Raw genomic sequence first — 56,917 nt, forward strand, 5'->3', positions numbered from 1 at the left:
TGGGTTTTTTATTGGGGTTTGTCATGGATAGTGTTATTTGTCCCTTGAGCATCGCGGGCACGCGGGCCACCTCGGATGCCGCCAGCTTGAACACCGGGCGTCCCACGAGCTGCGGGAAGCGCGCCTGCTGCTCGGCGCTCAACCCCGAGGTCGAGCGCGTCAGCGTCAGCGCCTCGCCTCCCACGACGCCCGTGCCCGAGAGGTGCATCGCGCCCGCGGGGTCGGTGTGCAGCCGCACCGTGGCGCCGTCCTTGAGCTGCTCGGGCTCCCACACGAGCGTGTCGCGGGATATCCAATGCGCGCGCGCCATCCGCAGGTCTCCCACGGGCTCACCCTCCACCTTCACGCGCAGCTTCTTGGTGGTGGCGCTCCATGAGAACGCGACCTCCGTGTCCGACGCAGGGACAGTGAATCCAATGTTCGAGCCATTGGGGACGCCATTGGCCCCGTAGTTGACCGTCCAACTCTCATCGAGCGCGACCTTCACCTGATAGGCGCCCACGGGCAGCGCCCGCGTGGTGAAGGTGTAGAGCCCGTCTCCGTCCGGGTCCTGCAACAGCGTGCGCAGGCAATCGGGCTTCCAGTCATCCGCGCAGCCGAGCGCCTTTTGCAGGCTCCCCGCCGCCACCGCGATGACCTGGCTGCGATTGCTCGTCACATAGTGTGTCTGGCCATCGAAGTAGAACTTCACCGGCCCCGCGGCGGACTGCGTGAGCACCACATCCGCGCCGCCGGGCCCGCCGTATGTCTGGGAGAGCGAGCCATCCAGCGCGACCTGGAAGTGCCACGTCCCCGCGGGCACCGTGAGCGTGCCCTGCCACATCGCATCGGACGCGTCATAGGCCAGGTCCGTGGCGGTGCAGCTCGCGTCGCGGTCTGTCGCGCAGCCCAGCTCGGTCTGCAAATCACCCACGACGGTGACGCGGGTGGGGGCAGCGGCCCACGTCGTCGCGGGCAGGAGGGGCGCGGCGACGAGCGCGCCCAGGGCGAGCGCTCGTGCCACGCGCGGATGCAAGAGAACGGATTTCAGGACGACCTCCAAGGCCCGCCGGCTTGAAATCGGGCCAGTCATGATTGACGGTAAAACTGGAAATTATTTCAACGCGGGGTCAGCTCTCTGGCGCCCTACCTGGATGCCGCGCTGCGTCGTGTGACGTGCTCGTCACTCAGAGGGGCGGGGCCGCCTGAGAGCGGAGTGGCCCGCCGCAAATGTTCCGCGAGAACTTCACCGGGATGGAATCTGTTCGGTACAGTGCGCCGCCCATGGCCGAACGCAGCTCTCGCCGGAAAACGAACGTTCCCCGGCGCCTCGGAAGGACCCGGCGCGTGCTTTCCGGCCTCGCAGCGGCGTGCCTGCTGGGGTGCGCCCATGGGGCCACTGAGTCCCTACCTACCCCGGTGGATGCCGCGCCGAAGGTGGCGCAGCCCGCCAGCGCATCGCGCCAGCCCGCGGCTGCGGAGCGGCGGTGGGCGGACGAGGTGCTGTACTTCGTCGTGCTGGACCGCTTCGCGGATGGAGACACCTCCAACGACGCGAAGGTGGATGTCTCGGCGCCCGGGGCCTTTCATGGCGGAGACCTGAAGGGGCTCACCGCGCGGCTGGATGAGCTGTCTTCCTTGGGCGTGACGGCGCTCTGGCTGACGCCGCTGGTGAAGAACATCGACGGGTTCGTCACGGGCGCGGGCTTCCCGGACTGGGGCTACCACGGCTACTGGGCGGATGACTTCCACCAGGTGGATCCGCGCTTCGGCACCGAGCAGGACTTCAAGGCGCTGGTGGATGCGTGTCATCAGCGAGGCATCCGCGTGTTGTTGGATGTCGTCTACAACCACGCCGGCTATGGCTCGCGATACCTGAAGGACCACCCGGGGTGGCTGCGCTCCGAGGAGACGGGCACCTGCGGACAGGACGACGTCACGTCGTGTGTCTCGGGCCTGCCGGACTTCAAGACGGAGCAGCCCGAGGTGGCGCGCTACCTGCTCGACGCGCAGCTCGATTGGGCGAAGCGCTCAGGGGTGGATGGCTTCCGGTTGGACACCGTGAAGCATGTGTCACACGACTTCTGGAAGGAGCACCGCCGCCGGACGCGCGCGGAGGTCTCACCCAGCTTCTTCCTCCTGGGCGAGGTGTGGGGCGGCGACGCGCAGACGCTGGATGCGTGGTTCGAAGGCGACGAGATGGACGCCGGCTTCGACTTCTCCTTCCAGGGGAGCGTGCTGGGCTTCGTGCAGGGGCGCGGGCGCGCCATCGCGTTCGACCGCTATCTCCAGTCGCGCGCCAGGGTGCGCGCGGGTCACCACCTGGCCCACTTCCTGTCCTCGCATGATGTGGACGGGGCGCTGCATCAGCTCGGCGGAGACCTGGCGCGCTTCAAGCTGGCGGTGGCGTTGCAGCTCACGACGTCGGGCATCCCGGTCATCTATTACGGCGAGGAAGTGGCGCGCCCCGGTGGCGACTGGCCGGCCAACCGCGGAGACATGCCCTGGGGCTCGCGCGCCGTGAAGCCGGGCGCGGGGCTCGCGCGAGACGAGGGCCTGCGCGATTTCTATCGGCAGCTCATCGCCGCGCGCCGCGCGCATCCCGCCCTGTCTCGGGGCGCGCATCAGGCGCTCTCCACCGACGGCGATGTGTATGTCTTTCTTCGGACCGACCCGGAGACGCACGACGCGGTGCTGGTGGCCATCAACCGCGGCGAGACGCGCGCCACCGTGTCCGTGCCCTGGCCGCAGGCCTGGGGGCAGGAGCCCGTGGAGGACGTGTTGGGCGGAGGCCGCGTGACGGCCGGGTCCGCGCTGGAGCTGGTGCTGGAGCCGCTGTCCACGCGGCTCCTGGGGCGCAAGCGATGAGCGGCCCCGGCGTGGCGTGGGCATGTGGCGGTTCAGTCTTGCGACGCGCGGGAGGGCTTGATGGCCGGCGTGTGGTTCAAGGACGTGGCGAAGCGATACGGGGATGTGTCGGTCATCGAGGGGCTCAACCTCGAGATTCGCGACCAGGAGTTCATGGTCCTCGTGGGCCCCTCCGGCTGTGGCAAGTCCACCGCGCTGCGAATGATTGCCGGCCTGGAGGAGGTCTCCGGCGGCACCATCTCCATCGGCCCGCGGGCGGTGAATGACCTGCCGCCCAAGGACCGCGATGTCTCGATGGTGTTTCAGAACTACGCGCTCTATCCGCACATGACGGTGCGGGAGAACATGGAGTTCGGGCTGAAGATTCGCAAGACGCCCAAGCCGGAGATGAACCGGCTGGTGAGCGAGGCGGCCGAGGTGCTGGGCATCGCGCACCTCTTGGACCGCAAGCCCAAGGCGCTCTCCGGTGGACAGCGACAGCGCGTGGCGCTGGGGCGCGCCATCGTGCGCAAGCCCTCCGTGTTCCTCTTCGACGAGCCGCTCTCCAACCTGGACGCGAAGCTGCGCGTGCAGATGCGCTCGGAGATCAAGAAGCTCCAGAGCCGGCTCCAGGTCACCTCCGTCTACGTCACGCACGACCAGATTGAAGCGATGACGATGGGGCACCGCATCGCGGTGATGAAGGAGGGCAAGATTCAGCAGCTCGGCACGCCGCTGGAGGTGTACGAGCGGCCCGCCAACGTCTTCGTGGCGCAGTTCATCGGCACGCCGCCCATCAACATGCTGTCCGCCACGCTGGAGGCGGACGGCGCGGGCCTGGCGGGCGAGGGCTTCCGCTTGCCCGTGCCGCAGTCCTTGCGCGCGCTGACCGCGGGCAAGGGTGGCGCCGCGTTGAAGGTGGGCATCCGGCCGGATCAGCTCATCGCCGGGGATGCCCGCGCGCGCGGCGAGACGGCCCAGGTGGAGGCCCGCGTGGAGCTGGTGGAGCCCCTGGGCAACGAGCTCATCGTCCACGCGCGCCTGGGTGACAACCCGCTCGTCTTCCGCATGCCGCCTCGGGAGTCCCCCGCGACGGGCGCCGCGCTGCCCGTGGCCGTGGAGCTGGACTCTCTGCACCTCTTCGATGCCGCCACCGAGCGGCGCCTCGCCGTCTGAGCCCCCCGACATTGGAGACCCCTGGAATGACAACCGTGCGAACCCTGGTCGCGGCCCTGTGCCTGTGCGCGCTGGGCTTGCTGCCCCTGCCGTCCTTCGCCGCCACCGAGCTGGTCTTGTGGCACGCCTACCGCGCCGAGGAGAAGGCCGCGCTGGAGAAGGTGGTGGCCGAGTACAACGCCGCCAACGCCGCCAAGGGCATCAAGGTGACGACGCTGGCCGTCCCTTACGACGCCTACGCGGACAAGATTTCCGCCACCGTGCCGCGCGGCAAGGGGCCGGACCTCTTCATCTTCGCGCAGGACCGGTTGGGCGGCTGGATTGAATCCGGCAACACGGTGGAGCCCATCGACTTCTACCTGGATGACGCGACGAAGAAGCGCTTCATCCCCTCGACGATGGAGGCGATGACCTACCGGGGCACCACGTACGGGCTGCCGCTCAACTACAAGGTCATCACGCTCATCTACAACAAGAAGCTGGTGCCGGTGCCGCCCAAGACGACGGGCGAGCTGGTGAAGCTGGCCAAGACGCTCACGGACAAGAAGGCGGGCCGCTTCGGGCTGGCGTATGCCTATTCCGACTTCTACTACCACGCGGCGCTGATGAATGGCTTTGGCGGGGGGGTCTTCGGAGCCAACGTCACGCCCACGCTCAACTCGGCGCAGAACGTGAAGTCGCTCGAGCTGATGATGAAGTGGCTGGAGAAGGACGGCATCGTCCCCACCGAGCCGTCCACGGCGCTCATCACCGCGCTGTTCAACGAGGGCAAGGCGGCCATGGTGTTCTCCGGCCCCTGGTTCCTGGGCGAGGTGGCCAAGGGCGTGGACTATGGCCTCGCGCGGCTGCCCATCCTGGACGAGGCCGGCGGCAAGCCGATGTCTCCATGGATGACGGTGGAGGGCGTGTACGTGGCGGCGCCGTCCAAGAACAAGGAGGCGGCGTATGACTTCGCGCGCTTCCTCACCGAGGCGTCCTCCGCGAAGACGCTGGCCCTGGAGGGCCGCCAGAGCCCGTCCAATCAGGCGGTGTACTCGGACGCGAAGGTGGCCGCGGATCCGCAGCTCAAGGCCATGCGCGAGCAGGTCGAGGTGGCGGTGCCCATGCCCAACGTGCCGGAGATGAGCATGGTCTGGTCCCCCGCGACGAGCGCGATGAACGCCATCGTGAAGAAGGCCTCCACGCCCAAGGCCGCGATGGACGTGGCCCAGAAGGCCGTGGCGAAGGACGTCGCCAACCTGCGCAAGAAGTGAGGACGGGGTGAGCACGAACGCACCACAGCAGCCCGCGGGTGACCTGGGAGGACCGGGCCCAGGCGTCGCGTCCGGTCAATCGGGGGACGTCCTCCTGACGGGCGCGAACGGCGGCCCCGCATCCTCGCTCCGCCGAGGGCGGGTGCTGGGTGGGCTCGCGCTCACGCTGGGCCTGTCGTTGTTCCTGGCGAACGGGCTGCTCGCGCGCGCCCGTGAGGAGCGCGCGGTGGAGCGTGCGCAGCGCCGCGCCGGCGTGGCCTTGCTCTCGCTGGCGGATGTCGTCCAGCGCGCGGGCGGGACCGGCGATGGGGTGCGCGCCGCGGTGAAGGATTGGCCGCTGCCCGCGGGCGCCTCCGTGCGCGTCATTGCCTTCAATGGCATCCGGCTGGAGGCCTCCACCTTCCCCGAGGACACGGGCGACAAGGCGGCCCCGCGCCGCCTGTCGCGCGACGAGAAGCCGCTCTACGACCGAGGCCAGCGGCTGCGCGCCGCGGTGGAGACGAACCGCGAGGAGGGGGGCGCACGCAAGCCGGAGGTGGAATCCGAGGCGCGGCCCTCCGGCGGACGGCTGTTGTCCGCGCCCGTGGAGGTGGACGGCACGGTGGTGGGGGCCGTGGAGGTCGCCACTCCGCCCGTGCCTCCCGTGGGCCGCGGCGGGCTCGCCGAGGCGCTGGCCGCGTTCCTGGTGCCGCTCGGAGTCTGCGGGGGCGCGGGCTTCCTCGTGCGGCGCCAGCGCGTGCTCGCTGGGGTGGCGGCGGTGCTCTTCGTGGCGGGCCTGGGGGGCTATGCGGTCCACTCCATGCGCACGCTGGCGGACGAGCTGCGCGGGACTCAGGAGGCCGTGGGGGCCGAGCTGCGCGAGCGCACCACACGCGCGCAAGCCCTGCTGGCGGCCCATGGCCTGCGGACCGAGCCCCCGCTCACGCCCGCTGCCTGGGACGCGGACTCGCTGCGCCATCCACTCGGCCTGCTGACGGATGCGGGCCAGCCCGTGGAGGCGATGCTCGCCACGCGCGTGGCCCAGGTGCGAGACGAGGCGAGTCGCGCGCTGGGACTGCTGGGCGTGCTGGGGCTCGCGCTGCTGCTGTACGTGGGCCTGGGCGGCCTGCATCGGACCGCCGCCACGCTGAAGGAGCACCGACAGGCGTACGCATACATCCTGCCCGCCCTGGTGGGCATGCTGCTGCTGGTCTTCTTCCCGTTCGGTTACGGCATCGCGTTGTCGTTCACGGACGCGAACCTCTACAACACGCACCAGCCGCTGTCGGAGCTGTGGGTCGGCCTGCGCAACTACGTCGAGATTCTGGGCGACTTCCAGATTGCGCGGCGCGCGGCGGACGGCTCGCTCGTCTTCAACTACCTCAACTTCTATTACACGCTGTTCTTCACCGTGGTGTGGACGGTGACCAACGTGGCCATCGGCGTCACGGTGGGGCTGGTGCTGGCGCTGGCGCTCAACGTGCCCAACCTGCGACTGCGGCCGGTGTATCGCGTGGTGCTCATCCTGCCGTGGGCCATGCCCAACTACATCACCGCGCTCATCTGGAAGGGCATGTTCCACCAGCAGTTCGGCGTGGTGAATCAAGTCATCCGGATGTTTGGCGGACAGGGGGTGTCGTGGTTCGACTCGCCCACCACGTCATTCCTCACGGCGCTGGCCACCAACGGGTGGCTGAGTTTCCCGTTCATGATGGTGGTGTCCCTGGGCGCGCTCCAGTCCATCCCGGCCGAGATCTATGAGGCCGCGCGCGTGGACGGCGCCAATCGCTGGCAGCAGTTCACCGCCATCACCTTGCCGGCGCTCCGCCCCGCGCTGGTGCCGGCCGTCATCCTGTCGGTGGTGTGGACGTTCAACATGTTCAACATCATCTTCCTGGTGACGGGCGGAGACCCGGGCAACTCCACCGAAATCCTGGTGACGCAGGCCTTCAAGTTCGCCTTCCAGCGCTACCGGTACGGCTACGCGGCGGCGTACGCGACCATCATCTTCGGCATCCTGCTGCTCTACAGCCTGGTGCAGAACCGCGTCAGCCGCGCCACGGAGGCCGCGTAATCCCATGGCGCTCTTCTCGTCACGACGCGAGGGCGTGCCGCACCTGCCGCTGCACGTGCTCCTGCTCGGCTTCACCCTGTTCACGCTCTATCCCATCCTCTGGGTGGTGAGCCTGGCGTTCTCCGGCCGCCAGAGCCTGGCCCTCTCCACGCTGCCCGAGTCCCCCACCGCCATGGACCGGCTGCGCGCCGTCATCCCCTGGCCGGAGACGTGGTCGCTCTCCAACTTCACGTCGGTGCTGACGGACCAGCCCTTCGCCAGGTGGGTGCTCAACAGCGTCATCATCTCCACGGGCACCACCGTGGTCGGCGTCTTCGTGGCGTGCACGGCGGCGTATGCCTTCAGTCGCTTCAAGTTCCCCGGCCAGCGCGCGGGGCTGATGGCGTTCCTGGTGTCGCAGATGTTCCCGGGCACGCTGATGCTCATCCCGCTCTACATCATCCTGGTGCAGTGGCTGGGATTGGGCAGCTCGCGGCTGGGGCTCATCATCGTCTACGCCACCACGTCCATTCCCTTCAGCGTGTGGATGCTCAAGGGCTACTTCGACACCATCCCCAAGGACCTGGAGGAGGCGGCGCTGATGGAGGGCGCGTCCGTCAGCCGCATCTTCTGGAGCATCATCCTGCCCCTGGCCAAGCCGGCCCTGTCGGTGACGGCGCTCTTCAGCTTCATGACGGCGTGGAACGAGTTCATCCTCGCCGCCACGTTCATGGACCAGGAGGCGATGTACACCGCGCCCGTGGGTCTGCGCTTCTTCGTGGGCGGCTTCAGCCAGCAGTGGGGCTACTTCGCCGCCGGCGCCATCCTCGTGTCGGTGCCGGTCGTCGTCCTGTTCCTCTTTCTTCAGAAGTACTTGGTCTCCGGTCTCACCGCCGGAAGCGTCAAGGGCTAGAGCCCGCTGTCTCTCCCCCGCAAGGAGCCGCACCACCATGAAGCACTCCCGTATCGCAATCCTCTCGCTCGCCGCGTCGCTGGCGGGCAGCTCGGCGCTGGCGGCCGACAAGATCACGTTCAAGGACCCGACGGGCGACGACAACGGCCCGGGCAAGTACGTCTATCCGACGGACCCTGTGTACAAGAAGGGCTCGTTCGACCTGACCGAGCTGACCGTGGAGAAGTCCGGCTCCAAGGTGGACTTCGTGATTGGCGTGAACGCGGGTCTGGAGGACCCGTGGCGCATGGGCAACGGCTTCTCCGTCCAGGAGGTGTTTGTCTTCATCGACACCGACGGCAAGCCCGGCAGCGGGCGCACGGACAGCCCCCCGGGACTGAACGTCGCGTTCGACCCGGCGGACGCCTGGGACAAGGTCGTCGTCATCTCGCCGCAGGGCTCGTCGCGCGTGCGCAACGAGGTGAACACCAAGGCCGCGGCCATGAAGGACTCCGTCGTGGTCCCCCTGCGCGCCAAGGGCTCCGGCAAGAAGATCACCGCCACCGTGGACGCCGCCGACCTGGGGCCCGGTGACCTGACGCAGTGGCGTTACCAGGTGGTGATGCAGTCGAACGAGGGCTTCCCCTCTGGCAACGACCTGCTCACCCGCAAGGTGAACGAGTACGAGGGCCAGCACCGCTTTGGCGGTGGCAACGACGGAGATTGTGACCCGCACGCCATCGACATCCTCGCGGGCGAGGGCAAGGGCGACGCGTCCGAGGTGAAGGCCCAGCACGACATGCTGACCTACGAGTGCGCGGCGGACGGCACCGCGACGAAGAAGGCCACGCTGAAGATGGTGGGCAACCGGCCCGCCGCGGCGCAGGCGGCCCCCGCGGCCCCGGCCCCGGCTCCGACTCCCGCTCCGGCGACGGAGAAGCCCGCGGCTCCGGCGACGGAGAAGCCCGCGGCCAACGCCGAGACGAAGTAGGCAGCACGCGCTTTTGACACCTGGGGAGGGCTGCCTCGGTTTTCGAGGTGGCTCGGGAGAGGGGAAACCCTCTCAGTCACAACATCTGAGGGAAGGTTTTCAGGAACGATATGAAGATTCGCAAGCATGCGGTGCGGGGAGCGTGTGCGCTCACCGCGGTGGTGGCGCTCGTGCCCGCGGCGGCCCTGGCCGACGACAGCGGTCCCAAGCTGACCATCGGTGGTACCACCTACACGAAGTGGCTCTTGGGCAACATGCAGGAGCAGGGCGCCATGTACAACTTCACCACGGTCCCCGGTGAAGGCTATGGCGACAATGGCATCGGCACGGAGCTGGAGCTGCTCCTCAACGCCAAGGTGTCTCCGCAGGTCGAGGTGAACGGCCGCATTCACAGCCGTTTCAACCAGAACTTCTGGACGAACTTTGGTGGCTTCGGCGGTGACCCGAGCAAGCCGTGCGTCGCGGGTGACTGCGGCGAGTTCGACCCGCGCTCCAACCAGTACATCAAGCTGCGCGGCATGTCCGTCACGCTCCGCCCGGGCTACCTGGTGGACACGGCGGTCATCGGCTCCAACGACCTGGGCCAGTTCGACCCGTTCGTCATCGGCCGCATCCGCTACATCGACCGCGACAACGCCCAGGCCGTGCTGCTCCAGGGCTCCGCGTTCGAGCGCCGGCTGACGTGGGACGCGGCGCGCATCGCGCTTCCCCGCCTGTGGGCGGGCCCGGGCTTCAGCACCGGCCTCTTCCACGCCAATGACGCCGTCTACGGCTTCCAGGCCAAGTACACCGTCAACGAGATGGTCGACCTGGGCGGCATCTTCGACTACGCGAACGACCAGGAAGTCCGCGCCAGCGACAACAACATCGACGACGGTCGCTCGCTGACGCCGCGCTACCGCAACGGCGTGGGCGGCCTGAAGGCCGGCGTGCACGTGGGCTCGTGGATGGACGTGCGTGCCGCGTTCTATACGTCGTACTCCAACGCGGATCCGATTCTCTCCGCGGCGAACTTCAACGGCATCAACGGCTACTCGGCGGTGATTGCCGGCCGGCACTCGGACCAGACGTACATGTTCAACGCGGCGCTGAATGACCCGCTGGACGTGGGCCTGTCGCTGAACCTCCAGCTCTTCAGCATCGGCAAGAACTACACCTCCGTGATGGCCAGCCGCCGCGAGGCGGACGTGCTGCTCACCGAGGGCCATGACGGCAGCTTCGCGTTCCCGGGCCCGTCCAACGCGTCCTACGGCGTGTTCAAGGGCAACCCCACCCGCATCGGCTACGGCGGCTGGACGAGCGAGGGCCAGCAGGTGGCCACCGTGAACGTGGACAACGACTTCACGGACTTCGACGAGCCTTTCGCCGAGTCGGTCATCGGCTGGCGCGGCGTGACGGCCAACCCGGTGTACACGCACGGCGCGCTGGAGCTGTCCGGCGAGTACTCGTTCATCACCTACGGCCAGAACTGGCAGGCGTGGGGCAACGCGGACCAGCCGCTCAACGCGACGCAGTACCCGGGCGCGGAGCTGGACTCCGGCGTGGGCCACAACTTCCGCTCCATCTTCCAGCCGTTCCAGGACAAGCACACCAACATCGTGGCGCTGCGCGCCAAGTACGTGCTGGACGTGGCCAAGGGCATCGACCTGTTTGGGCGCTTCAAGTACATCCACGAGACGGACAAGCGCCTGAACGACCCGCGCTTCCTGCCGTACCAGGCGGGCTCGTGCGCGGCGGACGGCAGCGGCTGCGACAACTCGCTCGTGAATGAATACAGCACGGGCAACAGCACGTCGGGCCTGTATGCCAACCCGGGCGTCATCACCAACAGCCTGGGCCAGACGGGTTACCAGTGGAAGCCGTTCGACAACATCGCGGACGACGACCGCGTGCTGGACTACACGACCTTCACGGCGGGCGCTGGCTACCAGTTCACGGATGACCTGTATGTGTCCGCGAGCTACTCGAAGTTCTTCGCGGACCTGCTGGACGGCAACACGGCGTTCCAGGCGTACAACCTGCACGAGATGGCTTCCGGCAAGCACAACAAGAACCAGCTCCTGATTCGCGCGCGCTACATCCTGTCCGGCGTGGAGTTCGGCCTGGAGGGGCAGTACGCGTTCGGCACGTACAAGCCGGACTTCGGCACGGGCTTCGTCACGCAGTACGCGGATGAGACCATCTCCGCGGACCACCACGTGAAGGTGGGCTCGGCGGGCTTCACCAATCGCTACGGCGGTTGGAACAGCATGGAGGAGCGCGAGTTCACCCAGCTGCGCATGAAGGCCTTCATGAAGGCGCAGTTCTAGTCCTTCGCTGAAGCAGCAGGGGGTTCCGGAGCCCGGTGCGCCCTCGCGCGTGCCGGGCTCCTTGCGTTCAGGTCGCGCCCCGGGCATGTCCAGGGCGCCGCACCCCGAGGAGTCCCCGCCATGTCTCACGTCCGTCGAGCCCTGCCCGCGCTCATCCTGGCCTCCACGCTGAGCACCGCCTGCCACTCCCGACGGGCGGGCGAGCCCCTGCTGTTCCGATTGGAGGACCCCGTGGGGGACGACCACGGGGATGGCGAGCTCGTCTATCCGGTGCGCACGGACCTGGGGCGAGGCGACCTGGACGTGGTGTCAGTGCAGGCGCTGGGCATGGAGGGCGGGACGCGCTTCGAGGTGACGTTCGCGCATCCCATCGCGAGGCCGACGCGAGCGCACACGGTGGACATTGGCGGCGGGACGTTGGCGGACATCGCGCGCCACGGCTTCTACACGTTCAACGTGGACATCTACGTGGACCAGGACCACGTGGTGGGCTCGGGGCGGACGGACACGCTGCCAGGGCGAGGTCTGGCGCTGGCGCCCGAGTCCGCATGGGACAAGGCGCTGGTGCTGACGCCGCGTCCGTATGAAGCGCGGGAGCAGTTGCACAAGCGTTGGCGGCAGGTGGCGCTGGCGGCGCATCGCGCGGAGCACGGTCCAGTGTCTGGAAAAGAGGAGCGGCGGTTGGAGGCGGTGGCGGACCAGGAGGTGGACGCGCGTGTCTTCTTCGCCACGCGAATCCAGGTGAGCGGGCGCACGGTGTCGTTCGAGGTGCCAGACGTGTTCCTGGGCGAGCACGCGCGAGCGGACTGGGGGTACGCGGTGGCGGTGACGGGGGCGTCGCTGGACCGCAAGGTGGAGCTGAGCTTGCTGGGCGCCAATGACACACAGGCCTCGGGGTTGATGGTGATGGGGATTGGGCCAGGGGTATCCGAGGCAAGGTTCGGAGGCGCGCGCACGGGGGACCCGGACCAGTCACCGGTGGTGGACCTGTTGGTGCCGTCTGGGATTGCGCAGGAGGCCGTGCTGGGCCCTGCGAAGTCACCCTGGCCGGCGGTGGTGCCCACGCCCGCCGCGAGCGCGGCGGTGCCCATGCCCGCGCCGACGGAGGCCGATGGCACACCCTGAGTGGTGTTTCCAGGCCGTTGTCGAGTATGCGTTTGTGTCCTGGAGCACATGATTGGACCCTGAGGGTCCTGAATTAACTGCGGGACAATGGGGGTTGTCAGACGCGGCTGTTATGTCGCCCCTCACCGCGTGTCGGCGGATGTCCTGGGGGGACGATGAGCGCTTGGGCGCTGGCTGCGTTGGTCGCAGTGACTGTCGGGTGTGCGACGACGCGTATCGTCCGGCTGGGTACCGGGCAAGGCAACTCGATTGTCTACGCACCATCCGAGACGCCTCCCGTCGAGAACGATGAGGTGGCGTTCCGCCTCGCGCTGACCAGTTCCCGGTCGCGCGATCTGGAAAGACCCTGGACATCGAGTCTGCGGGGCTTGGCCTCATTCCTATTGTGACTGAACGTGTTGCAAGTGTTTTCCGAGCGCTGGCCTCACATGATGTCCAGCTGTTTCCTGTGGTTGTTATTGGCGAGCCGGGTCCCTATTTCTTGCTCAATGTGGTTCGGAAGATTCGCTGTGTCGATGAAGAGGTTTCCCTCGAAGTGCAGTTTCGTACGGCGCCCGAGTTCAAGGATCGCATCGAAGAGTATCGTTCGGTGATTGGGCTGAGAATCGATAAGTCGAAAGTGGGTGACGCTCGCGCGTTTCGGACGTGGGGTTGGCGCACGCCCCTCACTGTCGACGAGGGCATCAAGCAAGCACTGGAGGCAACTCGGTGCTCCGGCGGCAAGTTCGACGAGGCCTGAACGACCCAGCCTTCGCGGTCCTCCGATGCTGCTTCAGTGATCCGCGCGTTTCGGACCGCCACCGTGCCAAGTTCTGCTGGCGTGACGGCGATTCCATCTCCACACCACCCGATATCCGTCTTAGGGTGGAGAGCGCCGTCCGACTCCATCGAGTTGTCTGGGTGCCCGCCCGGTCACGACTCATTTCGGGGGAATTGATGTCCGGCTTGCTCGTGCTGCTGGCGTTGCTGTGCACTGGGGGAATCGTGTTCGCGGTCTTCCGCTCGCGCGGTTCGTCGGGGTCCGCCTCGGGAGAGGCCGGCTCCTCGAAGGAACACCAGCGCCTCTCGGAGAAGACCCTCCGCATCTTCCGCGCGGAGCTGAGCCTTGACGAGGAGATCGCGTTCATTCGCCACCTCTCTCCCCAGATGGCTGAGTGGATGAACCTGCTCGCCGCGGACAAGGTCGATGAGGCGATGCGCGGGGCGGAGGCGGTGCATGCCGCCACACCGAGTTCGCGCCCCGCCACCTGCTTCCTCATGCGCGCACGCCTCGCCATGGGTGACAATCAAGGGGCTGCGCAGATTGCCCAGACCTACTTCTCGGCGGTGGGCAACGCCGAAGTCCAGTCGCAATTGCAGACCTGGTATCACCTGCGGGAGATGAACGTCATCCCCGACCAGGAGACGGCAAGCACCGTGCTCGGGGTCATCGTCGAAGTGAACTACTTCGAGGAAGACGGCGCTCCGGCCATGCCCCTCACCCTCGCGGCCTATCTGGATGGCTCATCCGTCCTCAGTCGAGGACAGCGCACGGTTCTCGCCAGACCCGAATCACAGAAACAGGTCCACGAGGCCGCGCAGCAGCTCGTCGCGGCGGTCATGGAGGTGGAGCGCCCCGCGCCCGGAGCACACCCCACGAAGCCCGTGGAAGACCACCTCATGCGCTTCACCGTCCTCACCGCCGGTGGCCCTGCTGTCATCGAACTCAACTTGGGCGAGGTGCAGGACAACAAGTCCCATCCCCTGTTCAAGCTGCTCCTGCTGGCGACACATCTGCAGATGCTGATCAGCAACGACAAGGACTTCGTCCTCGGGGGAGCGCCAGGGACAGAAGGGCGTCAGCCGTCGGAGACGGCTCCCGAGAAGCGAACTTCCGTGCATTGACGGCCTCGGCATTCCCGAGGGAGTCGCCCCGGAATGCTCCGAGCCTCACCGGGTTCATCTTGGGGCAGCGCTGAACTCTCGACAGGACGCCGAGCGCTCCGAACGGCAGGTGCATCAGCTCCGCCTGTGTTCCTGGTCGAGGCGCCCCTCTTCAGAACGCTCCTCGCGGAGATGTGGTGGTGCGGAAGGGCTCCCTGCGCGCTTGAGGCAAGGGACAGGGGTGAAGCAACCGAATGGTTGCGCTTCGAGATGAGATGATGCAATGTGCAACCAGGAGGTTGCACATGAGCACGACCGACCGCATCGAGAAGTCGACCCTGTTGCGCGCGTCCCAGGGACGCGTCTGGCGAGCCATCACCCACGCCGAGGAGTTCGGCACCTGGTTCCGCGTGAAGCTCGCTGGCCCCTTCGTCCCAGGCCGAGAGGTTCACGGCAAGCTCACCTACCCGGGCTTCGAGCACCTGGCCTTCGCCCTCGTCGTCGACAAGATGGACGCCGAGGTCCTCTTCTCCTACCGCTGGCACCCGTATGCCATCGACCCCAAGGTGGACTACTCAACCGAGCCCATGACGCTGGTCGAGTTCCGGCTGGCGCCCGTCGCCGAGGGCGTTCATCTCACTATCACCGAGTCGGGCTTCGACCGCCTGCCGCCCGGGCGGCGCGATGAGGCCTTCCGCATGAACTCCGGTGGGTGGGCCAAGCAGCTGCAGAACATCGAGCAGCATGTCGCCCCCTAGCGCGCTGGCTGCATCCCAGGTTCGGGACGCGGCGCCCCTGTTCGCGGCGCTTGGAGACGAGACGCGGCTCCAACTGCTCGTCAAGCTCTCCAAGGGTGGGCCTCGGACCGTGGCGCGGATGAGCGAGCAGTCGCAGGTGTCCCGACAGGCCATCGCCAAGCACCTCCAAGTGCTCGCGGAGGCGGGGCTGATTCGCAGCAATCGAGAAGGCCGCGAGCGAATCTGGGAAGTCGAGCCCAAACGCATCGAGGATGCGCGGGATTACCTCGACCGCATCTCCCATCAATGGGACATGGCGCTTGAGCGCCTCAAGCAGTTCGTCGAGGAGTGAGCGGGAGTCTCCCTCCGCCTGGCGTACGCAAGCGGAGGTGCGCCGACGTGCGTGCCCATGGGCCACCGTGCAAGAGCTTTCCACCGGGAATGCACCTTCCAGGTCACGGATGGGTTTCGCGCGAGGGTGTCTGTCTTTCCATGGCCCGCGGCGCGCGGAGGGGTTAGGGAAAGGCGCCCCGGTCCGCCGGGTGCGCCCCCGTCTCCCGTGGAACCTCTCCCTCGCAGGAGTTCACCTTTGAGATTCGTCTCGCTTCGATGGGTGTTGCCTTGGCTGGTCGTGCTCGGCGCCTGCCAGCAGTCCCCGGATTCGCCCTCGGAAGACACGCACGAGGTCGCTCCGCTCGCGGGACAGCTCCTGACCTGTGGAGCCCTCCAGGTTGTCCGCGGCGGCATCGGCGCGGGGCAGGGCATCACGGGGCTGGCCACGCAGACGCTCTCCGGCACGCAGGACCGCTGGGCCGAGTACGTGGAGTTCGCGGCCAACAGTCAGGTGACGTGCTCCTTCGCGCTGCCCGCGTCCCTGACCGGCGTCGCGCTGTCGGCGGCCGAGGTCGGCATCAACTACCGAGGTCCCTCGCGCGCGGAGATGCGGTGGACCTTCGAGGCGTGGGACTACTCGACGGGTACGTGGGTCGCGGTGGGGGACAACACCTTCGCCACCTCGTGGAAGTGGACAGCCTCGGCGCTGACGCTGCCCGGCCCCTTGGAGCGCTTCACGAGCGGCGGTCCCATCCTGGTGCGCTACGGCACCGCCGCGACGGGGGATGTGTCCCAGCTCGACCTGCTCGTCGTGCGCGTCCAACTCGCCGGTGCGACGGACGCGGATGGCGGCACGACCTTGGACGCGGGGACCCCGGTGGATGCCGGAACGGCCGTGGATGCGGGCACCGCGCCCGTGCCCTGGTCGGGCGTGTCCAGCTTCACCTATCAGCTCACGAACTACACCCACTTGAAGCTCGATGAGATCGCCGGCTCGAAGTTCGACCTCGCTGTCGTGGACCTGTCGCGCGATGGCACCAGCGACTACTTCCGCGCTGATGAGATTGCCGCCGTGAAGGCGACGGGCAAGCAGGTGCTCGCGTACTTTGAAATCGGCGCCATCGAGGACACCCGGCCGGAGTGGCCGCAGGTTCCCGCGGACCTCAAGCTGGGCGCCGTGGCCGGCTGGCCCGCCGAGCAGTACGTGAAGTACTGGGATGAGCGCTGGTGGCCCATCGTTCAGGGGCGCATCGACCAGGCCATCACCGCCGGCTTTGATGGGTGCTACCTGGACATGATCGTCACCTACGAGGAGATCGCCGCCAACGCCGCGGGCACCAACCGCGCGGACCTCGCGCGGAAGATGGTGGCGCTCATCCAGCGTGTCAGCCAGTACGCGAAGGCGCGCAAGCCGTCCTTCCGCGTCATGCCCCAGAACTCGCCGGAGCTGGTGGACGAGGCCGGTTATCTGGCCGCCATCGATGGGGTGGCCATGGAGGACATGTACTGGTCCGATGACGCGGCGTGCACCCAGGATTGGTGCGCGCAGAATCGCACCAACGCGGGGCGGGTGCGCGCGGCGGGCAAGTTGGTCCTGACGGTGGACTACGCGGTGCAGGCCGCGCACGTCGCGGATGCCTATACGCGCTCCCGCGCCGCGGGCTTCGTGCCGTATGTTTCGGTGCGGGCGCTCGACCGGATGACGGTGAACGCGGGGTGGGATCCTCACTAGCGTGAGGATGAGTCGCCGGAGCCCCGGGCTCGGGGCTCACGGCGGGTGCGCCGACAAATCGAATGAGGCCGCGTCGATTCCGCACGGCCTCATTCGACGTGGCAGTGCAGTTCCTTTTCCACGAGGCGCCCCATGACCTTGAAGCTCTATTCCCATCCGTTCTCTTCCTACTGCCAGAAGGCGCTGACCGCGCTGTATGAGAATGGAACGCCTTTCGAGTACCGCTCGATGGAAGAGGCGGGGGTGCCTCAAGAGCATGAGAGGCTCTGGCCGCTGAAGCGCATCCCCATCCTGGTGGATGGGGACCGCACCCTCATCGAAGCGACCTGCGTCATCGAGTACCTCCAGCTCTACTACCCGGGACCCGTGCGGCTGCTGCCCGAGGACCCCAAGGCGGCGCTGGAGGTGCGGATGATGGACCGGTTCTTCGACAACTACATCTCCACGCCCCAGCAGAAGGTGGTCTTCGATCGGATCCGCTCCGAGGCGAACCGCGACCCGTATGGCGTGGCCGAGGCGCGCAAGCAGCTCGAGTCCGCCTATGCATGGCTCGACCAGAAGATGGTGGGCCGCACGTGGGCCGCGGGAGAGGACTTCAGCCTGGCGGACTGCGCCGCCGCGCCGTTCCTGTTCTACGCGGACTGGACCCATCCCATCGCGGAGGAGTTCACCCAGGTGAGGGCATACCGGAAGCGATTGCTGGCGCGGCCCTCGTTCGCCCGCGCGGTCAACGAGGCGCGGCCGTACCGGCACTACTTCCCGCTGGGCGCTCCGGCGCGCGACTGAGCTGCGCGGCTCGGTGCCTTGACCGTTCCGGGAAGCCTCCCTAGCGTCTGGCGAGGCGCGGACACCCGGGGCAAAGCAACTCATGGGCAATACAGCGGTCAAGGCGAAGCAGAAGCCCCTCATCGTGGGGCCCATTCCGTCACCCGGTTCGGGCAACTTCGCGGTCGCGTTCACGGACCGAGACGGGGATGGGAAGAAGGTGACCGACCGGGAGATCGCCGTCCTCACGGTCAGCACGACACCGAACGCCCACTATCTTCCGTGGGCGAACGGCGCCTTCACCCGCTGCGAGATCAGCCTCGAATCCGACTCCATCGACTACTTCTTCACCGCGGACCTGAGCGGCTGCAGCCTCTGGTACAAGTTCCAGGACAAGAAGATCCTCATCCGCCACGAGGCGCGCACCACCGCCGAGGCCCAGCTCGAGCACTCCATCGCGGGCTTCAAGTGCGTGGTGAACAGCAGCACCAACCCCGACGACATCCAGCTCAGCGTGGATCCAGACACGAATGTCCGGAGCGCGCAGTTCTACGTGGTCTACGCGCTCCTGGACCATGAGTCGCGGCAGATTGACTTCCGCGTGCAGCTCGTCGCGCAGAAGAAGAACCTGCTCACCCGCGTGGAGACTTACGAGCTGGTCAAGCTGGGCTCCGTGGTGGTGGAGTTCCCCTCGCTGTGAGGCGCGGGGCTACCCGCCCGTGAGCCCGGGGAGGTCCAGCCACGCGATGGGGTTGAACCCGGGCGTGGTGGGCGTCTCGAAGCGCCAGATGAACGACACGCTGTTGAGCGTGGAGCCCTGGAGCGCGCTGGTGAACCCGGACAGGCACGCGCCAACGCCCTGGGGTGAGAGGGATTGGAACTGCGTGCTCGCCGGTGCGCCGCCGCCGAACTGCCGGCCCAGGTTGGTGCGCAGGTAGATTTGATTGATCGACCCCGAGTCGATGTTCCCGCCGCACCCGAAGGCCGCGATGACGTACTCCCCCACCGAGAGGGTGACGTCGCAGACGTCGCTGCCGCTCGCGGTGCCGCGCATCGGCTGCTGGACGCCATCAAGCCATATCTGGAGGCAGTCCACCCGGCTGCCCGAGCGCAGCAGGATGCGGGTGACGTCCTGGTCGTTGGTGGCGGCGTCCTTCTCGTGGCCGCCGCCCGACACATTCCGAGCCCCGCCCAGCGGGCCCGTCACGGCGTGCACGTAGCTCTCGATGGGCACCTGTCCCGTGGAGCCGAAGCACGGCCACATGTACGAGAGGTTCACCCAGCCCAGCACGTTGACGACGAACTGCTGCGTGTAGAGGAACTTCTCCGCGTCGTTGAACTGGAGCTGGGTCTGGGCCCACGCCTGCTGCTCCACGAAGGCTTGCTTCGCCATCACCTTCAGCGCGGGAGTCGCGTCCGCCAGCAACGCGTCCAGTGCCTGCTTGAAGGCCTCGCGCTTCTGGGCGCCCTCCGTGCCGTACCAGGGCGCCGAGGCGTAGATCTGATCGAAGTAGCGCCACCGCGCGCTGTACACGGCCAGGGCCACCGTGAAGTAGGCGGACGTATAGGGAAGCTTCTGGGTGGGGTACTGGGACGCGGGATGGCTGGCGTTGTAGGTGAAGAACGGGGCCCGGTCCGCGAGGAGCTGACAGAGGCTGTCATACTCGTTGTAGAGGCCGTCATTCAGATACAGCTTGATGGCGTTGAGGACGCCCGTGAACTCATCCTCGATCTGGCTCATCACCGAGGACTCGACCCCGGTGAAGACAGCCTTCACGACGAAGCGCTGGATGGCCTCCCACACGGCGTTGATGTCGGTGGTGGAGGGCCAGAAGATGTCCAGCAGGTCCCCCAGGAAGCCGCCGACGTCTGGGATGAGATTGATGAGCGCGCCGACCAGGTCCTCCATGTCGCTGGCGACCGTGGAGAACGTCTCCTCGCCGTCCACGACCGCGAGCTGGGTGACGGTGCCGTTGGTGGCCTTGGAGACGCCCGGCCAGCCCGAGGGCTGCGAGCTGTACATCTGGAAGCTGTCGATGTTGTCTCCCATGTTGAACTGGCCCTTCAGGTCGCTCACCAGGGAGTTGGGGCCGAAGTACAGCTTCTTCTTGTCCGAGTGCTTCTCGTTGTAGTCCTCGTCTTCATAGACAATCAGCCACGTCTGGGGCCCGGTGACCAAGGACTCGATGTGGTCCCCCACCTTCGCGCCGCTGGGGGAGCTGGAGCCGAACAAGGTGAAGTTGTAGTCGTCCAGTTCCGGCACGTTCTGGGCGCCGGTGAAGTTGATGTACGCGTGCTGATAGCCCCACACGTCGAAGAATTGGACCCAGGTTCCGGATGCGCTCGTGCTCGGCATGGTGCCCCCCAAGGGTGATGGCAGCGTTCGGCCGGGGCGCCTGTGCAAGCCATGGGCCCGATGTCGCTCCAGAGCGCCTGCGCTGGGGATGGCGGCGAGCGTGGGGCGGATCTGCGTCACGTCAGGACGCACCTGCGTTGGCTCGGATGCTCGATGGGGCGAGGCGCGTGAATATGTCGCACGGTGCGTGCGTCCAGGCGGCTCGGGCCGATTTCCTCGGGAGAAAGCGAATGAGCCGCATCGTGGTGTTGGCGTTGTTGCTGTGTGGGGTCTCCGCGAGGGCTGAAGAGCCTCGGTGCGTGAGCAACTATGGGAAGACCGCCTGCGGCTATCACTGCGTGGCGAACTACGCGCAGGTGAAGTGCGCCCAGACGGAAGAGGGCGTCTGCACCGCCAACTATGGCGAGGTGGTGTGCTGGGACCCGCCCTTGAGAGGCCACCACCGCCACGAGCACGACTCCGACTCTCCTCGAGCCCAGTGCGTCAGCAACTACGGCATGACGGCGTGCGGCTATGGCTGCGTGGCCAACTATGGCGAGGTCAAATGCGCCCAGACGCCGAGGGGCGTGTGCACCGCCTCGAATGGCCACGTGACGTGCTTCGACCCGCGCTGACCTGACGGGTCGTCCTGTCTGGCACGACTCCGCGCGTCGCGCTCAGCGCAGCCGCCAGATGCCGGTGGAATGCGCGGGCAGGCGCACGCGCCAGTTGCCCGAGCCACCCGTGGGCACGGGGACATCCCGGTCGGTGAAGAGGGGCTCGGCGGTGTCGCCGGGCACCGCGAAGGGCCCGCTGGTGACGAGCGCGCCGGAGAGGTTGTGCACCACCAGCACCTGCTCCTCGCCCGAGAAGCGCACGTAGGCGAGCGTGGGGGAGGCCCCGTTGGGGGGCGTGAGGAGCGTCAGGCCGCCCGCCGTGAGCGCGGCCGAGGCGTGGCGCGCGCGCAGCAGGGCCTGGTAACGCGACAGCAGCGAGCTGGTGACGCCGCGCTGGGCCGCGACGTTGGCCGTCTCGCGGCCGGTCGAGAAGCCGTACCACGGCGTGCCGGTGGTGAAGCCGCCGCCCGTGCTCGTGTCCCAGGGCATGGGGGTGCGCTTGGCCTCGTCGTTGTTGCCCGCGCCGTTGGCGAGCCCCACCTCCTCGCCGTAGTACAGGAAGGGCGCGCCGGGCAGCGTGAGCAGCAACGCGGCGGCGGTGCCCAGCTTGACGGAGTCACCCTGGAGCTGGGTGGCCAGCCGGACCATGTCGTGGTTGGTGAGGAAGGGCGCATCGGCTACGCCCGCGGGATAGCGCGCGGTCATGTCGACGAGCTTGCCCGCGATGCCGCTCGCGTCCCCTGAGCCGAGCGCCGCGATGAGGCGCTCGGACATGGGGAAGTTGAAGTTGAGGGACAGCTCGTCTCCGCCGGGCACCTGCGCGGTGTCGCCGTAGTACGTGGCGATGACCGGCGTGTCGCTCCAGTTCTCGCCTACGAGCACCGCGTCTGGTTTGACGGCGTGCACGTGCGCGGCGAACTCCTTCCAGAAGGCGTGCGTCTGCGGCGTGTCGGACTGGCCCGGGCCACCGCCCGTCTCGATGAGGTAGCGGGCCGCGTCCAGGCGGAAGCCATCCGCGCCGCGCGACAGCCACAGCGACGCGAGCCGCTTGACTTCGTCACGGACCGCGGGCGTGGCGAGGTTCAGGTCCGGCATCCCGCTCCAGAAGACGCCGTAGAAGTACGCGCCATTGAGCGGGTGCCACGTCGGGTCGCTCGCGTAGGGGCTCCACGGCTGATTCCAGCCGAGGTTGCGGTCGCGCCAGACATACCAATCGCGGTGCGCCGCGGTGGGCGAGGCGGCCGAGTCGACGAACCACGGATGCTGCGCGCTGGTGTGGTTGATGACGAAGTCGAGGATGACGCGCAGGCCTCGCCGGTGTGCCTCGTCGCACAGCGTCTGGAAGTCCGCGAGCGTGCCGTAGTCCGGCTGGATGCGCTCGTAGTCCGTGACGTCGTAGCCGTGGTAGCTGGGCGAGGCGAACACGGGCATCAGCCACAGCGCGTCCACGCCCAGGTCGCGCAGGTAGTCGAGCCGCGAGGTGAGGCCCGGCAGGTCTCCCACGCCGTCGCCGTTGGAGTCCTGGAAGCTGCGGACGAAGACCTCGTAGAACACGGCGCCCCGGTGCCACGCCCCGCCCGCGGGAGGCATGAGGGTGAGGGACGTGCTCGGGGACAGCGGTTGCGGCTCGGGATTCGGCGCGGTGTTGGCGCAGGCGGACAGCAAGGCCGCGGCGAGCAGGGACACGCTGCGAGGGAAGCGCATGGGCTCGCTCTAGCAGTGAATGGCGCGCGGCGACCAGCCTGGCGCCGCGCGTTCGTTGCTCACAGGCGCAGCGGTGGCTCGATGAGCATGGGGTCGGTGGCCTTCGGGTCGTCCGGGTCGAAGGCGGGTGAGCCTGGCCCCGCGCCGGTGGGCTTCCAGTGGCGCGCCACGCGCTCGATGCCCACGGGGAACACCGTGAGCCGTCCGTCCGCGTCGATGCGCAGCCGCAGGAAGTTCTTGTAGTCCGGCAGGGCGAGCGAGCCGAACGCCTCGTTGGAGTGTGCTCCGAAGACGTTGACGCTCAGCCAGAGGTACAGCCCCACGAGGAACGGCCCGACGAGGAAGCCCCCCATGAACGTGAAGGTGCACGAGAGGAGGAACTTGCCGGCCAGGTGCATCCACCCGTCCGCGCAATGCGAGCCGTCCGCGGTGAGCACCGGACAGATGCCCAGCTTGCTCACCGTCAGGTACGTGCCGCCCCACGACACGAGGAACGCCGCGAGGATGTGGCTGAGGCCGTGCACCGCGCCCACCAGCGCGCGCCACTTGCCGAACGCCGCGTCCGCCAGCGAGATGAGCCCGCCGATGGTGACGAGCCCCAGCGCGAGCGTCCACGGTCGGTTCACCATGTTGTTGGCCACCGCGGTGAGCACCTCGGGGAGCTGCGACACGCCGAGCGAGCCCACCTCCGCGTAGGCGGCCAGCGCCATGAGCAGGTACAGCGTGCCGGTGATGACGCCGAACCCGGGGCTGTACCGGATGAGCAGCAGGTTCTTGCGCGCGAGCTTCCGCGACGTCTTCTCATCCGGGAAGCTCTTCTGGAGCTTGTAGCCGTCGCGCAGCGTGGGCGCGGCGGGCGCGTGCGTGGGGTGCAGGAAGGCGCCGCCTCCGCCCGCGGTGATTTTCTGCCGGCCCGCGGCGTCCTCGTGTCGGCGGTAGTGGTGCAGGTCGCCCGCGAGGAAGACGCTGATGCGCCGGCCCAGCACCTTCTCCTGGAGGTACTCCAGGTTGTTCTCCAGGTAGCTGCCCTTGCGCCGCGTGGACGCGGCCATGATCCACGCCGGCTCCGCGTTGCAGAGGATGACGCGGTCCTCGGGGCCCATCTGCTGCGCCACGTTGCGGAAGTACTCGACCTGGGGCACGTCGATGTCGCTGTTGAGCTGCACGTCGGTGCCGATGAGCCACCATGACTGCGGCAGCTTCAGCGCGAAGTAGCTGCGGCTCTGGCGCGTGCGCCGTCCGGCCACCCAGCGCTGCGCGCAGAACAGGCGCATGAAGGCAGACAGGCCGTCGTACCAGTCATGGTTGCCTGGGATGACGAACAGGTCCGGCTGGTTGGGCGGGTGCGAGCGGCGCATGGCGGCCTCGTAGGGCTGCACCATGCGCTCCTCGTACACCTCGCGGCTTGCGCCTGGGTACACCTGGTCTCCGCCGAACACGAGCACCCGGCCGCGCTTCGTCGCGTGCGTGGCCGTGCCGCCGCGCACCGGCAGGTTCAGCTCGGGCAGCGCCAACAGCCGCGCCACCGTGTACGTGGAGTCCCAGCCGTCTCCAATGTCTGACACGTAGTCGAGCCAGAACTCGCCGTTCGGCGCCGACTCGCTCGAATAGTCGAAGTAGGGCTCTTGAGGCCGCACCACCGCTTCGATGAGCCGCAGGTCCGCGCGCGTGCCGAACACCGTGGACACCAGCGCGTCCAACCCCGTGCGGAACACCTGACCGGGATGCAGCCAGCGCACCATGTCCGCGTGGTGGTGCGGCTTGGTTGCCGTGGCGCTGCCTCGCTCGCGCACGCGGCGGGCGATGGGCTCGGGCTCCAGCGGGGTGGGCGGGTTGCGAAGCTCGGGCTCACCCGCCATTGCGCACGTCCTCCCGAGGCCCCTGCGTGAAGCGCTGCTCGGGCCCAGGGCCCGCGTACACCTGCACGGCCCGGAACGCGGGGCCCGGCGTCACCACCCGCGCCGAGTGCTTCGCGCCCGCGGGGATGTAGACCGCGTCGCCCGCGCTCACGCGCATCCCCTGGCCATTCACGGTCATGTCCGCGGCGCCCGCCTGGACGTAGAGCAGCTCCGCGCTGGTGGCGTGCACGTGCTCGGGCACCTCGCCGCCCGCGTCCAGCTCCAGCACGGACATCGACGCGGCGGTCGCGCCGGTGCTCGCGTTGAGCATCAGCGTCGCGTGGCCCCTGCCGCCGGCAATCGTGTAGCGGGGTGACCCGGCGGTGGACACGCGGTAGCGAGGCGTCGCGGCCGGCGCGGGCTCGGAACGCGCGGGCTCGGAACGCGCGGGCTCGGAACGCGCGGGCTCGGAAGAAGGGGGCGCCGGGTCGCGGGCCCACGCCAGGGCGGCGGTGCCCAGGGCCATGGCGGTCAGCACGGCGAGCAGGGGTCGGTGAGGCATGACGCCTGAATTACCATGTCCTCCACCCTTGCCTGGAGGGGAGGCATGCACGGGATGTCTTTCCCTGGCGGCGCGGGCTCGGGCACCCTGGGGGGCATGTCGGCTTCGCCCCTCGAGAACTTCCCCATCGTGGTGCCCTTCACCGTCCACTGGAGCGAGATGGACGCGTTCGGGCACGTGAACAACGCGCGCACCTTCACGTGGTTCGAGTCCGCGCGCATCGCCTATCTGGCGCGCATCGGGCTGACCGGCCCCACGGCGGCGGGGGCGGACACCGCGCCGGGCGGAGTGGGCCCCATCCTCGCCACCACGCAGGCGGACTACCTGCGGCCCGTCGTCTTCCCGGCGCGGCTGGTGGCCGGGGCGCGCGTCACGCGCATCGGCAATGCGTCCATCACCTTCGAGCACGCGGTGGCGGGCGAGGAGGACGGCGTGCTCTACACGCGCGGCAGCTCCGTCATCGTCACGCTGCGCTACGCCGCGCACGAGAAGGTGCCGGTGCCCCAGCCCATCCGCGCCGCCATCGAGGCGCTGGAGGGCCGGTCGTTCAGTCCGGCTTCTGATACGTCTCGATGACGGCGTTCACCTGCTCGGTGACCGCCTGAAGCGTCTCGGCCGCGCCGCGCGTGGCGTCCACGCGGTCGAGCGTGGCCTGCATGAGCCCGGTCAGGTCCGTCACCGCGGTGAACAGCTGCGCCACCCCCGCGGCCTGCTGTCCCACGGTGGCGGCGATCTGCCGGACGGAGTCCGAGCTGCCGCGCACCATGCCGGACAGCGTGCGCAGGCTCTCGCCGGAGACCTGGATGGCCTCCATTCCGCGACCCATGCGCTCGGCGCCGCGTCGCGCCAGCTCCACGACGTCCTGGATGCCCTGGCGCGTGTCATCCACGGCGGAGCGCACCTGCCCCGTGGCCTGCACGGACTGTGACGCGAGGCTGCGAATCTCTCGCGCCACCACGGCGAAGCCCTTGCCCTGCTCGCCGACGCGGGCCGCCTCGATGGCGGCGTTGAGGGCGAGCACGTTGGATTGGTCCGCCAGGTCCTTCACCGCCTGCGCGATGCCGGCGATTTGAGCGGTGTGCGTCTCCAGCCCCTGGATGCGCTCGGAGATCTCCGTGGCCTGCGCGCGGATGTCCGCGAGCGCGCTCACGCTGCTGCTGATGGCGGACTCGGCGGTGGCGCCCACGTCGCCCGCGTCCTCGGTGGTCGCGAGCACGCGCTGCGCCTGCTGCGCGGCCACCTGCGCTGTCTGACGAATCTCCTCCGCGGTCACCTGCGCCTCGTGGAGCGCCTGCGCCTGGCGACCCAGCGTCTCGCGCTGCGCGGCGGTGGCGAGCGTGAGGGTGCGCATGGCGTCCTTCAGCGCCTGGGCGGAGCGGGCCAGGGGGCGCACGACGCGCTCCTCCACCGCGCTCCGGGACAGCTCCAGCCGGGCCTCGCGCTCGGCGGCTTCGCGCAAGTCCCGCTGGCCATGGATGCAGGACACGATGAGGAAGAGGTCCTCGAACACCACCCACGCGGCGTGCTCCAGCCAGCGCCAGGACTCCGCGCCGTGCGCGCCGAAGATGGACTCCGGCCAGTAGGCGCCGCGCAGGACGTGGTCCGCCGCGACCACGCCACTGAAGGTGAGCAGCACGCGCCAGTCCCGATAGAAGGCCAACAGCGCCAGCGAGCCGAAGATGTGGAAGTGCGTCTCGATGCGCCCACCGGTCAGGTGGATGAGCAGCGCGGACATCAGCGCCTGTCCCACGGCGATGACGTGGCGCGTGGACACCCGCCCCGGACGTCCGAGCGCGAGCGCGACGGGCACGCTGCCAAAGAGGAAGCCCAGCACCACGGCGGCCCACACGTGCTCGTGCACGCGGCTGTCCAGCCCCGACCACGTGCGCGGCGAGACGATGAGCGCCGCCACGATGCCACCCAGCCACTGCAACCCCATCAGCAGGGCGAACGTGCGGTCGGTGCGGCGGTGCAGGATGCGGGACTGCGCGGTGAGGAACTCCTGCGCGCGCGCTTCCACGTCGAGGTGGGACAGGCGGATGTTCATGGCGAGGCGGGCGTGCCCAGCAGGCAGCCAAAGACAGGGGTGGAGGAAGAGGACGCGGGGCGGGAGGCCAGCAGCGCGCGGATGGCGCGTCCGCCCTCACTGTCTCCCTCGTGTCCCCGCGCGACGGTCAGCCCGCCGCTGAACTGGTGGGTGCCATCCGGGCCGTAGAGGACCACCTGCCCGGAGGTTTGCGCGCCGAGCCGCCGCGCCATCGCGCCGTCCACGTCCGCGGTCACCTCCACGCCGGGAATGGCGGCGGCCTGGGCCCACAGCTCGCCGCGCTCCCAGCCTCGCGGCGCCTGCCGCGGAGACCCCACGAAGACGCGCGTGGTGAGGTGCCCGGCCGAGTCCTCCATGAGCCGCGCCAGCTCCGTCAGCGTGGCCCGCGAACAGGGGCAGCGAGGATGGACGAACACCCACAGCGACCACGCCCCCGGGCGCGTCCGCGCCGCGAGGTCGGCGGGCAGGGTCGAGGGCGCCGCCTCCGAGGGGCCCGCCGTGAGCGCGTGCACCCACAACGCGCGAGCCCCCGCCGCCGCCGCGAGCCCCCAGCCCACGAGGAGTGCCACGAGTCCCCAGCGGCGCGTTCGTGGGCGCCATCGCCCCCAGAAGGGGACGCCGCGGACAGGGGATTCGGAAGCGGAGGCGGAAGGCATGGACCCGGCTGCGAGGTGGGGACAGGGCGCGGGACGGCACTCGCCCAGCGGCTGCGAACAGACCAGAGTGATGGGTCGAGTTCAACCCAGTCGAGCACGCCGACGCACTGGCCGTACGCCTGGAGGGGGAGCGCGGGGTGCGGCCGAACGGGACCGCCCCGAGGGGCGCGCCGGCTGTTAGGAAGGGGCGCGTCATGAACGACCCCGTCCTGGGTTTCTATGAAGGGCTGGCCGAGGAGTACCACCTGCTCTTCGCGGACTGGGCCCAGTCGGTGGAGCGGCAGGGCGCGGTGCTGGATGCGCTGCTGCGGCGATCCGGCGCGCCCCCGCCTCGGCGGGTGCTGGACTGCGCCTGTGGCATTGGCACCCAGGCGCTGGGGTTGGCCGCGCGCGGGTACCACGTCCACGCCACGGACCTGAGCCCGGCCGCCGTGGCCCGCACGGAGCGCGAGGCCCGGGCCTTCAACGTGACGCTCACCACGGGCATCGCGGACATGCGCCGGTTGGACACGCAGGTGCCGGGCACCTTCCACGCGGTGCTGTCGTTCGACAATGCGATGTCGCACCTGCTCACGGACGCGGACCTGGACGCGGCGGCGCGCGCCATGGCGTCGCGGCTGGTGCCCGAGGGGCTCCTGCTCGCGAGCATCCGGGACTACGACGTGCTGCGCGAAGGGCGCCCGCGCTTCACCTCGGAGCGGGTGCTCGACACGCCCGAGGGGCGGCGCATCCTCTTCCAGCTCTGGGACTGGTCCGCCGATGGCGGCCAGTACACGGTGCACCAGTTCATCCTGCGCCAGGATGGCGGCACGTGGCAGACCACCGAGCACACCGGCGTGTACCGCGCGCTCCAGCGCGTGGACCTGGAGCGCGCGCTCACGCGGGCCGGGCTGGTGGACCCTCGCTGGTACACGCCCGAGGAGACCGGCTTCTACCAGCACATCATCACGGCGCGCCGGCCGTAGCCGTCAGCCGCGCTTCGCCTCGGCGGGGGCGTTGGGGTGTCGTGCCAGCATCAGGCGCAGTGGGGGCTGACGGCGCACCAGCTCCTGCTTGAGCAGGTGCGCGATGAGGGCGGGGGGCGCCGCGCTCCACCGCGCGATGTTCTGCACCAGCATGGCAGAGCGATAGGTGCGCCCACACAGGAGCGACGTCGTCTTGCCATCCACGGGCATGCCTACGAGCGCACCCAACGCGCGGCCCTCGGTGTTGAGGATGAGCTCGGCCTTCTCCTCGGCGGGGCCGCTGGCGAAGCGCTGACGGAGCACCTCGCGCGCGGCGCGGCGCGTGCCCTCGGGGATGTCTCGGTCCACCGTCAGCTTGTGCTGCTCCAGGAGCCGGCGCGCGCCCCAGAGTCGCCGGAACAGTCCACTGGGGAGCTGGGGATTGCGCACCAGCCATCGGCGCACGCCCACATCCGCCGCGAACGCCGCGCGCGCGACCACCGCCTCCAACCCCACCGGGTTTCGATGGTGTCGCGCCACGAGCCGCGCATGCGTCAGCCCCACGTGGGGGTTCTCCAGCACGGCCTTGATGACGGCGGGCACCGGGTCGAAGCACAGCGCGCTCAGGTCCGGCTCCTCCGCCGCGCGAGCCAGGGCAACGCGCTGGTCCTCGGGGAGCGCGTGCAGGCGCGTCTCGAAGCGCTGGCGATAGGTGACGAGTGCGTCCTCGGGTTCGTCGTCGAGGGGCTCGGAGGCTTCGCCCTCCGCGTCTGCTTCCGGCTCGGCGGTGAGGAGCAGCTCGGGTTCCGCTTCCGGCTCGGGACGGGGCGCGACGGCGGGCGCGGCGGCATCGGGCACGAGCGCACCCTGGGCGACGAGCTGCGTGAGGATGGCGTGGATGCGCTCCGTGGGCAGGCCCGTGAGGGCTTGGAGGTCGCGGGCCCGGGTGCGTCCGTCCAGGCGCGACAGCACGAAGCCCTCTTCCGGGCCGAGCGGAAGGCGCCGGAGGTCCACACCCGGCGCGAGCTGGGGAATCCAGTCGTTCATGCGCCCGCGAGTCTCCCACGGTCAGCGCGGCACCGCTCGCTTGATGCGCGGTGCCGTGCCTGGACGGGCTCGGCCGGAGACGCTGGAAGATTACAGGTCGCCCGTGTCGTAGCTGGACGGAACATCGACGTGGAACATGAGCTCCACGGGGCGTGTCTCGCCCGGTGCGAGCGGGACCTTCCACTCCGCGATGCCGTCCATCTTCGCGAGCGAGTAGCCCGGGGTGGACTGTGTCTCCAGCTCCACCTTCACGTCCTTCATCTCGGAGACGGGCACGTGCTCGGAGAGCACCACGGTCTCGGGGCTCGGGTGAAGGTTGGTGAGCAGGAACCGATACGCGTAGCGGAAGCGCGTCTGGTTGCCCAGGAATCCCTTGCGATACATGACCCCATCCATCACGGTGCGCTGGACGCGGAGCCCTTCGTCCTGACCGAAGGTCAGTTCGAACGGAGCGCCCGTGGACACGCGTCCCAGGGAGTGCCGCCCCAAGAAGGCCGAGTCCCGGAAGACGCTGACCTGCCCCGGCAGCAGCGCGAAGGGCGTGGTGTTCGTCATCCGCGCCACGCGGTAGATGACAGGGCGCAGCTTGGGCACCGTGCGCCAGGAGAACTCCGCGGCGAGCACATGCCGCCCCAGCGGCACCCGCACCGCCGTCCCGTCGCCGGGAATGGTGGTCACCTCCAGCGCCTCCCACTGCACGGAGAGCCCCTGGTCGATGACGCGCAGGCCTTTGCCCTCGGATGCGGGCGTCGGGCTGGCCACTTCCGCGTGCTGGGGCGTCGACTCGCGCCGCACCAGCACCGGCTGGGGCTCGGGCTGGCTGTTCGCCATGAGATAGATCGGCTCCTGCACGGGCGGTGTGGCGTCCTCGGAGGGGAGCGCGGTGGAGATGAAGATCCGAGCGCCAGCCCAGTCCAGTCCAGTCTCCTGACGCACCGTGGCCAGGGTGGTCAGCTCCACGCGCTGGTGCGCTTCGTCCGCGCGCGCCTCATAGGTCGGCACCCAGCTCACGCCGCCCAGCAGCGCGGACAATTCCACATGAGGCCGGGATGCGGCGGGGCAGGTGAGCCGCACCTCGACCCGATACTCGCCGCGCGCATCGAGTTCCTGGAGCCGAGCCAGCTCCGTGAGCGCCTCGGTTCGCTGCGACTCGAGCGCCTGCCGTTTCTCCTCGAGCGACCGGGCCTCATGGATGCCCTGCATGCCCAGCTCGAGCGCGGCGTCGAAGCCCGCGGCCCAGCCTCGCGAATCTGGCTGAGGGCGGGTCAGCTCCTGCGTGACACGCGCCGCGGCGACGTCCGTGGAGTCGCGCGCGAGTTGCTCCAGGTGGTGCGTTCGGGCCTGGGGGACGGCCAGCGCGGCCAGCTCCCGGTTCAGGTTCTGCTCTCGGGTCCGCCAGGTCTCCAGGTCGCGCGTCAGCTCCGCGCGGTGGGGGACGCGCTCGACGGAGGAGCCCACCAGGGAGGCGCCCTGGACCGAGGCGCGGAAGCTCGCCGGAGGGGCCGAGGCGGGCAGCGGTTCGAAGACCACCGTGGTGGCGCCGTCGCAGGCGACATCTTGCGCCCAGGTCACCTGGGCGCGGTCCGGGTGGACGATGACGGAAGACACGGAGGGCGCGGCGGTGAGCGCGAGGAAGGGGAGCAGCGGAAGCGCGAACATGCGGAGGTCCTCACGGAGACTGGGTCAGGCGCCAGGACTTCGGACGGCGCACGGTGTATTGGAAGGTGATGACCTGCTTGCTGGAGGGCGGCAGCACCAGGTGCTCCCAGCGCAGCTCACCCGTCTGCTCATCCGTCCGCGCCGTGGGCTGGGTGGCCACCAGCTTCACCTTCACGTCATCGCTTTGGCTGAGTGGCCACTGGTCCACCACCTGCACGGGCATGGGGAATGGATAGGGATTGGGAATCTCCAGCGTGACTTCGTAAGCGTTGACGTCGTCCTTGGAGAGAAGGCCCTGGGTGGATTGCACGACATGGATTGTGCGGGTGGCGCGGACGGACCGGTCGACTCCGAGCGGCAGGGTGAACGGCTCTCCGGGAAACATGGGGGACAAGGTCGCGGTGCCCACGGGGTCCGCGCCAACGAAGAGGGCTGCCTGGCCACCCGGCAGCGGGCTGCTCGCGGGGCTCTTGATGCGAGCGACGAGATAGGCCTCGGTGCTGAGCGACGTGACGAGGTGTCGCTCGACCTCCACGGGCCAGGACTCCGTGCGCAAGGGAAGGGTGCGCTCGCCCGTGGCGCTGCGCACCGTCTCCGGCAGCGCCGTGGTGAAGCCCAGTTCGTGGCTCGCCGCAAGCGCGGCGGGGAAGTTCGGATCCATGGATGGCGCCCAGCCGCCTGGCGGGGTGAGATCGATCGGAACCATCACGCGTGGCCTGCTCTCCCAGCCACCTGTCAATCCGGAGACGGTGTAGCTGTGGCCGTTCAGGCCGAACACGTTCTTCTGATTGTCAGACAGTCCGTCCACGACGTAGCCGTATTCGGGGGTCGTGTTCTCCTGGGGGACGGGGTCGGCGGGTGAGCTTAGGGTGGCGTTGACCCGAAGAGGATGACCCTCACGTGAAGCGATGCCTGCTTGGAGCAGGACGTCATGGTCGGGCTGGCGGAAGCTCAGCGTGTAGGTGCCCGGTGGGAGTGCATCGAAGGCGTAGCGCCCCTGCACATTCGTGAGGACCTTGATGGGCTTCGGCACGTCCGCGCCGCGCGCCCCGCCGCCCAGGGCTTGGGCCTCCACCTGGAGCCCCTGCACGGGCTGGTGGGTGATGACATCGAGGACCGCGCCACTGAGTGGCGGGACGGTCGTGAGCAGAGCGGCGGTTACCTCCTCGATGGTGACTCGGGGCTCGCGGAACTTCTCGAACTGCCGCCAGAGCTGGGCGCTTTGCACCTCGTCGAGGGAGGGCGCGGCCCGCGGCGGGGCGGGGGTCGGCGGCCCGCTGATGGGCGGCATGCGGCCCGAGGCGTGGGGGATGAAGTGCTCGGCGCTGCCAATCGTCCACGTGGTCACTTGCGGCAGCGAGGTCGCGGCGGAGGGCTGCGCCACGCTGAGCGTCAGGATGGATTGCACCCAGTCCTCGCCGGTGTTCTGGACAACGCGCCCTGACAGGGACACCTGGACGCGCTGCTGCCCGGGTTGGAATTGCAACTCATAGCGTGGCGTCCAGCGGACGCCCTGGCTCACGCGATAGGAGAGGGTGGCCTTCACGCGGCCCTTTCCGGTGAGCAAGGCCGACACCTGGATCCGGTCGACCTGCGACTGTTCCTCCAGTCGCTTGGCCTCCTCGAAGAGGCCCGTGGTCTCGCTGTCCAGCGCGCTCCGCTGGGCCTCCAGTTCGCGCAGGCGCGCTTCGCGCTTCGTGGCCTGGGTGACGAGGAAGTCGGTGGCGGCGCGCCAGGCCGCGGGCGTGGCGAGGGGCTTCGAGACGTCTGCGGTGAGGCTCGCGGACGAGGGCGGATGGATGCCGCGAAGGGCCTGGAGTTGTGACGCGACGAGGTCCCGCTCGGCGTCCATGCTGACGGAGGACTGGCGCAGTCGACTCAGCTCGCTCAGGAACCGCTGCGTCTCCTGCCCGGGCAGGTGGTGCTCCGGGAGCTTCGTGTGCGCGATGTCGACGGCGGCGACCACCGCCCCCGGAGCCTCGACCTGGATGGAGTCGAGGTCGACGCCCGCGGGGAGCAGGGGAAACTCCACGCGCTCGGAGCCCGTGAGGCTCAAGGTCGCGGTGCGGCTCACCCTCGCGCTGTCCCGGTAGAGGGTGACGTGGGTGATGGGCGCTTCAGGAGCGGCGTGCAGCAGGCCGCCTACCGCCAGCCCGAGTCCAAGAAGGAGCATGTCGCCACGCTAGGGGCCCGGGCGTGGGACATCCTCACCGGTTCATCATGACTCGCGCATGCCCCACGCATGCCGTGGGATGCGCCGCCGTGGGGCTACGCGGCGCGTGACGGCGCGCCTTCCAACTCCGCGAGCCGCTCGTCGAATCGGCGGTCCAGCGCGGCGGGGAGCACCACGTTGCGCAGCAGGGACTTGCGCCGGTCCTGAGGTCCGTAGCGGGTATTCATGACGCGGACCTCCTCGATGCTCAGGTAGGTGCTCTGGTTGCACGTGGTGCAACGGTGGCGCGACACGGAGATGCGGAAGTTCGTGCCCATGAGTTCGTCCGAGCTCAGCTCCACCAGGCTCCGCAAGTCGCCCGCGTCGATGAGCGGCTTCACGTCCGTGGCATTCAGTCCATGGGCAGACAGGCTGCGGGTGTCGAGCCAGCGGTGGCACGGCTCGCAGAACAGCCGCCTCGCGGCCTCGCGGCCCGCGAACACCGCCGTGCCCATCATGACGATTGGCTCCACCACCCAGACGATGGTCACGAAGACGCCCTGCGTGGTCTTCCCCTTGCTGTCCACCCAGCCCGCGGCATTGCGCGCGGAGATCCACTCGGAGACGAAGTCCGGTGTCAGGCTGCTCAGCAGCAGGTCCCACGACGCGTCGGGATAGGCCTCGCGCAGGTCGAGCGCCAGCGTGCTGGCCCACGACGCGACCCATGCCACCAGCGCGGCGACCACGATGAGTCCCCACGCGAACGGAGGACTCCGGCAGGGCGCCCGCGAGATGACGCCCGCGCTCAGCGCGCCGACCACGGCTCCCAGCGCACAGGGCAGGACGAACTGCAGGATCTGCAAGGGCAGCACATAGAGGAGCGGTTGATAGAGCGCTCCCAGGAGCACGGTGCAGAGCAGCAGAACCGGGACGAGCACCGGCATCCGCTGACCGAGGCGGTGAGACGGCGCATAGACAGACAAGGCCATGGGCATTGCGCTCACTCTATTCGAAGCAGTTCGGCAGGGGGCCGCGTTCCGTGCGGAGAATGCAGTCATGAGCCCGGAGGCATGTCGCGCACGCGCAGGCCGTAGGGCCCGATGCGAAACTCCGCGCCTTCGCGCAGCGGACGCCGACCGTGCCCATGCACGCCGTCGATGAACGAGCCCTCCTCGCTGTCATCCACCAGCACGAGCGCGTCGTCCGTGATGCACAGGCGGATCGCGAGCCGGGAGACGCGCGCCGAATCGAGGACGACGTCGGCCTCCCAGGAGCGGCCCAAGGTGATTTCCGGCTGCTCGAAGACCTTGCTCTGCGCGGGCGTGCGCGCGCCTGCGTCCACGGGCCATGACTCCACGATGACGGCGCGCCCCATCGCTCGACCTCCGAGGGCCTACGGATAACCCTGCGTCCAGGCAGGGTTTTTTACTCGGGAGCACGCCCCTCGCGCGAGGGCCCGCCTGGGCGCTCGCCCCGAGTGCCTGTCCATGGACACACGGTGGGGCGTGAACCCGGGTTGACGCGAGGGGGGAGCCTGGACACAACTTCACGTATGTCCGACCGCATCCAGACCTACGCCGAGTTCTGGCCGTTCTACCTGCGCGAGCACTCCCTGCCCATCACCCGCTGGCTCCACCTGCTGGGCACCAGCCTGGGCGTGGGCCTGGGCGTGACGGCCGCGGTGACGGGCCGCGCGGGCCTCGTGGGCGCCGCGTTCGTGTCCGCCTACGGCTTCGCGTGGGTGAGCCACTTCACGCTGGAGCACAACCGTCCGGCGACCTTCAAGTACCCGCTCTGGTCGTTCATCTCGGACTTCCGCATGGCGGGCCTGATGCTCACGGGTCAGCTGGGGCCGCACCTGGAGCGCGCCAACGCGGGCGCCAACGCGGACGCGTCCGAGCGTCCCGCCGCGGCCTCGCGCTAGCGACACGCGTTACTCCCGCGTGTCGCCGTGCGGCGCGCGGGATTAGAGGAACACGCTGAGCTGGATGCCCGTGGTCCCGAACGGGATGCTGATGACGTCCGCGTTGTGGTCGAAGCGGAGCGCCAGCCCCACCGTCCCGGAGATGCTCACGTTGGGGGTGAAGAAGTACTCCGCGCCCAGCCCGCCATGCAGGGCGAAGTTCACGTCGTCATCGAAGAGGAAGTCGAAGGTCATTCCGCCCTCGACGTAGGGCCGCAGGTCGCCCGTGCGCAGGTGGTGACGGTAGGCCGCGCCCAGCGAGAACTGCGCGTCCGCGTCGGGCTTGAGCGCGAAGGCCAGGCCCAGGTCGAGGCGCAGCGAGCCCACGTCGCTCAGGTAGTAGAAGCCGCCCACCGTCGGCAGGGCATTGATTCCCAGCGTCAGGCCCTTGGCACCCGCGGCGGGCCCATTGCTGGAGGCGCTGGCCTCCATGGGCGCATCGGCCTTCGCCGTCTCGGCGGCGGCCATCTGGAGGGGAAGCGTGGTGAGCGCGATTGCGGCGAGCATGGGGAAACGCATGGAGTCGAAACCTCGATGGATGTGACAGTCAGCGACTGTCGAGCCAACTGGGCCTTATATCCCGGTCTCTCCTGAGCGCTTCTTTTTAACTGGAACGCTGACTGCTCATTCAAGTCCCTGGGAAGCGATTTCGCGCGTTGGGCGGATGTTGATGAGGGGATGGGGGACATGGCCTGTTCTGGCTGAGTGACACTCTTCTTCTCCCGAGGTGTTCCCTATCGGGCGAAAGGCCCGGAGGGTGTGCACCATGGGGTCCTTGCAGAAGTTCATCGGGTTGATCAGTGCCTTGGCATTGGGAGGGTTGGCGCAAGCCGCGCCACCCAACGGTAAAGAACTCTTTCTGAAGCCTTTTCCAGGGACGAACGGGCGCTCGTGCGCGACCTGCCACGTCCTGGAAGAGGAGACGGTCCTGACACCTCAGCACGTGGAGGCGCTGTGGGCCCAGTCTCCGACGGATCCCTTGTTCAATCGGTTGGATGCGGATGATCCAAGCGCGGCGATCCTCACCTACTCCCACCTCAAGAAGGGCCTCGTGCGGGTCACCTTGCCGGTCCCCGCGAACATGGATGTCATTGATGCGGCAGGGAACGTCATCACGCCGGCGAACCGGAAGATCTCCGTCTGGCGCGGGGTGCCGAGCGTCCGGGACACGGCCATCCTGGGGCCCTACCAGTACGACGGGCGCGAGGCGTCGCTCCAATCGCAGGCCCAGTCAGCCATCCTGAGCCACAGCGAGGGCAGCCTCGTCTCGCCGGAGGAGCTGGATGCCATTGCGATCGCGGAGCGCGACGACTTCACGTCAGACCGCGCGCGGTTCGTCTCGAACCTGTTCGACTGGGGCGTCCCGCTGGCGTTCATTCCGGATCCCGAGCGCTTCATGTGGCTCACCCCGCAGGAGCAGCGCGGGCGGGACGTGTACACGACCGCCTGCGAGGGCTGCCATGGCGGGAGCACGAAGAACCGCATCGTCAACCGCGCCGTCCACGACGCGGCGTTCCTCGCCCTCAAGCCCAACGGCACGGTCATCTTCACGGTGGATCCGCAGAAGGGGCCAGTGCTTCAGCGGGTGCCGCGCCCGAACGACGAGTTCCTGAACGTGGGCTTCACGTTCTTGAGCTACCTGGGGCAGGTGGGCCAGCTGCCCATGTACAACTCGGACGTGCAGCTGCCGCGCTACCGCTTCCGGTTCTACACGGACGGCACGCGGCAGCACGCCGTCACCGAGCTGCCGCCCGTCCCGGTCACCGTGAGCGGGGATCCGCTCGATCCCCGGTCCGCGTTGGATTCGAACGGCTTCCCCATCGTGGGACCCAATGGCGCGCCGCAGCTCTTCACGACGGACCCGGGCCGCGCGCTCATCACGGGAGACCCGGCGGACTTCGAGGCCTTTGACATTCCCTCGCTGCGAGGCGTGGCGAAGACGGCGCCGTACTTCCATGACAACAGCAACGCGACGCTGGTGGACGTGGTGAATACCTACAGCCGGCTCATCCTGCCGTTCCTGCCGGACATGCACCTGCCAGCCGTCCACCCGCCCGAGGACGCGCAAGGCTTCCCCGAGTCCCTCACGCCCGCTCAGAAGCAGGACCTCCTGGCGTTCCTGAATCGCCTGTGAGGCACGGGGCGCCGCGCGAGGTGACAGGAGACCTCGCGCGGCGCCCCCGCGGTCTCCGCTTCTCCACCCAACGGCCAGGGAGGATGCGTGGGTGCGGGGCCCTCGGGCGATGCTCGCCTTCGCACGCGCGCCGCGGTCCGCGCGCGCATCTGGCCGGAGGAATCCGATGAGGGGGGATGTTCGCTGCGCTCGCATCGTGGCGCTGTGTTGGTGCAGCGGGGCTTGGAAAATCCCATCGCCCGCGGAGCTGACGGCTGACCTCTCCCAACTCGAAGGGGTATCTCCATGAACGGCCCCGGGCCATCGCCGCGCTGCGAGAGCTGCTCCTCGCCCCGCCCCAACCGGTGGACCGGGCGCTGAAGTTGGTTCCGGCGGCGGATGCCTGCCTCGCCCGGGTCCTGTGGACCTTGGGGCGATTGGGTCACCTGCGCGAGGTGGGTGATTCGCGAGCAGGGCGGATGAAGCAGGGCGGGAGTCCTCGCGCGAGGCTTCTCCCGCCCCCAAGCCTCAGGTGACCCGAGGTGCGAGGCAAGGCGTCACGGGGACGCGGCGACGGTCGGCGGCGTGGTGCTGGTGAAGAAGTCCGGGAAGCTCGCGATGTAGTGGTTCCCGCTGCCGCTCTCTCCCAAGATGACGCCGGTCTTCGAGCCCGAGACGGTGACGGTGGTGCCGTCCGCGGCAATCGCCACGTTCTCCGACGAGATGTTGCCCGCCCCCAGGTAGACGCCCAGGCTGTTGCTCCGGATGACGGTCAGCGTTGCCGGGTCCACCTGGTGCACGTTGACGGTAATGGGCGCGCTGCCGCTGCTGCTCGACTTCAGGGTGTAGCTCGCGGCGAGTCCCAGCGCGTTCCCTGCCACGGACCGCGTCGGCTCATAGACGACGGACGTCCCCAGGATCACGCTGCCAGTGCCATACGCACACGTCGGGATGGGCTGGCGGAAGAGCTTGACGTCATAGACCGTGGGCGTCACGTTCGGCTGCGGGTATGCGGAGATGCTGTAGATGCATCCGTTCAGCGAGACGGATGAGAGCGCGGACTCTTGCTGCGCCAGCACGTCGTCCTGCCCAGACACCCTGTCTCCTCCGCCGCAGGCAGGGAAGAGAACAGCAGCACAAAGACAGACAGCCCGTTTGAAGAATCGCATTGTGCAATAGCTCCTTGGCTCGCGGGAAGCGCAGGGAAAGTAGCAGTAGCGCGATTTTCTTCGTGAACAATCTACACGCATCCACCCGGGGGCGTTGATGACCCCATCGGAGAAATGCTGCCGTGCAGCGCGGGAGGTGAGGTGCGACTTTGTTCTCGTGTGTGGCCCAAGCGCCTGGAGGCGCATCCCACGGTGGGGCGGCTGCCTGGAGTTGCTTCCGGTCCCTGAGGCGCGGTGCTGGCTCCGCGTCTCGTGAGGGCGGGGTGCGCTTTCGTTCGTGGGAGCGGGCTGTTATGGGCGCGCGAGGCTGGCGGACGCCCCGTCGTCACGCTCGGAAGGCTCCCCGTCCATTGGGCCCCACGCAGAGGCGTCCCCGGGTCGCCTGTTCATCGTGGGGGCCCTGCTGTTCGTCGCGCCATGCAAGCCGCGGCCCGGAGCCTCGCGCGTGCATCAGCCGGGGGTGACGTCCACCACGAGCTTGCCGAAGTTGCGGCCCTCGAGCATGCCGATGAACGCGGTCGGCGCGTGCTCCAGTCCGGTGACGTGGTCCTCGCGCAGCTTCACCTTGCCCGCGTCGACCCAGGCGCCCATGTCGCGACGGAAGGGCTCGAAGCGATCGGCGTAGTGGTCGAGGATGATGAAGCCCTGCATGCGGATGCGCTTCTGCAGCACCTTGGCGAGCAGCAGGGGCAGCTGGTTCGGTCCGGACGGCAGGTTCTCCTCGTTGTAGTGCGAGATGAACCCGCAGACCGGTACGCGCGCCCCGATGTTGAGCAAGGGCAGCACGGCATCGAACACCGCGCCGCCGACGTTCTCGAAGTAGACGTCGATACCTTTGGGGCACGCCTCGGCGAGGCGCTCGGCCAGCCGTGGCTCTCTCCGGTCCAGGCAGACATCGAAGCCGAGTTCCTCGACCGCGAAGCGGCGCTTGTCGTCACCGCCGACGATGCCGACCACGCGCGCGCCCTTCATCTTGGCGAGCTGTCCGACCACGCTGCCCACCGCGCCGGTCGCCGCGGCCACGACCACTGTCTCGCCCGGCTTGGGCTGCCCGATGTCGAGCAGGCCGACATAGGCGGTGAACCCCGGCATGCCCAACCCACCGAGGGCCAGCGAAGGCCGCGCCATCTCGCCGAGCGGGAGCAGGTCCTGTCCTCCGGACACCGCGTAGTCCTGCCAGCCCGCGTTGCCGAGCACCAGGTCGCCCTCGCGGAACTTCGGGTTTCGGGACGAGATGATCCGATTGATGGTGCCGCCCACCATGGGCGCTCCCACTTCAACTGGCGGGGCGTAACCCGGCCCCACTTCGTCCACCAGGTTGCGCATGTACGGGTCGAGCGAGAGGGATAGCGTGCGCAGCAGCACCTCTCCTTCGCCTGGAGTCGGGATGGCGGTCTCTTCGATGCGGAAGTCCCGTGGGGTGGGTTGGCCTCGCGGGCGAGAGGCGAGGACGATGCGGCGGTTGACGCCTTCCTTGGACGGCATGCGCGGACTCCAATGGAGGGGCACGTTCGGCGGGACGCCTTGCGCTCCGGTGATTTCGAGCGAGCGTCGAGGTGCCGAACGCGGCGCCCCATCACTAATCAGCCCGTCATGGAGTCCGCCGGAGAAACGACTCGGGAATGAGGGGTTCGGGACCTGGCGCGGTCACCCTCGCCTTCATCCCGGTGGAGCAGCTGGGGCGCGCGGGCCTTCGATGATGACGCGCAGTCCTCGGGGCTCGTTGACGGCGAAGGAGAGTTCCAGGCCGGCGCGCAGGCACAGCTCCCGGACGATGGCCACGCCCAGGCCGCTGCCTCGCGGATCTCTTTGACGGGCCTCACTGGCTCGGAAGAGGCGCTCGCCCAGGCGACCCAGGTCTTCGGGAGGGACTCCGGGGCCGTCATCCAGGACCGTGAGCCGGAAGCGCTCGGCGCCCACGGGCTCCAGCAGCGCCACCACGTGTCCTCCCGGATCCCCGTGTGCCACGGCGTTGTGGAGCAGGTTGCTGACCGCCTGCTCCAACATCGTGGGATGGCAGCGCACCCACAGCGGGGTGTCGGGATGGGCCGCGTCCATGGCCACGTCCTTGCGGCGGGCGAGCAATCCCAGACGTCGCACCACGCGCTCCACCAACATCCCCAATTCCGCGCGCGGCTCGCCCTCCAGCGGATCCACCCCCTCGCCGAGCTGACACGCGAGCCGCAAGTTATCCACGAGCGCCGCCAGGTACACGGTGTCCTCGATGCCACGCACCAGCAGGGGCGACAGCTCCGCGGCCGGCGCGGTGGTAGCCAACTCCAGCGCGAGCTGGAGCGAGGCGATGGGCGTCTTGAGGTCGTGCGCCACATCCGAGAGGAATCGCTCCAGCGCCTGCTTCTGCGCCTCGATGCGCCCGGCATCCGAGCGCACCCGTGCGTGGGCCGCGTCCAGCACGCGGGACAGGTCACCCAGCTCGTCCGCCGAGGTGTCTCGGGTGGAGTGATACGCCGTGCTCCCAATGGCCCCGGTGGAACCGTGCAGTCGCCGCAGTCGCCGCAGCAGCGGGTAGATGACGAAGGCGGTGGACAGCGCCGCGGCCAGCGTCGTGAAGGTGAGCGCCGCGAGCAGCAGCCGCCGCAGTCCCTGCGCGCGGTTGACGAGGCGCGGCCAGTGATACTCCAAGAGACTGCACGGCCCCGAGTCCGCCACGCGGATGAGCAGCGCGCCCGCCCAGGGCGTGTTGTGGCCATCTTCCCGGAGCGGGACGTAGACCTCGAAGGGTTGGGGGTCGCCCTCTCGCAGCTTCTGCACGAGTGACTCGGCGGGGGCGGGCCGTGAGTTCGGCTGGGTGAGCACGCGGTGCGCGTCGTAGGCGACCACCGTGAGCCCTTGTGTCAGGACGTGGCTCCAGCCGTCGGGGGCGGCGCGGCAGGCCTCGCCATGCAGTTGGAGGACGCTGTCGGTGAAGACCTGGGCGCTCAGCCGCGTGGTGATTTCAATCGCCTTGTGGAACGTGAAGTACGCCGTGGCGAGCGTGGCGAACATCCCCAGCAGCACCGAGGCGAGCGCGGTGCGCCACGCCAGCCCGCTCCACAGCTTCATGGCGCGTCCTCCGGCTCGAAGCGATAGCCGATGCCCCAGGCGGTGCGCACGCTCGCGCCCGCGGGGCCCAACTTCTTCCGGATGCGCGCCACATGCGAGTCCACCGTTCGCGCGTCGCGCTCTTCATTGAGCGGCAAGGCTTGCTCGGCGATCTGCTCCCGGGTGAGCGCGCGACCCGGGCGCTCCACCAGGTACAGCAGCACATCCAGTTCGTTGCGCGTGAAGGACACCGGGCCCACGCCCTCGCGGCTGACCGTGCGCGCGTCCAGGTCGATGCTCACGTCTGACCAAGTCCGCTTGCGCCGGGTGGCCTCGTCCGGGATGCGCAGCCGCGCCTTGATGCGCGCGAGGAGTTCTTCCATCCAGAACGGCTTGGCCAGGTAGTCCACCGCGCCGAGCCCGAAGGAGCGCAGCCGCGCCTCCAATTCCTGTCGCGCGGTGAGGACGAGGATGGGGACTCGGAGACGGCCCTGCCAGGCCTGGAGCAGCTCGAAGCCATCCAGGCCCGGCAGGTTGAGGTCCAGCACCACCAGGACAGGGCGCTCGCGCTCCGCTGCCTCCAGGGCGAGGCGCCCGTCGGTGACGAGCGACACCTGGAAGCCCGCGAGCTTCAGCCCGCGCACGATGCTGGCGGCGATGGGAGGATCGTCCTCGATGACCAGGATGGGGCCCTGCATGTCCATGGGGACGACCTTCCTCGGTTCAGGCTTACGAGCCTAGCTGGCCAGGGCCCGCGGGGTGGCGGGTTCGGTGGGCACGATGAAGTTCGTGCGCGAGGTGTCCGTGCCGAGCGTGTTCTTCACCTGGACCGCTCCACTGCGCGCGCCCTGTGGCACCGTGAAGGTCAGCCGCGTGTCGCTCAGCACCTGGACATGCGTCGCGGGCTGCGTGTCCACGCTCACGCCTGTCACGCCGGTGAATCCCGAGCCCTCCACCGTCACCAGGGTGCCCGCGGGCCCCGAGGTGGGGGAGAGGGATTGAATGACAGGCTTGGCGCTGCTCTCCACCGCGAAGGTGTCCGACGTCACGACCGCGAGGTCGTTGGTGGCCACCTGGAGCAGTCCGCTCACCGCGCCCGCGGGCACGTAGGCCGTGAGCTTCGTGTCGCTCTGCACGCTGAAGCTCGCGCGCATGGCCGAGTCTCCGAAGCTCACCCGCTGCACCTGCGTGAAGCCGCAGCCCGTGAGCTGGATGGCCGTGCCCGCGACGCCGTGGCCCGGCGAGAAGCCCGTGACCGACAGGGGCACGGTGAAGACCTGCTTCGAATGCCCCGCGCCCAGCGAGTTGGTGACGACGAGCGCGTCCGTCACGGTGGCGCTGGAGAGCACCGCCATCAGCTCCGTGTCGCTGTGCACCTCGTAGCGCGCCACGGAGACCTTCCCCACGCTCACCGCCGTCGTCCCCGTGAAGCCGCTGCCCTGGAGGGTGAGCTGGGTGCCCGCGCCGCCCGAGTTGGGCGAGAAGCCGGTGACCTCGGGCGCGCGCTGGGGCTTCACCTCGAACGTGTCGCTGCTGCGCGCCTTGCCGCTCGGCGTGTCGACGAGGATGTTGCCTGTCACGGCGCCGGGCGGAACGGTGACGACGAGTGGGGCCTGGTCGCCGGCTCCCTTCACCTGGATGGCGGCCTCGGCGGTGGAGAGCTGGCCGAAGCGCACGCGCGTCGCGCTCGCCAGCCCGGTGCCGTCGAGGGTGATGGTGTCCCCCGCCTTGCCGGTCGTGGGCTTGATGCGCGAGATGGAAGGAGGCGTGACGTACTGGAAGGACTCCAAGGAGCGCGCGCTGTCTCGCGAGTTGCTCACGTGGAGGACGCCGCTGGGCGCGTTGTTGGGGACGTAGGCGATGAGCTGCGCATCGCTCGACACCTCGAAGGACGCGGCGGGGGTGTTGCCGAAGCTGACCTTCGTGGTGCCCGTGAACCCCGCGCCCGTGAGGGTGACGGCCGTGCCGCGTCCGCCGCTCGCGGGCGAGAACCCGTCGATGCGCGGGGCCGCGTCACTCAACACCGTGAAGGACATGTCTGTCTTCACCCGACCGCTGGACACGTCCGCGCTGATGGGGCCGCTCGTCGTCCCGCCGGGCGAGGTCGCGGTGAGCTGCGTGTCACTGCTCACCGTGAACGGAACCGAGACCCCCGGCGCGCCGATGTAGACATTCGTCGCGCTCAGCAGCCCATGGCCCGTCACGGTCACGCGTGTTCCGGCCACGCCCTGCTTCGGCGAGAAGTCGGTGAGGGCAGGCGCGGGCGTCACGCTGAAGGGCTGCGGGCTGGCTCCCGAGCCATGGGTGTTGGTGACGCGCACCGGCCCGGAGGTCGTCCGCAGCCCCACGCTCGCCACGAGCGAGGTGTCGCTGAGCACGGTGAAGGCCATGGCGGGCACGTCCTGGAAACTCACCGCGGTGGTGCCTGTGAAGCCGGTGCCCGTGAGGGTGACCTCGGTGCCCTCGGGACCCGCGGGCGGGTCAAGAGCAGTCACCACGGGGGTGACATTGCTCATCACCGTGAAGGCATCCCAGGTGGCCTTGCCGCTGGGGGTGACGACGGTGATGGGGCCGCTGACCGCGCCGCTGGGGACCTGCGTGGACACCTGGGTGTCATTGGCCACGCACGCGCTCAGCAGGTTCTCGGAGAAGGACACCGTGGCGCCCGCCAGGTTGCTGCCGCGCAGCACCACCTTCTGACCCATCGTGCCGCTGCCCTGGCTGATGGCCGAGAGCGTGGGCGGAGGCGTCACGGTGAACGCGGTGGTGGAGGTGGCGGTGCCCGCGGGCGTGGTCACCTCGACGGGGCCGGTCGTCGCGGTGTCCGCGACGCGCGCCACGATGCGGTTGTCCGCCCAGCAACGGAAGTACGACGCGCGCGCCCCCGCGATGCGCACCGCCTTCACGCCGGTGAAGCCCGAGCCCGTCACGGTGACCATCGTCCCCGGCGCGCCTCCTGTCGGCGCGATGTCCGTGATGACGGGCGCGGCGGAGCTGGAGAGGGACTTCACCGTGCTCGGAGGAGGAGGAGCCGCGGGTGCGTACTGGCCTTGCAACACCAGTCCGGTGACGAAGTCGACGCCCTGGAGCGTGAGGTCCTGGAAGGCTGGCGCGTCCTTGGGGAAGCCCTGCTTGTCTCGCATCTTCTGGAGCGCCTGCGACTGCTTCCACGCCACCACGCCCATGAAGATGGCGCCGATGAGGCCCGTCACGAGCGACAGCAGCGTGCCCAGCGCGAGGCTGGCCTCGTAGCTCACCACCAGCGGGTCATCCTGGTCTGGCGTGAGCGACACCTTGGGGTTGTCGATGTCGTAGTAGAGGGACTCGACGCCATCCTTCTTCCGCAGCTCCAGCGTGATGGTGCCGGACGCCTGGGTGACGAGGTGATGCGAGGTCCCCTTCAAGGACATCGCCAACCCCTTGCCATTGGAGACGGAGAGCTTGAAGGACGTCAGGTGAATGTCTTGTCCATTCACCTTGCCATCCACCGAATGCGTGAGGCCGAGTACGGGCGGCGAGCCCGTCACCTGGAGCGCGGACTCGGGGATGTGCAGGACCTTGGCCATGACGGGGCCCATCAACGTCAGCAGGCAGGTGTCGTCGATGGAGAGGCTGGTGTTCTGCGTCGCGGTGGTGGCGAGCCAGACGCTGGTCTGGACGGGCATGGGCAGCGGATCCACCGGCGGCGGGAGGTTGCCCGCCATCGCGAAGAGGACGAGGTCGGACTCGGGCTCCTGCGTCAGTCGGAACACGCCTGTCGTCGGCATGGACGCCGAGAGGTCACGCTGAGAGGGCTGCTTCGCGGAGATGCTGAGCTGTCGCAGGTACTGGAGCACGCCAGCCTCGAGTGGGTCCGCGTAGTCGGAGTCCGGGGTCACCTGCACGGTGAACGTGTTCTGTGGGTCGAAGAGCCAGACATAGGTCTGGGCCTGCGGCGTCTCGTCTGGCGGGACGAGGCTGGCCTGCGAGCGGATGGCGGCTCCGCCCTTCACAGCGCCCTTCAGTCCGGTGACAAGGTTGACGAACTGGCCATTCGCATACGTCCAATCACCCACGAGCCCCGGGGTGCTCTGCGGGGGGACGAGGACGTTCATGGACTGCTGGAGCTGCGCGGGCGCGCGGACGACATTCCAGATGCGCGTGAGCGCGAGGTCTCCCGCGAGGTCCTCGCCAAACATGAGGTCAGCGCCCGAGGCCTGCTGACGTGAGCTCAAGCGCGCGGTGCCCTTGGGCTGACCATCCTGGAAGAAGGTGACGAGTTCCTGGTCGAGGGTCACCGCGACGTGGTGCCAGCTCCCATCGCTCATCACCGCGGGGGCGCCGGGCGCGACGCAGCGCTGCTCACCCCAGGTGAGCACGAGCTGATTGTCCTCCAGGCTGAGCGACAGGCCCTCGTGGCTCATGGACAGCAGGGTTTGCGGCCCGGTGCTCTCCGTGCGGACCCACGTCTCCAACGTGAGGGCGTAGCTGTTCAAGGCCCAGACTCCGCCCGGCGCGCCCGCCGAGGGCGCGGTCCCTGTCGTCGAGAGGAACCAGTCCCGGTAGACACACCCGAAGCCGAGGTTCGCCAGCTTCACGCCAATGGACATCATCCCCGAGACGAGGACGGCTTCCCGCGTGGTGACGAGCGCATAGGGCAACGTCAACACGAGCGCCCCCGCCGTCGTGTCGAGCGAGGGCGTCATGCTCGCGACGTCCAATTGCAACAGCAGCGACGCGTTCACGGGCACCACCACGGGCCTGGCTCCAGCGGTGGATTGGGTGATGAGCGTGGTGACGAGCGTCGGGTCGATGCCGATCGCGAGGTTCCATCCCAGGTTCACATCCGTCATGACTGCCTCCCCCCTCCAGGCGCCCCAAGCGCCTCGCAAGGTGGGAAGAGGATGCGCGACAGATATGGAGAAAGTGTGGAGCGCGCCCACGGCCCTGGGATGGAACCCGGGGGCTCAGGCCACGGTCAGGACGATCTTCCCGTGCGTCTTGCTCGTCTGAATCAACTCCTGCGCCTGACGCACGTCAGCCAGTGGCAGGACCTTGTCCATGCGGGGTCGCACGGCGCCCTTGGCCACGAGCCCCACCAGGTCCTCGAAGTCCTTCGTGTTCGGCTTCACGAGGAATCGGACCGCGGTGCCAATGCCCATCGCGCGGGCCTTGTCCTCGTCGATGGCGTTCGCCGTGGCGGTGATGACGCCACCCTTCTTCACGAGCGGATAGGAGCGCGCGAGGACGTCCGCGCTGCGCGTCAGGTCGATGACCGCGTCGACTTCCTTGGCGAAGTCCTCGAAGCGCTGCGTCTGGTAATTGACGACCACGTCGGCGCCGAGCTGCTTCAAATAGTCGGCGTCCTCACCCGCGGCGGTGGCGATGACCCGCGCGCCCTTGGCCTTGGCGATCTGCACCGCCATCGCGCCCACGCCGCCCGCGGCGCCGTGGATGAGCAGCGTCTTGCCGGGCGCGGCCTTCGCCACCTGCGTGACGAGTTGATACGCGGTGAGGCCCGCCACGGGCAGCGCCGCCGCGGTCTTGTCATCCACCGTGTCTGGGATTCGCGCGAGCGCGCTGACTGGCACCGCGGTGTACTCGGCGAACGAGCCCGTCCGGCTCAAGCCATACACGCGGTCGCCCTTCTTGAGCTGGGTGACGTTCTTGCCGACGTCCGCCACGTCCCCCGCGAAGTCCTGGCCCACCACCACGGGCAGCTTCACCGGCAACACGTCCTTCATGACACCCTGGCGGAAGATGGTGTCGAACGGATTGACGCCCACCGCGTGGACGCGCACGAGCACGTCGTCTGGCCCGAGCGAGGGCATGGGCGCCTCCTCGAGCTTGAGTTCATCGACTCCACCGTAGTTGTGGATGCGAACGGCCTTCATGGTGGCGCTCCTTCGCGTGAGCAGGGGTTATGTGCTCACGGAAGGTCGTCAGCCACTTGGAGACTGACAAGGCGAGCGAGGCGGCCGTCATGAGAGGCCCTTCCTCGCTCGCCCGGGGACTCAGGCGCTGATGCCTACCCCGATGGGGCAGCTCACGCCCGTGCCGCCCACGCCGCAGTACCCACCCGGGTTCTTGTCCAGGTACTGCTGATGGTAGTCCTCCGCGTAGTAGTACGGCGGCGCGGGGAGGATTTCGGTGGAGATGTCTCCGTGGCCTCGGGCCTTGAGCGCCGCCTGATAGGCGTCTCGGCTCTGCTCGGCCGCGCGCTTCTGCGCGTCGCTCGTGAAGTAGATGCCGGAGCGATACTGCGTGCCCGTGTCATTGCCCTGACGCATGCCCTGCGTGGGGTCGTGGTTCTCCCAGAAGACGCGCAGCAACTGCTCGTACGAGACCTTCTTCGGGTCGTAGACGACGCGCACCACTTCATTGTGGCCCGTGAGGCCGCTGCAGACCTCTTCGTACGTGGGGTTGGGCGTCAGGCCCCCGGCGTAGCCCACCGAGGTGCTGTACACGCCCGGCACCTGCCAGAACTTCCGCTCCACGCCCCAGAAGCACCCCATGCCGAACACGGCGACTTCATCGCCTTCCGGAACGGGTCCCTTGAGCGGTGTGCCCAGCACCGTGTGGCGGGCGGGAACCGGCATCTCCGAGGCGCGACCGGGCAACGCCTCCTGGGGGGTCGGGAGCCTCAGCTTCTTCGGGGATGTGAAGAACATGCTCCAGCAATAGCCTCCAGGGGGCAGGAATGCCATGTGGCCAGGGGTGTTCTAGCGTCCAGCCCGCCATGCGCTCTCGACTTCTTGCCGCCCTCTGTCTGCTCGCTCCCGCCACCGTCCTCGCCGAGTCCGCTCCGGACGCCCGCTGCGCGGGAAAGCCTCAAGCCCGCGCCGCCCGCTTCTCCGCGAAGGCGATGAAGGGCGCCTCGCCCGCCGAGCGCTACGCCGCCTATGTCCGCGCCTGTGCGCTGAGCGACGTGGTGACGCTCACCCAGCAGCTTGTCCGCTTCCAGACAGTGAGCGCGGAGACGCCCGCGTCGAAGGGGCCCGAGGCCGAGGCCATGGGCCGCTTCCTCGCGCAGTGGGCGAAGGCGCACGGCTTTGACTTCCGCGCCGTGGGCGCCAACGACGTCTTCGAGCTGTCGTGGGGGAAGGGCGAGCCGCGGCTCGGGCTCATCTTCCACGGTGACGTGGTGCCCGCTCCGGCGCACGAATGGAAGCGTCCGCCCTTCGAGCCGTACGTGGAGAACGGCCGCCTGTATGGCCGTGGTGTCGAGGACGACAAGGGCCCCATCGCCACGGGCCTCGTCGCGCTCGCGATGGCCAAGGAGCTGGGGCTCCAGCCGCAGGGCCGCATCCTCATCGCCATCGGCAACGGCGAGGAGGGGGATTGGACGGGCATGGGCCGCTACGCGTCGACCGAGCCGCTGCCCACGCATGTCATCTCGGTGGACTCGGGCTATCCGGTCAACGCCGCGCAGTCTGGCTTTGTCGCGTGGCACCTGGAGGCGCCGGTGGGCGCGCCGGCCGCCGCGGCGGGCGCCGCGAGGATGCGCGCGGTGAAGGCGCAGGCGGGCGAGTTCCTCACGCAGGTGCCGGGACAGGCCACGCTGACCCTGGCGCCCACGGCGGGGCGCACGGGCGAGCAGGTGCTGGAGGACGTGCGCGCGGCGCTGGTCGAGGTGCGCAAGGCGCGCGCGGACCTGACGGCGGAGGCGGGCCTCGAGGGCGACGCGGTGGTGTTGACCACGCACGGCAAGGCGATCCACTCGTCGGTGGCGGACGAGGGGCACAACGCGATGTGGGACCTGGCCGCGGTGGCGGAGCGCCTGCCGCTGGAGGACAACGGCATCGCGGCCATGCTGCGCGTGGTGGCGCGGCGCTTCGACGGCGACCACCACGGCGACAAGTTGGGGCTGGCGTACTCGGACACGTTGATGGGCCCGCTGCTGGTCGCGCCCACGGTGCTGCGCGTGCAGGACGGCAAGGTCACCTTGGACGTGAACATGCGGCGCCCGCGCGGACAGGACACCGCGACGTTCTCCGCGTCGCTGGAGAAGGCCGCCGAGCGCTTGGGGCAGGACACGGGCGGGCGCGTGAAGGAGGCGACGGGCCGCTACGTGGGCGACCCGCACGTCGCGGACACCTCGGGGCCGCTCGTCACCACGCTGCTGGACATCTACCGTCGGCACCGGAACGCGCCGGACGCGGTGGCGGGCTCGGTGCGCGGTGGCACGTACGCGCGGCTGTTCCCTCGCGCGGTGGACTTCGGGCCCGCCTTCCCCGGTGAGGAGTACACGGGCCATGCGCCCGATGAGTCCATCGCGTTGGAGACGCTGAGCGTGGGCACGCAGATGCTCTCGGAGGCGGTCCACACGCTGGCGCTGACGCCCGCGCCTCGCTGAAGCGCTGACGTCACTCCTGGCCGGGCGGAGCGCGGCGCGGCCAGGTCACGGTGAAGGTGGTGCCCTCCTCCGCGGTGGAGCGCACCCCCACCTCGCCCCCGTGCACCTGGGCAATCTGGCTGACGATGTAGAGGCCCAGGCCCAGGCTGCGCCGTCGCTGGGCGGCGGGGTCGGGCGCGCTCGGCGCTTTGAAGGGGTCGAACAGGCGCGGAAGCATCTCCGGCACGATGGGGTCGCCCAGGTTGTGGACCTCCATCCGCACGTCGTGCGCCTCACCAATGACACGCGTGCGCACGGGGGCCCCTTCTCGCCCGTGGCGCACGGCATTGACGACCAGGTTGCCCAGCACCTGGGCCACGCGGTCGGGATCCCAATCTCCCCACGTGTCGCCGTGTGACTCCAGGCGCAGCTCGGGCGCGGGGTACGCCACCGCGAGCTCCTCCAGCGTTGTCCGGCACACCTCGGTCATGTCGACGTGCTGGCGCGTGACAGGGATGCCGCCGCCGAGCCGGCTGCGCGCGAAGTCCAGGATGTCGTTGATCATCCGCGTCATGCGCGCGGTGGAGGCGCGGATGCGCTCGACCGCGCGCTGCTGGGGCGCGTCCAAGGGCTCGCCATGCCCGAGCAGAAAGGCAGACGCGGTGATGGCATGCAAGGGATTGCGCAGGTCATGGCCGAGCACCGCCAGGAGCTGCTCGCGGAAGTCCACCGCGCGCTGGAGCGCCGCCTCGGTGCGCTTGTGTTGGGTGATGTTCACCACGGAGCAGCCCACGCCGAGCAGCTCGCCGCTGGCGGTCCGCACCGGGAAGTAGTTGCTGAGCCAGCTGCGCTCCTCGCCGGTGGTCTCATCCTTCACGTTGAACTCGGCATCGCGGATGGGCTCTCCGGTGCGCAGCACCTGGAGCAGCAGCGGCCTCACGGGGTCCGCGACCGAGGCGGGGAGCACCTTGTCGATGTGGTGGCCCAGGTGGTCGGCCACGGGCACGCGGTTGATGTCCGCGAGGGTCTGGTTGATGCGCAGGTAGCGCAGGTCGCGATCCAGGAAGGCCAGGCCCACGGGCGCCGTGGCGAGCAGCACATCCACCAGGGCCAGGGAGTGCTCGGCTTCCTGCCGCGCGGCGCGCTCGCGGGCCCGGGCGTGGCTCGTCAGCGCGTGGGCCATGGCGCGGTCCAGGGCCGCCTCCAGCCGCTCCAGCTCCCCCGGAATGAGGGGACGTCCGCTCGCCTCCAGGCGCCGCAGCAGGCACTGGCGCAGGAGCGCGTACTCGGTGGCGAGCTCGCCCACGTCGAAGCCCTGGCCCATCCGTGTCATCGCGTGGGCCTCGGCGGGGTGTGGATCAAACCGCTCCGGACCTTGCTCCACCGCGTCCGCGAGCGCGGCCAGCAGCGGGGGCATGGGGTCCAGCAACCCAGGGGCATGGGCGCGGCCGGCGTACTGGACCTGGGCCGCGCGTCGCCACGCCTCCAGCACGGCGTCGTGCTCGCGGCGCAGGAAGTCCGCGGCGCGGAGCCCGTCCGCGCGTCTGGTGATGGTCTCCATGCAGGGGGAGTCTGGCTCCTGCATCACCCACCTCCTGGGGGGCGCTCGCCCATGCCGCCTTCTCCTCAGTCTGGACACGCTGGTGCCCAATGGCCTCGTCCCCGCGTCGGAGGAGGGCCGCGCGAGCGCCCGCTGGAAGTGTCTGCCCCTGGCCGCGGCGTCGACGGCGAGGCTGTGGGGCCGCACGCGCTCGGGTAGGGTGTCCGGAAGATGCGCACCCTTCTGCTCTCCCGCTCCGATGTGTCTCGCAACCTCCAGTCGCCGCTGCTGCTGGAGGACCTCCGCGAGGGCTGTCGCGCCGATGCCCTGGCCCGCACCGTGGCCGCGCAGGGCCCGCGCGTGTCCCTGCACCTGGGAGGCACCGCGATGGTGCGCTTCCCCGGCTGTCTGCCGAATGTCCCCGCCTATTCGGTGAAGGTGAGCGCGCGGTTTCCGGCGCGGGCGCCCGCCGTCCAGGGCGTGGTTCAACTGCACGACCTGGGCACGGGCGAGCTGATGGCGGTGATGGACTCGGGTCACCTGACGGCGGTGGGCCTGGGCGTGATGGGCGCGCTGGGCGCGGATGTGTTGGCCCGGCCCGAGGCTCGCCGCGTGGCGCTGCTGGGCACGGGCGCCTCGCTGGTGTTGCAGCTCAAGTCACTGCGGCTGGTGCGCTCGCTGGAGCATGTGCGTGTGTTTGAGCCAACGGATGCCTCGCGCACGGCCGCGCTCGCCGCGCGCCTGTTCACCGAGCTGGACGTGCCGGTGCGCGTGGCGGAGTCGCAGGAGGAGGCCCTGGTGGACGCGGACCTCATCGTGGTGGACCTGGCGAGCCGCCAGCCCCTGCCGTCCCCGAGCCAGCTACCTCCGGGGGCGCACCTCACCGTGTTGGGAATGGATGAGTCCGGCGGTGGGGACGCGGCGGTCCTGCTGCGCCAGCAGACCCTCTTCGCGTGCGATCACCGTGGACTGCTGATGGGCCCCGCGGCAGTGGAGCCCGGCCCGGTGGAGCTGGGCGAGGTCCTCGCGGGCCTCAAGCCCGGCCGCACGTCCGCGTCGCAGGTGACGGTGTTCGCCCCGGTGGGGCCGCCGCTCATGGACCTGACGGCGGCGTGGCACGTGTACCAGTCCGCGCAGGCCGATGAGGCACTGCACGGGCTGGACTTCGGCGGGTGAGGCGAGCGGCTACGCCAGCGCCTTCTGGAGGCGGGTGGCCTCGTCGCGCAGCTCGCTGCCCTCGGGCAGGGACAGGGCCAGCAGCTTGGTGACGGTCGCGCGCGCCTTGTCCTTCTGGCCCGAGCGGGCCTGGGCGAGCGCGAGGTTGAGCAGGGGCTCGGGCTGCGACGGGCCTCGGCGCACGGCCTCCTCCAGCACCGTCACGGCGCGGGGGAGGTGACGCTCGGCGGGCTCGGCCGGCATGCGGAGCAGGAGCTGGCCCAGGTTGTTGGCGGCGCGCCAGCCGTCGGGGGACAGCCCCATGGCCGCCTCGTAGGCCGCCACGGCCTTCTCGAACGCGGGCGGCTCCTCGGCCTCGTAGCAGGTGGCCTCGGCCATCTTCAGGCCCTCATTGGAGAGCCCGAGCGAGTCCATGGTCCGGCACAGGTGCAGGGCCTGGGCGAACTGCCCGCGCGCGAGCATGAGCTGCGCGAGGTTGGCCTGCGCGTCTGGGTCCTTGGGACGCTGCGCCGCGAGCGCGGAGGCGGCCTGGTAGGACGTGCGCTGGTCCCGCGTGGCCATGGCCAGCACGGTGAGCGCGGCCAGCAGGCGAGGCTGGTTGGGCACCGCCTTGAGGCCCTGCTCCAGCGCGCGCCGAGCGCCGAGGAAGTCCTCCTTGGCGGACAGCGCGTGCGACAGGCCCAGGTAGGCGGGGACGAAGCGGGGCTGCTGCGCGACGACGGCGCGCAGCGAGGCGAGGCCTTCGTCCACCTTGCCGGCCTCCAGCTGAACCTGCCCCAGGCGGTAGCGGAACACGCCGTTGGTGGGGTCGAGCTGGGCGGCCTTGGCGAGCGCGTCCATCGCCTGCGGCGCCTTGTCCTGCTTGATCAACATCATGCCGCGCCCGAAGTGGGCCTCGGCACGGGCCGCGTCCAGCGCGAGGACCTTGTCGAAGGCCTTCAGCGCGGCGTCGAGCTGGCCCTTCTGCGCGGCGAGGTTCGCGCGCACCAGCCAGGTCTCCGCCGTGGCGCCTTGGGCCTCGGCCTTGGCGAGCAGGGCCTCGGCCTGGGGGAGCTGTCCCTCCACGAGGGCCAGCTTGCACATCACCACCAGCGCGTCGCGATTCGTGGGCTGGCGGGCGAGCGTCTTCTCCGCCTCGGCCTTCGCCTGGGCGGTCTGCCCCGCGGCGAGGAGCTTCTCCAGAGGATTCATGTCGGGAGTGTCCCCCAGGGACCTGGGGCTGTCGAGCGGATGAGAAACCGCGGGGCCGCGGGGAGTCGCGGCCCCGAACTGGGGACTACCAGCCGTGGACGAGGTTCTTGATGCCCTCGCCCACGTTCTTGATTCCCTCGCCGACGTTCTTGATGCCCTCGCCGACGTTCTTCACCGCGTCCGTGACCTTGCTCACGTCCACGTCCACGCCGAACTCGAGGCTGCCGCCGATGCCGAGCGCCGCGCCCACGTCGAAGTTGGCGGACAGCTTGCCGTCCTTCAGGCCGACGTTGGCCTCGAACTCCACGCCGATGCCCGCGAAGGCCTCGGCGCCCACGTGCGCGGTCGCCGGCCCGATCTCCTGGCTCACCTCGGCGCTGGCGCGAGCACCGGCGAAGGCCTCGCCGCCGACCTGGGCCGCGACATCGCCGTGGAGCGGATCCACGACCACCTTGCCCGTGACGTTCGCCTCGGCGCCCACGTTGCCCTGCGCGCCCCACGTCGTGCGGCCCACGGGGCTGTCCACGTGGCCCTCGACGGAGCCGCGCACCAGGTCCGCCTTCGCCTCCAGCGAGCCCTCGGCGATGACCTTGCCCTTGAGCGGATCCACGCTCACCGAGCCGTTGCCGCCGACAGAGGCCGTCAGGGCCTGGCCCTCGACCTTGTTGTAGAAGGAGCCGTCCTTGTCGCCGACCTCGTGCGAGCCGGAGAACGCCGTCCAGTCCTTGCTGAACTCACCGGACGCCACCTGCTGCTCGTAGCCGCTCGTCTCCAGGCGCTGCTGGATGGCGTTCTGTTCGGCGCTGTTGGTGTTGGTGCGGCTGGTCTGGACGCGCTTGCCGTCGAGGAGCGCCTGCTCCTGCGTCGTCAGCGTCTCGCCCCGGTCCTTCTTCGCCTGGGCCGCGTCGATCTCCGCGCGGCGGGCCGGGTTGGAGTTGCTGCGAAGGTCGGCCTGCACCTCGCGGTGCATCGTGTTGCGCTCTGCACCCTGCTCTGCGCGGTTCCGGAAGACGGGACGCTGACGGTTGAACTCGAGGGAACGCGTGGGCATGGGCGACTCCGAAGCGGCGCGAATTTGGGGAGATGGATGCGACTTGTAGGAGTTATCCGCGGGGGCTGCGGGAAGTTTCCTCCCCGGGCCGTTTCTCGCGCGTTTTTTCGTAAATCGAGCGAAATTCGCGCTCCCAGGCCGCGTCGTGGCTCACGGCCCGTGTGAAACATGTCTCACGTGTCGCGGGGCGGGGTGAGGGCATAGCGCCCCGGCGCGAGGATGCCGGAGGGATCCACCGCTGACTTGATCCGCTGGAGGACGGCGAGCGAATCGTCCGTCACGGCCAGGGTGTCCCCGGCGGACTGGAGCCCCAGGCGGGTGGGGTAGTAGCCCGCGCCCGCCAGCTCACGAGACAGGGCCTGGTAGCAGGCCTGCGCGCGCGCGTCCTCGCCCCGGACGTCGCGATCATACGCGAGCGCCAGCACCAGATAGAGGCAGCGCGGGGAGTGGGTCAGCAGCGCGAGGTTGGGCTCCAGCCCGAAGAGGCGAGGGATCCGCTCCGCGAGATCCACCGCGCGTCGGGCCTCCTCCCCGGTGAAGGGCACCGCCACCGAGCACCAGATGAAGCCGCAGCGGTCGCGATCCGGGTGCGGTGCCTCCGGACGCGGGCTCCGCTTGCGCCAGTACGCCATGGTGAGGTTCGCGTCGGAGGGGACGCCTTGGAAGGGACTCTCGCCCTCCGACGGGATGGGGCCGAGCCTCACTGGCCGCGGCAGGCCGTCCAGCGCGGCGAGGAGCCGTCGCTCCAGCACCGCGCCCAGCTCCGCGTCTGGCGCATGGAGCGCGCCGCTGATGGCCCAGCGTCCGCCGAGCCCCTCGCGGAACTGCTCCAGCGCCCAGGCGGGCAGCGGCGTGCGGCCGTGCGTCTCGGCGAAGGGATACTGGCGGGCCACGCTGAAGGCCTTGAGGTCATTCCAGAAGAAGAAGCTGCCGCGCAGCGTGCCGTCGAGCGCCAGCTCCTGGAGGCGATCCACCCGCTCAAAGAGCTGCGCCTCGTCCGGCACCGCGCAGAAGAACTCGCGCAGGTAGGGCTGCTTGCGCGCCAACCAGAACGTCATGCGCGTGACGACCCCCAGCGAGGACTGGCTGAACAGCCCGTCCAGCGAGGGCCCCACGCCCCAGCGGAACAGCGGCGCGGTGCGCGAGCCCGCGAAGCGCGCGTGGCCCGTCTCCAGATGCTCGCCCGTGGGGAGCACCACCTCCAGGCCGCACACGTGCTGGAAGATGTCCGCGTGCGGGCCGCGCCCGTCACCGCGCTCCAAGGCGTTGCCGATGAGGCTCGCGTCCGCGGAGCCGCCGATGGTGGTGATGAACAGGCGCGAGCCCTGAGCGCGCAGCCACGCGTGCGCCTGTCGAAACGTGACGCCCGGCTCCACGGTGAGGTACGCGAGCCTCTCGTCGTGGCCGAGGATGCGGTTCATCCGCCCCAGCTCCATCAGCGCGCAGCCATCGCTGGGGGGCACGCGGGAGCCATAGCCCCAGTTGCGTCCGCTGCTCACCGGGTAGACAGGGATGCCGTGCGCCTGGGCGATGCGCAGGCTCGCGCGGACCTCCTCCGTGCTGGCGGGCCGCAGGATGGCGGGAATGCGCTGCGAGGTGGCGAAGGTCGCGGTCTCGGCCTCAGCCAGCGCGTCCGGCTCCGTGATGACGTGGGGTTCGCCCAGGGCCTCGCGCCATTCCGCGAGCGCCCGCTCCAGCGCGCTCATGACGCCACCTCCGCGGCACGAAGAGCCAGGGAGCGAACGGGGCGGCGCACGGCAGTC

General features: G+C 69.2%; 46 protein-coding genes. 22 read left to right on the forward strand and 24 right to left on the reverse strand.

Going from position 1 to position 56,917, the window contains the following annotated elements:
• Positions 1-1,003, reverse strand: a 1,003-nt coding sequence (locus KRR26_RS37715) for a pullulanase X25 domain-containing protein (RefSeq protein ID WP_456237610.1), incomplete at its 3' end; no start/stop codon positions are given.
• A gap of 323 nt (positions 1,004-1,326) precedes the next feature.
• Here KRR26_RS37715 and KRR26_RS29710 point away from each other — a divergent pair.
• The 15 genes from KRR26_RS29710 to KRR26_RS29780 all read left to right on the forward strand — a co-directional run bounded on the left by KRR26_RS29710 (position 1,327) and on the right by KRR26_RS29780 (position 18,734).
• Entirely contained in the window at positions 1,327-2,847 is a 1,521-nt protein-coding gene (locus KRR26_RS29710; protein WP_233576914.1) for an alpha-amylase family glycosyl hydrolase, read from the forward strand.
• 60 nt (positions 2,848-2,907) lie between these two features.
• Entirely contained in the window at positions 2,908-4,002 is a 1,095-nt protein-coding gene (locus tag KRR26_RS29715; RefSeq protein ID WP_217081449.1) for an ABC transporter ATP-binding protein, read from the forward strand.
• Between the two features lie 26 nt (positions 4,003-4,028).
• Positions 4,029-5,255: an extracellular solute-binding protein gene (locus KRR26_RS29720; protein WP_120206309.1), complete on the forward strand. Its 1,227-nt coding sequence runs from the start codon at positions 4,029-4,031 to the stop codon at positions 5,253-5,255.
• 7 nt (positions 5,256-5,262) lie between these two features.
• Positions 5,263-7,308, forward strand: a complete 2,046-nt coding sequence (locus KRR26_RS29725) for a carbohydrate ABC transporter permease (protein WP_328707236.1) — start codon at positions 5,263-5,265, stop codon at positions 7,306-7,308.
• A 4-nt stretch (positions 7,309-7,312) separates the two neighbouring features.
• Positions 7,313-8,200 (forward strand): sugar ABC transporter permease, encoded by an 888-nt coding sequence (locus KRR26_RS29730; RefSeq protein WP_120206308.1) that lies wholly within the window; start codon positions 7,313-7,315, stop codon positions 8,198-8,200.
• Positions 8,201-8,237: 37 nt separating this feature from the next.
• Positions 8,238-9,170, forward strand: coding sequence for a glucodextranase DOMON-like domain-containing protein (locus KRR26_RS29735; RefSeq protein ID WP_217081450.1), 933 nt, complete (start codon positions 8,238-8,240; stop codon positions 9,168-9,170).
• A 110-nt stretch (positions 9,171-9,280) separates the two neighbouring features.
• Positions 9,281-11,479 (forward strand): hypothetical protein, encoded by a 2,199-nt coding sequence (locus KRR26_RS29740; RefSeq protein WP_120206306.1) that lies wholly within the window; start codon positions 9,281-9,283, stop codon positions 11,477-11,479.
• A 120-nt stretch (positions 11,480-11,599) separates the two neighbouring features.
• On the forward strand, positions 11,600-12,604 hold the full coding sequence (locus KRR26_RS29745; RefSeq protein WP_217081451.1) for a glucodextranase DOMON-like domain-containing protein: 1,005 nt from the start codon (positions 11,600-11,602) through the stop codon (positions 12,602-12,604).
• 352 nt (positions 12,605-12,956) lie between these two features.
• On the forward strand, positions 12,957-13,343 hold the full coding sequence (locus KRR26_RS29750; protein ID WP_328707238.1) for an imm11 family protein: 387 nt from the start codon (positions 12,957-12,959) through the stop codon (positions 13,341-13,343).
• A gap of 197 nt (positions 13,344-13,540) precedes the next feature.
• The gene (locus KRR26_RS29755) at positions 13,541-14,488 is read left to right on the forward strand and encodes a hypothetical protein (protein WP_217081453.1); all 948 of its coding nucleotides are present in this window, start codon (positions 13,541-13,543) and stop codon (positions 14,486-14,488) included.
• Positions 14,489-14,772: 284 nt separating this feature from the next.
• Entirely contained in the window at positions 14,773-15,225 is a 453-nt protein-coding gene (locus KRR26_RS29760; RefSeq protein ID WP_236069330.1) for an SRPBCC family protein, read from the forward strand.
• Positions 15,212-15,556, forward strand: coding sequence for an ArsR/SmtB family transcription factor (locus KRR26_RS29765; RefSeq protein ID WP_120206301.1), 345 nt, complete (start codon positions 15,212-15,214; stop codon positions 15,554-15,556). The genes KRR26_RS29760 and KRR26_RS29765 overlap by 14 nt, the downstream gene beginning before the upstream one ends.
• Positions 15,557-15,793: 237 nt before the next feature.
• Positions 15,794-17,269 (forward strand): endo alpha-1,4 polygalactosaminidase, encoded by a 1,476-nt coding sequence (locus tag KRR26_RS29770; protein ID WP_233576912.1) that lies wholly within the window; start codon positions 15,794-15,796, stop codon positions 17,267-17,269.
• A 132-nt stretch (positions 17,270-17,401) separates the two neighbouring features.
• Positions 17,402-18,055 carry a glutathione S-transferase family protein gene (locus KRR26_RS29775; RefSeq protein ID WP_120206299.1) on the forward strand — a complete coding sequence of 218 codons (654 nt, stop codon included), beginning with the start codon at positions 17,402-17,404 and terminating at the stop codon, positions 18,053-18,055.
• Positions 18,056-18,137: 82 nt separating this feature from the next.
• Entirely contained in the window at positions 18,138-18,734 is a 597-nt protein-coding gene (locus KRR26_RS29780) for a hypothetical protein (RefSeq protein WP_217081455.1), read from the forward strand.
• Positions 18,735-18,743: 9 nt separating this feature from the next.
• On the opposite strand, the gene KRR26_RS37060 is transcribed toward KRR26_RS29780, so the two are convergent.
• Positions 18,744-20,390, reverse strand: coding sequence for a jacalin-like lectin (locus KRR26_RS37060; RefSeq protein ID WP_233576911.1), 1,647 nt, complete (start codon positions 20,388-20,390; stop codon positions 18,744-18,746).
• Positions 20,391-20,620: 230 nt separating this feature from the next.
• Here KRR26_RS37060 and KRR26_RS29795 point away from each other — a divergent pair, with 230 nt between their 5' ends.
• Positions 20,621-21,004 (forward strand): hypothetical protein, encoded by a 384-nt coding sequence (locus KRR26_RS29795; protein WP_120206297.1) that lies wholly within the window; start codon positions 20,621-20,623, stop codon positions 21,002-21,004.
• A 42-nt stretch (positions 21,005-21,046) separates the two neighbouring features.
• On the opposite strand, the gene KRR26_RS29800 is transcribed toward KRR26_RS29795, so the two are convergent.
• Genes KRR26_RS29800 through KRR26_RS29810 form a run of 3 tightly spaced genes read right to left on the reverse strand, consistent with a single transcriptional unit; the run spans position 21,047 to position 25,090 of the window.
• Positions 21,047-22,690, reverse strand: a complete 1,644-nt coding sequence (locus KRR26_RS29800; RefSeq protein WP_217081456.1) for an alpha-amylase family glycosyl hydrolase — start codon at positions 22,688-22,690, stop codon at positions 21,047-21,049.
• A 59-nt stretch (positions 22,691-22,749) separates the two neighbouring features.
• Positions 22,750-24,549 (reverse strand): metallophosphoesterase, encoded by a 1,800-nt coding sequence (locus tag KRR26_RS29805; protein ID WP_120206295.1) that lies wholly within the window; start codon positions 24,547-24,549, stop codon positions 22,750-22,752.
• On the reverse strand, positions 24,539-25,090 hold the full coding sequence (locus KRR26_RS29810) for a cupin domain-containing protein (RefSeq protein WP_236069331.1): 552 nt from the start codon (positions 25,088-25,090) through the stop codon (positions 24,539-24,541). Before KRR26_RS29810 ends, KRR26_RS29805 begins: the two co-directional genes overlap by 11 nt.
• A 96-nt stretch (positions 25,091-25,186) precedes the next feature.
• Here KRR26_RS29810 and KRR26_RS29815 point away from each other — a divergent pair, with 96 nt between their 5' ends.
• Positions 25,187-25,666, forward strand: coding sequence for an acyl-CoA thioesterase (locus KRR26_RS29815; RefSeq protein WP_120206455.1), 480 nt, complete (start codon positions 25,187-25,189; stop codon positions 25,664-25,666).
• Here the strand turns inward: KRR26_RS29815 and KRR26_RS29820 are convergent.
• A complete protein-coding gene (locus tag KRR26_RS29820; RefSeq protein ID WP_120206294.1) occupies positions 25,638-27,137 on the reverse strand; it encodes a methyl-accepting chemotaxis protein in 1,500 nt (499 codons plus the stop codon). The two genes, KRR26_RS29815 and KRR26_RS29820, sit on opposite strands and share 29 nt — an antisense overlap.
• The gene (locus KRR26_RS29825; protein ID WP_217081457.1) at positions 27,134-27,706 is read right to left on the reverse strand and encodes a thioredoxin domain-containing protein; all 573 of its coding nucleotides are present in this window, start codon (positions 27,704-27,706) and stop codon (positions 27,134-27,136) included. The genes KRR26_RS29820 and KRR26_RS29825 overlap by 4 nt, the downstream gene beginning before the upstream one ends.
• Positions 27,707-27,987: 281 nt before the next feature.
• On the opposite strand from KRR26_RS29825, the gene KRR26_RS29830 reads away from it, so the two are divergent.
• Positions 27,988-28,758, forward strand: a complete 771-nt coding sequence (locus tag KRR26_RS29830) for a class I SAM-dependent methyltransferase (RefSeq protein ID WP_120206292.1) — start codon at positions 27,988-27,990, stop codon at positions 28,756-28,758.
• A 3-nt stretch (positions 28,759-28,761) separates the two neighbouring features.
• Here KRR26_RS29830 and KRR26_RS29835 read toward each other — a convergent pair whose 3' ends face one another.
• From KRR26_RS29835 to KRR26_RS29855, 5 genes are all read right to left on the reverse strand, one after another.
• Positions 28,762-29,784, reverse strand: a complete 1,023-nt coding sequence (locus KRR26_RS29835) for a hypothetical protein (RefSeq protein ID WP_217081458.1) — start codon at positions 29,782-29,784, stop codon at positions 28,762-28,764.
• 90 nt (positions 29,785-29,874) lie between these two features.
• Entirely contained in the window at positions 29,875-31,443 is a 1,569-nt protein-coding gene (locus tag KRR26_RS29840; RefSeq protein WP_120206290.1) for a mucoidy inhibitor MuiA family protein, read from the reverse strand.
• Between the two features lie 10 nt (positions 31,444-31,453).
• Positions 31,454-33,616 carry a mucoidy inhibitor MuiA family protein gene (locus KRR26_RS29845; protein ID WP_217081459.1) on the reverse strand — a complete coding sequence of 721 codons (2,163 nt, stop codon included), beginning with the start codon at positions 33,614-33,616 and terminating at the stop codon, positions 31,454-31,456.
• Between the two features lie 95 nt (positions 33,617-33,711).
• On the reverse strand, positions 33,712-34,584 hold the full coding sequence (locus tag KRR26_RS29850) for a hypothetical protein (RefSeq protein WP_217081460.1): 873 nt from the start codon (positions 34,582-34,584) through the stop codon (positions 33,712-33,714).
• A gap of 65 nt (positions 34,585-34,649) precedes the next feature.
• On the reverse strand, positions 34,650-34,970 hold the full coding sequence (locus tag KRR26_RS29855; protein ID WP_120206287.1) for an FHA domain-containing protein: 321 nt from the start codon (positions 34,968-34,970) through the stop codon (positions 34,650-34,652).
• Between the two features lie 177 nt (positions 34,971-35,147).
• On the opposite strand from KRR26_RS29855, the gene KRR26_RS29860 reads away from it, so the two are divergent.
• Positions 35,148-35,519 (forward strand): DUF962 domain-containing protein, encoded by a 372-nt coding sequence (locus tag KRR26_RS29860; protein ID WP_120206286.1) that lies wholly within the window; start codon positions 35,148-35,150, stop codon positions 35,517-35,519.
• 42 nt (positions 35,520-35,561) lie between these two features.
• Here KRR26_RS29860 and KRR26_RS29865 read toward each other — a convergent pair whose 3' ends face one another.
• Complete coding sequence (locus KRR26_RS29865; RefSeq protein WP_158611472.1) at positions 35,562-36,065, reverse strand: outer membrane beta-barrel protein; 504 nt, start codon at positions 36,063-36,065, stop codon at positions 35,562-35,564.
• Positions 36,066-36,324: 259 nt separating this feature from the next.
• Here KRR26_RS29865 and KRR26_RS29870 point away from each other — a divergent pair, with 259 nt between their 5' ends.
• On the forward strand, positions 36,325-37,692 hold the full coding sequence (locus KRR26_RS29870) for a cytochrome-c peroxidase (protein ID WP_233576909.1): 1,368 nt from the start codon (positions 36,325-36,327) through the stop codon (positions 37,690-37,692).
• Positions 37,693-38,228: 536 nt separating this feature from the next.
• Here the strand turns inward: KRR26_RS29870 and KRR26_RS29875 are convergent.
• The 7 genes from KRR26_RS29875 to msrA form a co-directional block, all read right to left on the reverse strand.
• Positions 38,229-38,768 (reverse strand): hypothetical protein, encoded by a 540-nt coding sequence (locus KRR26_RS29875; protein ID WP_120206284.1) that lies wholly within the window; start codon positions 38,766-38,768, stop codon positions 38,229-38,231.
• A gap of 522 nt (positions 38,769-39,290) precedes the next feature.
• The gene (locus tag KRR26_RS29880) at positions 39,291-40,325 is read right to left on the reverse strand and encodes an NADP-dependent oxidoreductase (RefSeq protein WP_217081461.1); all 1,035 of its coding nucleotides are present in this window, start codon (positions 40,323-40,325) and stop codon (positions 39,291-39,293) included.
• Positions 40,326-40,499: 174 nt separating this feature from the next.
• On the reverse strand, positions 40,500-41,903 hold the full coding sequence (locus tag KRR26_RS29885) for a sensor histidine kinase (RefSeq protein ID WP_217081462.1): 1,404 nt from the start codon (positions 41,901-41,903) through the stop codon (positions 40,500-40,502).
• Positions 41,900-42,586, reverse strand: coding sequence for a response regulator transcription factor (locus KRR26_RS29890; RefSeq protein WP_217081463.1), 687 nt, complete (start codon positions 42,584-42,586; stop codon positions 41,900-41,902). Before KRR26_RS29890 ends, KRR26_RS29885 begins: the two co-directional genes overlap by 4 nt.
• A 33-nt stretch (positions 42,587-42,619) precedes the next feature.
• Positions 42,620-46,714 carry an IPT/TIG domain-containing protein gene (locus KRR26_RS29895; protein WP_217081464.1) on the reverse strand — a complete coding sequence of 1,365 codons (4,095 nt, stop codon included), beginning with the start codon at positions 46,712-46,714 and terminating at the stop codon, positions 42,620-42,622.
• A gap of 114 nt (positions 46,715-46,828) precedes the next feature.
• Positions 46,829-47,755: an NADP-dependent oxidoreductase gene (locus tag KRR26_RS29900; RefSeq protein ID WP_217081465.1), complete on the reverse strand. Its 927-nt coding sequence runs from the start codon at positions 47,753-47,755 to the stop codon at positions 46,829-46,831.
• Positions 47,756-47,875: 120 nt separating this feature from the next.
• Positions 47,876-48,532: a peptide-methionine (S)-S-oxide reductase MsrA gene (gene msrA / locus KRR26_RS29905; RefSeq protein ID WP_120206278.1), complete on the reverse strand. Its 657-nt coding sequence runs from the start codon at positions 48,530-48,532 to the stop codon at positions 47,876-47,878.
• A gap of 68 nt (positions 48,533-48,600) precedes the next feature.
• Between msrA and KRR26_RS29910 the strand changes: the two genes are divergently transcribed.
• Positions 48,601-50,217, forward strand: a complete 1,617-nt coding sequence (locus KRR26_RS29910; protein ID WP_120206277.1) for a Sapep family Mn(2+)-dependent dipeptidase — start codon at positions 48,601-48,603, stop codon at positions 50,215-50,217.
• Between the two features lie 10 nt (positions 50,218-50,227).
• Here the strand turns inward: KRR26_RS29910 and KRR26_RS29915 are convergent, their stop codons facing one another.
• Positions 50,228-51,757 (reverse strand): sensor histidine kinase, encoded by a 1,530-nt coding sequence (locus tag KRR26_RS29915; protein ID WP_233576908.1) that lies wholly within the window; start codon positions 51,755-51,757, stop codon positions 50,228-50,230.
• A 210-nt stretch (positions 51,758-51,967) separates the two neighbouring features.
• Between KRR26_RS29915 and KRR26_RS29920 the strand changes: the two genes are divergently transcribed.
• Positions 51,968-52,912: an ornithine cyclodeaminase family protein gene (locus KRR26_RS29920; protein WP_120206275.1), complete on the forward strand. Its 945-nt coding sequence runs from the start codon at positions 51,968-51,970 to the stop codon at positions 52,910-52,912.
• A gap of 9 nt (positions 52,913-52,921) precedes the next feature.
• Here the strand turns inward: KRR26_RS29920 and KRR26_RS29925 are convergent, their stop codons facing one another.
• From KRR26_RS29925 to KRR26_RS29935, 3 genes are all read right to left on the reverse strand, one after another.
• Complete coding sequence (locus tag KRR26_RS29925; protein WP_120206274.1) at positions 52,922-54,103, reverse strand: tetratricopeptide repeat protein; 1,182 nt, start codon at positions 54,101-54,103, stop codon at positions 52,922-52,924.
• Between the two features lie 85 nt (positions 54,104-54,188).
• Positions 54,189-55,154, reverse strand: coding sequence for a hypothetical protein (locus KRR26_RS29930; RefSeq protein WP_217081466.1), 966 nt, complete (start codon positions 55,152-55,154; stop codon positions 54,189-54,191).
• A 173-nt stretch (positions 55,155-55,327) separates the two neighbouring features.
• Entirely contained in the window at positions 55,328-56,860 is a 1,533-nt protein-coding gene (locus tag KRR26_RS29935; RefSeq protein ID WP_217081467.1) for an FAD-binding oxidoreductase, read from the reverse strand.
• Positions 56,861-56,917 lie beyond the last annotated feature (57 nt).

Source organism: Citreicoccus inhibens (assembly GCF_019039035.1).
In the GTDB taxonomy this organism is placed as follows: Bacteria; Myxococcota; Myxococcia; order Myxococcales; family Myxococcaceae; genus Citreicoccus; species Citreicoccus inhibens.

Bases quoted from the DNA above. Each gene is read 5' to 3' on its own strand.
- KRR26_RS29715 (WP_217081449.1), top strand. From the start codon at position 2,908: ATGGCCGGCGTGTGGTTCAAGGACGTGGCGAAGCGATACGGGGATGTG.
- KRR26_RS29720 (WP_120206309.1), top strand. From the start codon at position 4,029: ATGACAACCGTGCGAACCCTGGTCGCGGCCCTGTGCCTGTGCGCGCTG.
- KRR26_RS29730 (WP_120206308.1), top strand. From the start codon at position 7,313: ATGGCGCTCTTCTCGTCACGACGCGAGGGCGTGCCGCACCTGCCGCTG.
- KRR26_RS29735 (WP_217081450.1), top strand. From the start codon at position 8,238: ATGAAGCACTCCCGTATCGCAATCCTCTCGCTCGCCGCGTCGCTGGCG.
- KRR26_RS29740 (WP_120206306.1), top strand. From the start codon at position 9,281: ATGAAGATTCGCAAGCATGCGGTGCGGGGAGCGTGTGCGCTCACCGCG.
- KRR26_RS29745 (WP_217081451.1), top strand. From the start codon at position 11,600: ATGTCTCACGTCCGTCGAGCCCTGCCCGCGCTCATCCTGGCCTCCACG.
- KRR26_RS29755 (WP_217081453.1), top strand. From the start codon at position 13,541: ATGTCCGGCTTGCTCGTGCTGCTGGCGTTGCTGTGCACTGGGGGAATC.
- KRR26_RS29760 (WP_236069330.1), top strand. From the start codon at position 14,773: ATGAGCACGACCGACCGCATCGAGAAGTCGACCCTGTTGCGCGCGTCC.
- KRR26_RS29765 (WP_120206301.1), top strand. From the start codon at position 15,212: ATGTCGCCCCCTAGCGCGCTGGCTGCATCCCAGGTTCGGGACGCGGCG.
- KRR26_RS29775 (WP_120206299.1), top strand. From the start codon at position 17,402: ATGACCTTGAAGCTCTATTCCCATCCGTTCTCTTCCTACTGCCAGAAG.
- KRR26_RS29780 (WP_217081455.1), top strand. From the start codon at position 18,138: ATGGGCAATACAGCGGTCAAGGCGAAGCAGAAGCCCCTCATCGTGGGG.
- KRR26_RS37060 (WP_233576911.1), bottom strand. From the start codon at position 20,390: ATGCCGAGCACGAGCGCATCCGGAACCTGGGTCCAATTCTTCGACGTG.
- KRR26_RS29795 (WP_120206297.1), top strand. From the start codon at position 20,621: ATGAGCCGCATCGTGGTGTTGGCGTTGTTGCTGTGTGGGGTCTCCGCG.
- KRR26_RS29800 (WP_217081456.1), bottom strand. From the start codon at position 22,690: ATGCGCTTCCCTCGCAGCGTGTCCCTGCTCGCCGCGGCCTTGCTGTCC.
- KRR26_RS29805 (WP_120206295.1), bottom strand. From the start codon at position 24,549: ATGGCGGGTGAGCCCGAGCTTCGCAACCCGCCCACCCCGCTGGAGCCC.
- KRR26_RS29810 (WP_236069331.1), bottom strand. From the start codon at position 25,090: ATGCCTCACCGACCCCTGCTCGCCGTGCTGACCGCCATGGCCCTGGGC.
- KRR26_RS29815 (WP_120206455.1), top strand. From the start codon at position 25,187: ATGTCGGCTTCGCCCCTCGAGAACTTCCCCATCGTGGTGCCCTTCACC.
- KRR26_RS29820 (WP_120206294.1), bottom strand. From the start codon at position 27,137: ATGAACATCCGCCTGTCCCACCTCGACGTGGAAGCGCGCGCGCAGGAG.
- KRR26_RS29830 (WP_120206292.1), top strand. From the start codon at position 27,988: ATGAACGACCCCGTCCTGGGTTTCTATGAAGGGCTGGCCGAGGAGTAC.
- KRR26_RS29835 (WP_217081458.1), bottom strand. From the start codon at position 29,784: ATGAACGACTGGATTCCCCAGCTCGCGCCGGGTGTGGACCTCCGGCGC.
- KRR26_RS29840 (WP_120206290.1), bottom strand. From the start codon at position 31,443: ATGTTCGCGCTTCCGCTGCTCCCCTTCCTCGCGCTCACCGCCGCGCCC.
- KRR26_RS29845 (WP_217081459.1), bottom strand. From the start codon at position 33,616: ATGCTCCTTCTTGGACTCGGGCTGGCGGTAGGCGGCCTGCTGCACGCC.
- KRR26_RS29850 (WP_217081460.1), bottom strand. From the start codon at position 34,584: ATGGCCTTGTCTGTCTATGCGCCGTCTCACCGCCTCGGTCAGCGGATG.
- KRR26_RS29855 (WP_120206287.1), bottom strand. From the start codon at position 34,970: ATGGGGCGCGCCGTCATCGTGGAGTCATGGCCCGTGGACGCAGGCGCG.
- KRR26_RS29860 (WP_120206286.1), top strand. From the start codon at position 35,148: ATGTCCGACCGCATCCAGACCTACGCCGAGTTCTGGCCGTTCTACCTG.
- KRR26_RS29865 (WP_158611472.1), bottom strand. From the start codon at position 36,065: ATGCTCGCCGCAATCGCGCTCACCACGCTTCCCCTCCAGATGGCCGCC.
- KRR26_RS29870 (WP_233576909.1), top strand. From the start codon at position 36,325: ATGGGGTCCTTGCAGAAGTTCATCGGGTTGATCAGTGCCTTGGCATTG.
- KRR26_RS29880 (WP_217081461.1), bottom strand. From the start codon at position 40,325: ATGCCGTCCAAGGAAGGCGTCAACCGCCGCATCGTCCTCGCCTCTCGC.
- KRR26_RS29885 (WP_217081462.1), bottom strand. From the start codon at position 41,903: ATGAAGCTGTGGAGCGGGCTGGCGTGGCGCACCGCGCTCGCCTCGGTG.
- KRR26_RS29890 (WP_217081463.1), bottom strand. From the start codon at position 42,586: ATGGACATGCAGGGCCCCATCCTGGTCATCGAGGACGATCCTCCCATC.
- KRR26_RS29895 (WP_217081464.1), bottom strand. From the start codon at position 46,714: ATGACGGATGTGAACCTGGGATGGAACCTCGCGATCGGCATCGACCCG.
- KRR26_RS29900 (WP_217081465.1), bottom strand. From the start codon at position 47,755: ATGAAGGCCGTTCGCATCCACAACTACGGTGGAGTCGATGAACTCAAG.
- msrA (WP_120206278.1), bottom strand. From the start codon at position 48,532: ATGTTCTTCACATCCCCGAAGAAGCTGAGGCTCCCGACCCCCCAGGAG.
- KRR26_RS29910 (WP_120206277.1), top strand. From the start codon at position 48,601: ATGCGCTCTCGACTTCTTGCCGCCCTCTGTCTGCTCGCTCCCGCCACC.
- KRR26_RS29915 (WP_233576908.1), bottom strand. From the start codon at position 51,757: ATGGAGACCATCACCAGACGCGCGGACGGGCTCCGCGCCGCGGACTTC.
- KRR26_RS29920 (WP_120206275.1), top strand. From the start codon at position 51,968: ATGCGCACCCTTCTGCTCTCCCGCTCCGATGTGTCTCGCAACCTCCAG.
- KRR26_RS29925 (WP_120206274.1), bottom strand. From the start codon at position 54,103: ATGAATCCTCTGGAGAAGCTCCTCGCCGCGGGGCAGACCGCCCAGGCG.
- KRR26_RS29930 (WP_217081466.1), bottom strand. From the start codon at position 55,154: ATGCCCACGCGTTCCCTCGAGTTCAACCGTCAGCGTCCCGTCTTCCGG.
- KRR26_RS29935 (WP_217081467.1), bottom strand. From the start codon at position 56,860: ATGAGCGCGCTGGAGCGGGCGCTCGCGGAATGGCGCGAGGCCCTGGGC.